Here is a 57,671-nt window from a genome sequence, read left to right on the forward strand (position 1 = left end):
AAGCCGCAGTCTTCCCCCTTGCGGATTTCACCTTTGAGTCCTTGGATTTCGGGAAGCTTTCTCCCATTCCAGTCACCTTGCGATAAAAGATATACCTTTTGAGTGCTGGAACAAGCGACCGATGCCGCTAGGAACGTTGATACGAATAAAAATGAAACTGTTTTCACGAAAGAAATGGCACGGACGAAAGCATCGAATCCGTTTCTCCTTTTGAATTCTTCTAAGGAAGATAAATGGAAAGCTTCCTCGATGGCAAACGGATTCCGGAGAAACGTAAAAATTTAAACAATAATATATCATTTTTTGAATATACTATAAATCGAATACAATCCGTTTTGAATCAAAAAATCCTTCTCAAAAACCGTCCCGATTATAATTCCGAGAACATGCAAAACAGCCTGTCGCGAATCCGCCTCAAAATGCTCTTTTCAATTTGTAAGATGACTTGCGGACATAATTTCAGAAAAAGAGAAGCCTCTCTTATTTCGAGGTTGGATTGAATTCTCCCCTTGCGATTCCCGAAAATAAATGTATGAGGACGGCGTTTGGAATTTCGATCTGGTTTATTCTTGCATTGCCGTTTTCCGTATTTGCCGATTATTCAAGCAACGGTGCGACGCACCTGGTTCGTGTCGAACGCGGACTCAAAACGAACGAATTTCTCATTAAGGCTCTCAACAGTTCGATTTCCAACATCGGTTCCGATGCTGACAAAGCTCTTTATAAACGAGTCATTCAACATCACGTAGAAACCAACCAGCTTTACTTTCAATTCGATCTTGAAAAATCCTACTCTGAACTCAAACGCACACAGGATCTGCTCGTGATTCTATATTCGAGTCTGATCGAATCGAGTAAAAAGACGATTCGAGGAGAATTGAATTCTCTCGGTTATCGCGCCATTCGAGGGACCGAAGCCAAACCGAAAAAACATCTCGAATTGGGTTATAGAGAATTGGCGGCGGCCGAACAGAAAAAATTGATCGCCGATAATTCAAGACCGTATCTGCAGCCGATCAAATTGGAACTGCTTTACGAATCTCTAAAATTGCTCAAACAATCCAGAAAGTATGTGATCCTTCTTTCCATGGAATATCTTTCCGATTTTCCTCCCGATCCGGAAACCGAGGATTTTTTGGGAATCCTGAACGAGATCAATCGAGCGATGTTTTCCCGCAAAGACGAGTTTGCGAGAATCCATTTTGACAATCACTTTCATACCTATTCGGGCGAGAATCTGTACGACACATATTGGCAAGATCCTGCCTTGGAAGAACTGGAAAAACCACTGGGCGAAGTCGATGCGGCTTACGTCCGTTTAAGACGACAAGCCAAACGTTGATTTTCTCCGCGTCACACGATCGATCCTGGAAATCCTCCGGACCAAATTCTTTTTTCCGATCGCACTTTCGAAATTCAGGTGACAAGGAATTCTTCCCTAGATACAACCGATCCTTGTGTTAGAATTGAGTTGTCCCAACTGCGGAGCGCCCGTCCCGTTTCAAAGCAAGGCTTCCATCTATGGAGTCTGTCCGAATTGCAAAACTCTGACCGTTCAAAAGAACCAGTCTCTGGAAAGTTTAGGCAAGGCCGGAGAATTGGTCCCCGATCTTTCCCCGATCCAAATCGGAACCTCCGGTAAAACCAAGGACGGGATTCAGTTTCAAGTTGTCGGAAGAATTCAACAGCAATACGCTCTCGGAACTTGGAACGAATGGCACGCGATTTCTCAGGATGGAAATTCGATTTGGCTCGCGGAAGCGCAGGGCCAATTCATGATTACGCAGCTTAAACCGACTTCTCAGAACGAAGTTTTTCCGGAACACGATCCGATTCGGGATTTGGATTCTCCTCCGGACGTATATTTTATCTCCTCCAAAACCTCCAAACAACTCTTGAGAGCCGGGGACACTCTCAAACTAGACAACGAACTCTGGATGATCCGCGAAATCGGCCTCGCGACCTGCGTGGGCGGAGAAGGAGAATTGCCGGTCGGGTTTCAGACAGGAACCACTTCCGTTCTTTTAGACCTCGCCACCGATCAAGGCTGGTTTGCTACATTAGATTATTCTCATACACCTCCCCTTTATTTCCGCGGGATGATGTACAGTTTCGATCAGATTCAGTTCATCAACCTGCGAGATCCGAAAGCGTTCCAAGGATTTCAGAAAATTCAGGAAGCGAAGGCGATTCAATGTATGGGCTGCGGAGCTTCTTTGAGTCAAAGAAGTCCGGATTTTTCCAAATCGGTCGCCTGCGAATATTGCGGAACCGTAATGGATACGAGTAAAGACGAACTGAAAATTCTTTCCAAGTTTCAGGAAGTGATCAAGGACAACGTTTATCTTCTTCCCGGAACAAAGCTCGCCCTCAAAGGAAAAGAATGCGAGGTGTTGGGCGTCGTCAAAAAATCCGTTCACGCAGACGGAGAAATTTTTCCTTGGACGGAATATCTTCTGCATTATACAGGCGGGTATTACTGGCTGAATGAAACGAACGGACATTGGACCGTATTCGAACCGGTTCCGTTTATTCCGAGAACGGTCGTCGGATCTTATCCTCCGAAAAAGAGTTTTCAAAAAGAAGAATATAAGTTGTTTAACTCCTCCACGGCGGGAACCGATTTCGCGTTCGGAGAATTCTATTATAAAATTCATGCGGGTGACACGGCTGAACTTGCGGACTTTATCGCTCCGCCGAAAATGCTTTCCTCCGAAAAAACGAAGAACGAACTTTTCTGGTCGATCGGCGAATACGTTCCTGTGGACGAATTAAAAAAAGCCGTCCACGGAGAAGTGAATCTTCCGGAACCGGAGGGAATCGGCGCCGCGCAACCGAATCCGTTTACAAAGATCAAAAAGCGAAACGTAAAGATCGCAAGTTGGTTATCGATTATCATGCTGCTTGTTCAGATCGGCTTCTGTTGGAATGCGCAGGAGAAGGAAGTTTTTAAGAAGGACTTTGCTTATGTGCGCGATCCCGCTCCCGGCGGAACGACCGATTCCTCTTTCGTCACTGAGACGTTTCAACTGAGCGGCGGCGACAGACAGAATGTGCAGATCAAGATGGACGTTCCCGAACTTTCCAATCATTACATCTATTATTCTTTGGCGTTGATCAATACCAAAACGGACATCGCTTACGATACGGGCTTGGAAATCAGTTATTACCAAGGTTACGAGGACGGAGAAAGCTGGTCCGAAGGGGATAAGTCCGCCGATATCATCATCGGAGAAGTTCCCGCCGGAGAATACTATCTTCGCCTTGAATCGGAATCGGATTTTCCTCGAGGAAGCGGTGCGAACGTGACCTTAACGGTCAAGCGCGACGTCGATCAATCCGTATATTATTTTCTGTTCCTGATCGCGATCTGGCTTCCGGTTCCGTATTCGTTATTCCGAAGTTTTTCTTTCGAGACCTCGCGAAACGAGAACAGCGATTTTGCTCCGTCGACTTCGAGTTACGATTCGGACGACGACGATTCTTCGTATAGCGACGATTAATGGAAAAATATAAAAGTTCGACAGAATTCTATTCGATTTTATTAAGAGGCGACCATGAGCTACATTAAACAATTATTATATCCCGCGTATGTTCTCTGGCTTACGGGCTATCTCACGTATAACAATTTTTACGGGGGTGGTTCGAGCAACGTGGACGAAGTGGAGAACGTTCCCAAAACCGTTCGAGAAAATCCCGGAGTTTACCGCTCTCACTACGCGAACTTCATGAGATATTCCGGAGGGAAGTAAAACCGTTTGCAGACCGCCCTTTATATTTCCGTTCTTATCATTTCTTCCTGCGGCCTCGTTTACGAACTTCTGGCCGGAACCATCGCCTCTTATCTTCTCGGAGAAACGGTCACACAATTTTCCCTTATCATAGGAACCTATCTCTTCTCGATGGGAGTCGGCTCCTGGTTGTCCAAGTATGTGGAAAAGGATCTCATCCCTAAGTTTTTGGAAATCGAACTCGCGATCGGTCTCGTGGGAGGTTTTAGTTCCGCCGTTTTGTATTTGAGCTTCGGACAAATCCGTTATTTTCAGATTCCTTTGTTTTTGCTCGTGATTCTGATCGGGATCCTGGTCGGTCTTGAAATTCCGGTTCTATTGAGAATTCTAAAGAAGGAACTTCAATTCAAGGAACTCGTGTCGCGGGTTTTGAGTTTGGATTACGTGGGTGCCTTGCTTGCCTCGATTTTATTTCCGATCTTTTTTGCGCCGAAACTCGGATTGATCCGCACCGGATTCTTATTCGGAATCTTGAATGCCGGAGTCGCGCTCTGGGGAACCTGGGCTTTACCGCTCAAACATTCGAGACTGATCCTTTTGCGCGCCCAATCCGTTGTCGTATTAACGCTTTTGATCTTGGGATTTTCCTTTTCCGATCTGATCACCTATTACAGCGAAGAATCCTTATACACGGACGAGATCATTCTTTCCAAACAATCCCAATTCCAAAGAATCATCGTTACACGCTGGAAAAACGAAATCCGTCTTTTTTTAAACGGACATCTTCAATTTTCGTCCCGGGACGAATATCGCTATCACGAAACCTTGGTACATCCTGCGTTACTCGCTCATCCTTCTCCCAAACAGGTTTTGGTTCTCGGCGGAGGGGACGGTCTTGCCGTGCGGGAAATTCTCAAACACAAAAGCGTGGAATCGGTTACGCTGGTCGATTTGGATCCGGCTGTCACGAATCTATTTACGGATCACGGAGTCCTCAAGGAACTCAACGACGAAAGTTTAAAAAACCCGAAAGTGAAAGTGATCAACACGGACGCGTTCGTTTGGCTCGAGGAATCGGACAAAACTTTCGACGTCGTCATCATCGACTTTCCGGATCCGAGCAACTTCTCCTTGGGAAAACTTTACACGACCGCCTTCTTTCACGTGTTAAAGCGAAGAATGAATTCGTCTTCCGTGTTGGAAATCCAATCGACTTCTCCGTTGTTTGCGCGTTCTTCGTACTGGTGTATAGAAAGAACGATCGCTTCCCTCGGTTATCAGACGCTTCCGTTACACGTATACGTTCCTTCTTTCGGAGAATGGGGATTCGTTCTCGCGGGTCAAAGACCGATCCGTTTCAAACCGGAATTTCCAGATCATCTCCGCTTTTTAAATGCGAAAGAACTCGAATCAATTCAGATTTTTCCGGAAGATATGTCCAGGATTCCGGTGGAGATCAATCGTTTGGACAATCAGGCTTTGGTTCGTTATTACGATCGGGAATGGAATCGAATCTTGGATTGAAATTTACGGAAACTCCGACAAATTTACCGTGAAAACAAAGGACGGCCCCGCCCTGGTTGGGTGGAGAGGCGGCGGGAAATTTTCGACAAAATTTCCTCTATCAGAAAATCACGGTTTCGTAAAGTCGAATCTTCTCTTGAAATTCGTGGGAACTCCCACAAAAAGCGGAACTTAAAAGCGAAAGACTTGTCTCACGAATTAAGAGTTTTAACATTTAAAGATCCACGGATACCGAACATTACTTGAGGATTTTCATGAAAAAAAATATTTCCCTTCTCACTTTATCTTCTTCTCTTGCGTTAGTCTCCTTGTTTACGTTTTCTTTAAGCGCAGGTCCTACCGCGCCCGAAAGAAAGATCGAAACGACGGTTCATGATTTTATGGAAGATTATGCAAAACCCGCCGTCAAAGCAGCGAAAAAAGGAAAACCGGAATACATCGAAAAGATCCTAAACGAACTTCCGAATTTCGCGTTGGAAGAACAAAAAGCGAAGTGGAACGAAATTTCTCAGGAAGCGTTAAAGTCGAAGGACTATGAGCAATCCTGCAAGTCTTGTCATAAGGAATTCAAAAAGGAATACAAGAAAACGTACCGCAAACGACCGATTCAAGTTTCCCCAGAATTGATCACTTATCTAAAAGAACTAAAGAAATAAATTTCCGTTGGATTCAAACGGAAAAAATCGAATCGAATTCGGTTCGGTTTAACTTCCCGTTTTGGAAATTTCTTGATAGGGAGGAGCGATCGCTTCTCCGGTATCCTTCTCGGCTTTTCCGTTCAGATCCAAAATCAAAAGCGTAATATCGTCTTCGAACTGATCCCCTCTCCCAGACCAAGACCGCACCGTGTCGAACACGATTTGATTCAAAACGCCGCCTTGGATTTCCGAATGCGATTTTAGAAGATCGTAAAATTTCTGATAACCGAACATCTGACCGAACTTGTTGCGTGCTTCCGTGACACCGTCCGTAAAAAGAACGATTCGATCGTTCTTCTTGATCGGAATGATGAGCTGGCCGTTTTTCAAATTTCCGTCGAGTCCCATGATCCAACCGGGTAAAAAGATCTCTCTGAATTCTCCCTTGGAATGGTTGAGAATCGCGATCGGCGGATGTCCCGCGTTGGAATACGTTATGATGCCTTTGTTCAGGTCCACGATCAAATAGGCGGCTGTGATGAAATGTTTTCCGTATTTTCCCATCAAAGCCCTGTTCACGTTCTTGAGCAGATCCGCGGGTTCGACCGCTTTACGCACTTCGATCGAGAACGCGAGTTTTACCATGGATGCGATGATCGCTGCGGGAATCCCGTGTCCTGAAACGTCGCTGATAAAAACGCCGAGTCTTCCATCGCCGTAATCGTGAAAGTCGTAGAAATCGCCGCCCACGGAACTTGCGCATTCCATCTTGACCGAGAGTTCGATTCCTTCGAGCTTCGGAAGTTTATCAGGGAGAATCGATTCCTGCAATTCTCTCGCGATTTTCAACTCTTGCTCGAGTTCCGAAAGTTTAATCTGATTCTCATACGCGTCGATGCTCGTCTGCAGACTTTCGGCCTGTAAGGATTTGAATCGATCCGCGAGCGCAAAAGACAACAACGTCATCTCCAACAAGGAACCGATCAAAGAACCCCAATTCGTAAACAAATTGCTCGGCAGGATTGAAAGATTCCTCAAAACGGTAACGAGAATAAAAACGACCAACACGGACCAAGCCATCAAAAAGAACCGCGCCGGTCTGTAGCCTTGGCGATACCGATCGATCCCCGCATAGATCACGATGACCGAGGCGAGAATCGGAAACAAGGTCAAAGCTTGCATATTCCAAAAATAGAATATAGGAAAGAAGGAAAGCACTACTCCCACGATTCCGGGGAACATAAAAAGGATCAGAATCCGATCCAAAACCTTCGTTTTCCGATCGGTGTGCAAAAACGATCTCGTAAATTGAAGGGAAAAAACGATCGCAAGATACGCGAACGGAACCAACACGTTGTTCCAAGTCTTTAAAGAATTCTGGAAAACATATTGATTCCCGACGCCGGTCACGGACAACTGCCACAACGCGAAGGACAAAAGATAGAGAACGTAAAAAAGATAACCGGCTTCTTTGACCGTGTATAAAACGAATCCGTTGTATACGAGCATCACCAGAATCGCACCGAAAAATAATCCGAAGAGAATATTCTGAATCTGAACGTTTACGATAAACTCGTAAACGCTCCAAGCCTTGAAATTTAAGATCAAAGATCTTCGTGTCGCGACACGAACGAGATACTCATCGGTTGCGGCGTTTTTGGAAACCAGACGATAGACTGGATGAAAATAGCGGACGCTTTGTTCTTTCTGAACTTCTTCGTAGCGAATCGGAAAACCGGAAATTTTTCTGTAAACGGTGAACTCTTCCGCGGCAGGATTGGCAAGCTCCAAAAACCATGGATGAGAACCGAACTCGTGATTTTTAAAACGCGTTTTAAAACGGACCCAAAACGTGGATTGCGTGAACCCTTTGGAAAGGCTGTTCTTTTCGAACTTCTTCCAATCCGGGTTGAAGTTAAGATTGGAAAAATCCTCGATGCGAAATTCGTTTTTAGGATCTTCTAAGATTTGAAGATTCTTTCCGAGGTATTCCCCTTTCATTTCACCGGAAAGAGGGAATACGAATTCTTCCGTTAACGAGTTTGTCTTTAGAGAGGTTTGAGTTTGAGAAAATACGTTAGCCGGAATCGCAAGCAGAGTTCCGAAACAAAACGAAATGAAGAAGAGAGATATGCGTGGCTTCAAAGTTTCACGCCCGCAAGTCCCAGAACAAACTGAAACTCCGCGGGAGAAACCGGTTGAATCGAAAGGCGAGATCCTTTCTGCAAAAGCACCATGTTTTTAAGCGCTTTCTGTGTTTTCATTTCTTCCATCGTGACAGGTTTCGGGAACTTTTTTTTGAACTTTATATCTACCATATACCAGGTCGGATTCTCAGCCTTACTCTTCGGATCGAAGTATTTGTGAGATGGATCAAAAGCGAAATGATCCGGATAACCGGGTTTTACTACTTCTGCAATTCCGACGATGGAAAGGGGGTTCGCCCTACTATGGTAAAAGAGAACTAAATCCCCTTTTTTAATACTGTCACGCAAGAAATTGCGGGCTTGATAATTTCTTACCCCTTCCCAAGGAGCGATATGGGAAGGAGCGTTGTAGAGGTCGTCGATGGAGAAGACGTCCGGTTCTGTCTTAAACAGCCAGTGCTTCATTCCATTCCGGCGTTGTAAGCTGGATTCGTTTTAATACCGTTTTGTTTTTTGGACTTAACGGTTTTTTCCGGCTTTTTTTTAGCACCTTCCTCGTTGGCCGGATGAACGATCGTCATCAGCTCATCGTGAGAAATGGTTTCTTTAGCCAGAAGAGCCTTTGCAAGTCCTTCAAATTTGGAAGCGTTCTTGCGAACGAGATCGCGTCCTTTGTTCAAACATGTCTGAATGATTTCACGAACTTCTTTATCGATCATCGCCGCGAATTCTTCGGAGTAGTATTTGCTGCTATGACCCATATCTCTTCCGATGAACACGTTAGCCTGATCGCCGCTGTAATTCACGGTTCCTAGTTTTTCGGACATACCCCATTCGCAGACCATTTTGCGTGCTATGTTCGACGCTTGTTGAATGTCGTTGCTGGAACCCGTGGATGTGACGCCGAACTTGAATTCTTCCGCGATAAATCCTCCCATAGCCACCACGATCTGGTCGAGCCAATAGGTTTTAGGAAGAATGTGTTTGTCTTCTTTTGGAAGAGATTGCGTCAATCCGAGTGCACGTCCTCTTGGAATGATCGTAACCTTGTGAACCGGTTCGGTATAAGGAAGAAGGGTTCCTAAGATCGCATGACCCGCTTCGTGATACGCGATGACTTCTTTTTCTTTTTCAGAAATGAAGAAGGATTTACGTTCCGGTCCCATCATCACTTTGTCGCGCGCTTCTTCGAGTTCTTCCTGAGTGACTCGTTTCTTATTCTTACGAGCCGCAAGCAACGCGCCTTCGTTGATGAGGTTCGCCAGATCCGCTCCGGTAAAACCGGGGGTTCCTCTTGCGATAGAATGAAGGGAAATATCGCTCGTCATCGGAACTTTGCGGGAATGTACTTTTAGGATTTCTTCTCTTCCTTTGATGTCCGGAAGATCGACCATTACTTGACGGTCAAAACGGCCCGGTCTGAGCAAAGCCGGGTCCAAAACGTCCGCACGGTTCGTAGCGGCCATCACGATCACGCCTTCGTTCTTTTCAAAACCGTCCATCTCAACGAGCATCTGGTTCAAAGTTTGTTCTCTTTCGTCGTGACCGCCGCCGAGTCCCGCGCCTCTTAAGCGACCGACCGCATCGATCTCATCGATAAAGATGATACAAGGAGAATTCTTCTTTCCTTGGTCGAACAAGTCTCTCACTCTCGAAGCTCCCACCCCGACGAACATTTCCACGAAGTCCGATCCGGAAATGGAGAAGAAAGGAACTCCCGCTTCTCCCGCAACCGCTCTTGCGAGCAATGTTTTACCGGTTCCCGGAGGACCGACTAACAGAACACCGGTGGGGATTCTCGCGCCGATCGCGTGAAACTTTTTAGGATCTTTTAAGAACTCGATGATTTCGACTAATTCTTCCTTTGCCTCTTCGCAGCCCGCTACGTCTTCAAAGGTGACTTTTACTTTCGGGTCCACGGTCATCTTCGCCTTCGACTTACCGAAGGAGAACGCTTTGTTTCCGGTGGATTGAATTTGCCTCATCATGATGAACCAGAAGAGACCGATCAAAATTACGATAAGAAGAATATTGCTTCCGATGACGCTCCAGAATTTTCCCTCTTCCGCGGAACGAGCGTCGAAGGACACGTTAGCTCTTCTTAAGGACGCGATGAGATCCTTATCCAAAGGAGCGACGGTGGTTCTGAATTTTACGGGCTTAGCCGTTTTGGATTCCGCGTATTCGGATGGAATGTAGAATCCTTCGATGACGTCTTTCTCGATTTGGATCTTATTGTATTTGTCTACGCTTCCTTTATACAATTTACCGAGAGGTTTTTTACCTTCCACCGGCTCCAGCATATTCAAAAAATCGGAATAGGAGATATCCTTAGTGGCGCCCGCGTTATTTTCGTAGTTGTAAGCGATGATCAAAACGACCATCATAATAATTAGGACAAAGAATACGTTTTTCAAGTTCTTGTTCATGGAGTTCTCCTGTAACTTAGACGCCTGTAAGAAACAATCAACAGGCAAGAGGTTCCTTCTGATAGGATTTCACGTTTCTTCAAAAAGGCAAGGAAGAATTGACCGATAACGCTAAAAGGAAATCGGCGGGAAACGGAAATCGCGCGGATTTTTTTACAACGCCTCAAAAATTTTGATTTTCTCGATCAGAAAAATTAAGCTGCAAGGTTCTGTCCCTATCGAGCGACCAGAAAGCGAGATAGCCGCAGCGAAGCAACGGCCTTTGCAAAGTAAATACGAGACAGGTTCTTACGTCAAAGGTGATATTTTTCGATCACGTCGTCGATATCTCCGAGAGAAATCGAACGAATTGCGGCTTCCGCGTCGTTGATGATTTGAATCAGACTCAGGTTTTCCATCGGCTCGAAATCTTCCTTTAAAAAAGAATCGCGGGACTTGAGATCGAATCCGTCGTTCCAAATTCCGATTCGAATGCGGATGAAATTCGGAGAGCGAAGAGATTGAATGATGGACTTCACACCGGGATGATCCGTTTCTTGAGTTCCTTTATCGACTACGATTCTTCCGAGAGGAAGAGTCCAGTCTTCTTGAATGACCAGAATTTCTCCCACTTGGATTTTTAAGAACGAAGCGATGTAAAGAACGGATTCGCCGGACAGATCGCTGAACGTCTGCGGTTTTAAGAGTACAACTTCTTCCCCCTCAAAATCACCGCGACCGATCAGAGATTTCTTCTTCTTGGTCTTGATTTCAACATTGATGTTATTCGCGATAACATCCAAAATTTTGAAACCGATGTTTGAGCGGTTGTTGTTGTATCTGTCCCCTGGATTCCCGAGTCCGACGATCAGCTTCATGAATACCTATCTGTTTTTATCAGATTAGACCTGATTGAAGTTCCGTTTTTATTTTTTTCCTTTCTTAGCTTTGTCGTCGCCAGCGGCGCCTTTAGCTTCCGCTCTTTCAGCGGCAAGGAGTGCTTTCGTTTTATTTACGGAAGTAACGATCGGATCTCCGTTGATCAAAATTTCCCAGCTTGCAGGAACTTTCAATTGGCTGATCTTGATCGCATCGCCTACATCGAGATCGGTAACGTCGATGGTAAGGTTTTCGACCAGATCTTCAGGGATCGTTTTAACGCGGATCTCGTGAATGATATGTTCGAATTGACCTCCGGTTTTGGAACCTTTCGCAACACCGGTAGTCTCGATACCGATTTTGGTGATGATCTTTTGACCGGGAACGACTTTGTAGAAATCAACGTGACGGATTCTGTCGAGTTCAGGAAATCTTTGGATTTCTTTTACGAATACTTTTTGTGCGCCTTGGCCTTCGACGTCGAGTTCGATCAGAGTGGACTGACGGATTCCGGAATGAACCATCTTTTCCAGTTCTTTCTCGTTCACCGCTCCGGAAGTTGCAACTCCGGCGCCGATGATATTTACGGGAACCAAGCCCGAAGAACGAAGACGATTGTTTTCGTTTTTACCGGTTTCTGTTCTTTTTTTAACCGCGATTTTGTGAATTGTGCTCTGGCTCATTCTTATTACCTAACCTTAATCGAATAAAGTGCTGACTGATTGATTTGTATGAATCCTCTTGATCGCGTTCGCGAAAAGAGGAGCTACGGACAATGATTTCAATTTGTGAATCTTTTTGGATTCGGGAATCGCGATCGTATTCGCAAGAACGACTTCCGTGAAGTTCGTCGCGTTGATGCGATCCACAGCCTCGCCGGATAGAACTCCGTGAGTGGCCGCGCAATAAACCGACTTCGCTCCGTGTTTCAAAAGAGCGTCCGCGGCCTTACAGATGGTCCCTGCGGTGTCGATCATATCGTCGAGAAGAATACAATTCTTCCCTTCGATCTCGCCGATCACGTTCATCACCTCGGAGACGTTCGCTTTCGGTCTGCGTTTATCAATGATCGCTAATGAACCGTTCACTTTTTTACCGAAGGCTCTCGCTCTTTCCGCACCGCCCGAATCGGGAGAAACGATCACGAGGTCTTCGATCTTTTTCGTATTGATGTAGTCCGCAAGAACCGGAGCAAAGTGAAGATTGTCGACCGGAACACGGAAGAATCCTTGGATTTGATCCGCGTGCAGGTCCATGGTAAGAATACGATTGAGACCAACGACTTCGAGAAGATCCGCAACGACTCTTGCGGAAATCGGAACGCGCGGCTCCACTTTTCTGTCCTGACGACCGTAACCGTAATACGGGATCACGACGCTGATGCTGGAAACGGAAGCCCTGCGAAGAGCGTCCATGATCAGAATCAATTCCATCAAATGATCGTTCGCCGGAGCGGAAGTCGATTGAACGATGAAGACTTCTCTTCCTCGAACGTTGTCTTCCACCTTCACCGAAATTTCTCCGTCCGAGAATTTCTTCAGGTTAATCTTGCCGGGTTGAATGTTAAGATGAGTACAAATTTCTTCGGCGATTTGTTTGTTGGAACTTCCCGCGAATACCGCGATATCTCCGTTCATGGATGGACGGCCTCCCCTTTGATCATGGCGGAAAGCATCTGTAAATCTTCGGGAGAATTCACTCCGTGACTTTCAAGGTGATTCTTTAATTTCATGGCACCGAGTTTCTTTCCGGAACTTCTATATAATTTCACTAAATCGGGAAGATAATATTCTCCCTGTGCGTTGGAGTTTCCGATTTTCCGAAGAGAATCGAAAAGACCTTCTCCATCAAAGACGTATGTTCCCGTATTGATTTCGTTGATAAGTTTTTCTTCCGCGTTCGAATCTTTCTCTTCCACGATAGCCGTAACATCGCCCGAAGAATTGCGGATGATTCTTCCGTAACCGGTCGGCTTTTCAACAATTGCGGAAAGAATCGTTGCGGAGAATTCGTTTTGTTTGTGTTCTTTTACGATATTGCCGAAGGTTTCAGCGGTAATCATAGGAACGTCGCCGCAGGCGACGATCACCGAACCTTGAAAGTCTTTGAGTTCCGATTCGGCGCAAAGAAGAGCGTGTGCGGTTCCGAGTTGTTCGGTTTGTTCCGCGAAAGTGACTCCGGAAATTCCGGAACAGAGAGCTTGCACTAATTCTTTTTTGTAACCTACTACGACTACGATCCGTTCTACGCCGGACGCTTTCAGGTGATCGAGTACATGAAGAAGTAGCGGTTTGCCATTCAGCTCTACCGCAACCTTAGGCTGATCCGTTTTCATACGGGTGCCCTTCCCTGCGGCTAATACCACAGCGACCTTATCCTGAGTAGGTTTCATCGTTAATAAATGTCAGTAATTCACTGGCTGGGCTGCTAGGATTCGAACCTAGGAAATGGCGATACCAAAAACCGCTGCCTTACCACTTGGCGACAGCCCAGTTTCTAAAAGTTGAATCGTACGAAAGTGAGATTTGGGAATTCCTGCCTCAGCCTGTGCAGCAGTTCTTCTTGGATCTCAAGGCCCTGGACCAGCCCGTACACACTCGAACCTGAACCGGTCAAAGAACAATAACTGGATCCAAACTCCAGGAATCTGTCCTTGAGAACTCCCAATTCCGGATGAAGTTGGAAGGCAACCGGCTCAAAATCATTCAAGAGCCTACCCTGCAGAGCGCTCCAATCCCCGTTTTTTAAGACAGAAATCAGATTTTCTGACAGCGTATTCCCATTTTTCTGGGAGCCCCCCTCTTGTAAAGGTTTTTTCAATAAGGAGTACATTTCCGCCGTATTCATCACCTGCGGAGTTAAGGCGAGAATTCCCTGTCCCGGATGAACTTCGATTTCTTCCGAAATTTCACCTCGACCGGTGACGAACGCATGACCTTCTCCTAAAAAGAAGGGAACGTCGGAGCCGATTTCAGCCGCAAGATCGCGCATCTCGTCTGAAGTAAAAAAAGAACGCCAGGAAAAAAGAAAGTTTAGAAGAGAAGCGGCATTCGTACTTCCTCCTCCAAGCCCACCCGCGGGAGAAATCCGTTTTGTAAGATGAATTTTGACTCCCGGAAGTTCGGGAAAACGAGATCGCGCCTTTTCATAGGTCTTATAAAGAATATTCTTTTTAAGATCGCCCTTTTCGGAAACCTGATCGTATAGTTTCCGTTTTTCTAATATGATTTCGTTTTCGGAAACGAGTTCGAAAACTCCGTTATCCGCCGGTTCGATTTCGATATCGTCTCCCCAAGAGGTTCGGAGAAACACGCTTCGGATTTCGTGAAATCCATCCGGCCGTTTGAACGGGATTTCCAATCCGAGGTTGATCTTAGCGGGGGAAAGCAAACGATTCTTCCTTTGTTGTTGCAAACGACTTCATTGTAGCCTAACGCAGAATGGATTCGATTTCGCCTACGATTCTTTTTACGAGATGAGAAGGGCTTTTCAGAATTACGTTTTTTCCAAACGGGAAAATCGTCTCTAAAAACCAGGCTTCTTCGCGAATCTTCGCTTTTGATAAATGATAAACGACATTGTCGAAGGTTTTCGTTTCGGAAGTCCGTTCGAGACCGAGTTTTCGATTTAAGTTGTAGAACACTTCTTTCGTGTGCCAGATTTCCGCTACACCGGAAGAATTCTCCTGTGATTTTCTGAATTCTTCAAATTCTCGAATGTATGTCGATTTCTTGTGACCCGCGGGTTGCGTAATCGGATCGTTACCGATTTTTAAGGAGAGAATATGATCGAGTCGAAAGTTTCGAGGGGCTTTTCGTTCATGACAAAAACCTAATAAATAATCTTCTAAAGAATGAAACAAAAACCACGGATCAACTTTTCTCTGAGAGGATTTTTCTCCGCTTCTAGATTGGTATTCGAGAATGAGGCTTTTTCCTTGGCGAATCGCTTCTTGTATGTTCGTTTTATAAGCGGACAAGGCTTCTTGTCCGGCAACCGGTACGATCGAAACGATTTTTTGAAGAATCTTACGCGTAGTTGCGTTGGTGTTCGGATCTTGATTTGTTTCTGCGGCTTCTTCTAAAATTTTGCGAAGGGTAAGCCATTCCCGAATGCTGAGGCGCAAACCGGAATCAAAACGAAACGGAAGAATCAATCCGAATGTATCCGTTTCCGAATCGTAATCGACCTGAATCAAATCCGCAACATGAGGAGTCGCGCCGAGAAAAAAAAGTTCTCCGAGCTGTTCCTTTAAATCTTTTTGATTGGTTACACCCGTCACACTGGAAAGTTCTTCCAGTGTCATTCGTTTCCCGTCCCTAAGATGACGAATCAGATTTAGTTTGAAGTTCAGTCGAACCGTGCTTGGATTCATGAAAACCTACGCCTCAAGAGTAAAAACGGCGCACATTCTGTAAACCGGAAATGCGGGATTCTTGCGAATCGATTTGTAATTGAAAAAAGGAAAATTTTAAGGATTTGGAATCCGTTTGCAAAAGAAGTTTCTTATTCTGCGTTCATGCAGCCAGAGTCAGAAAAGAAAATTCTTAGAAACATTCAATATCCGCGGAAATTTTATTTGGAATTGATGGATTCCGCCGGAGTTTTTATCGGCACACCCTTATTTTTAAAGGGGAATCGAATCCTAATTTCGGTGAATCAAAAACTGAGCGCGACGGAAGGTGATTTGATTCAAGGTGCGATTTACGGCGTTAGAAGTCGGGAATCTTGCGTTTTTGTCGGGAGAATTCTTTCTCGTTGGGAAGAAAGTTCCTCAGAGAGTTTCAGTTTTTACGATCATTCTTGCGTTTTGGAAATTGAAACGGAGGAACCTCTTCCACCGGGGATTCGGTTGGAAGAAGAATCAAATTCGTTTCGATAGGGATCGATTTGTGTTGGCTAAGATGTGGATTGGTTGGTTAAAAATTTTTGGTACCACGGGAAACTCGTGTCATATATAGTCCGAATCGGGTTTGGCGAGAATTTTAGCTGTCTGCTGATTCGATTGTGAGCCAGGTCTAGGTGCCAGATATAACTGTAATATTCATGAAATGTTGGAACTCCTGCGTTCACAGTTTCCACAATAGAATCCCCAACCCCTACCTCATCTAAGGCCAACAGAAAATTAAAAAGGTAGCAACGCGAAACTCCATGCGCGTTCGCGAAGGCCCCTAAAATAGACCAATATCCGCTGCTCACTCTAAAGTTGATCCGCTTCATCCTTCCTCGATCTTGATATAAAGTCGTTCCGGCTTTAGAATTGATGCGCCGCGTAGCCGAAATAAATTTTCCATATCTCCTCAATAGATAAGGAAGCTTCTTCGACAAACTCAATTGATTCTCCGGCGACAGCCGATCGTAGTAATTTTCCGGAACGAGCAACGTGACAACCTTACTCGTTTCTTCAACCAAAGGAGACTCGATTTTATGATGCGAATCGGAAAGTATCCATTCCATACCTTTCACGGTTCTCCCCAAACGATCTCGAGGAGCCCTATCTCATAAAAAAATCCGAAAACTCAAATAAAATCCTCCTCCTTATCCTTAATTGATTTGATCACCACTACCGACGCGACATCTCAATAAGAAAAACGGAAAACACAACGTGATTGACAATCCGATTCACGAAAAGATTCTTCCGAAGATGCGAAAACTTGTCCTAATTCTCATTCTTTGCTTACCCGCTCTTTATTACTCTGGAACCGTACTCAGTTGGGAGAAAAAGAAGAAACTCCCGATTACGGGAGACGAGCCTCATTACTTAATGATCTCGGAAAGCCTTGCCGTTGACGGCGACCTCGATTTAAAAAATAACTACGAGCAAGACGCTAAAACGAACAGAATTATCGGACCGGTCGATGCGGAAAACCACACTGTTATTGTTCCTTCAAACGCGATAAACTACGGGCACAAAAAATTCTACAGCATTCACTCCATTGGAACGTCTTTACTTTCATTGATCGGATACAAGACTTTCGGAATTTTAGGATCAAAAATTGCGCTAACTCTAATCGCAGGCATTCTCCCTTTTCTTTTTTATTCCATGGGAAGAAGTCTCCATCTCTCGCCGTTTCAATCCGCCGCCATATCGATTCTTTACTCCGTCAGTCTTCCGTTTCCGATGGCGGCGGGACAAATCTTCCCCGATCTTCCGAGCGGCATTCTATTGACAACCGCAATCGCGATTCTCCTTTCATCTGAAACGAATACAACATTCAAAAATAGGAATATTCTTTTTTTTATATGCTCCGCCGTTATCGGTCTGTCAATATGGCTTCATCTCAAGAATCTGCCGGTTGCAATTCTTATTCTCTCTTTGCCTTTCCTATCGAAAAAAGAATGGACGTCAAAAACCAAAGCGATCCTTTTAGGACCTGCGCTTGCTTCGCTAATCGGCCTCGTGATTTACAATCTTCTCTTATTCGGATCCTATGTCGGCCCCTATGCGCGCGCAGGCCGCAACTTCCACAAAACCTTCGATCCCGATCTTTCCCATTGGATCACGGTGTTTTCCGGACTTTGGATGGACCGCAACCAGGGACTTTTCTTTCAAAATCCGTTGATTTGGATTCCTGGGTTGTTCGGTTGGATCGCTCTAATTTCGGATCAAAAACTCCGTAAGGTAGGGATTCTCCTGGGGATTGTCGTGATTCTTCAATTAGGAATCAATGCAGGACACCCCTGTTCTTACGGGTGCCTTTCCTTGCCGGGAAGATTTCAGTGGAGTTCCGCTCCTTTGTTCTTTCTACCGTTCCTTGCCGGATGGAAAATTTTCAATGCCGCCTATCGAAAGATTTCCTGGGGAACTCTATTCGTCTTTGTCGCTTATCAAATTTGGATCGGTAAAACCTGGTTCGATCATACGGCTTCTCTCTATCATACGATGGAACCGGACCCGGCCCAAAGGACCGGTTTTTTACCGGACTCGATTCTTCCGTATTTACCTTCTTGGACCGATATCAATGAATCCTGGAAATCTCCGATCAATTGGGTTTGGATTCTCATTTTTCTCTCCCCGATTCCGATCTATTTTCTGTGGATTCGGAACAATCCGAAGATGCAAAACGGTCTGAATCCTTTGATTGACAGAGAAGCTAAATAAGAGTCAGTATTCTAAGAAAGGTATCTAAAGAATCGCCATGAAACGAAACCCGAACACAATCCCCAAACTCATTCTCTCTTTTGCGCTCGCGATCCTACTTTCTTCCAAAATAGAAGCACAGGACGCGACCCAGAACGTTAAGGAGAAGATGGTTTGTCAAAAGATCGAACTCATTGTGAACGGACAGACCTACGACGACGGACATAAATGCGTTTCTCCGGATGCGATCTGTTATCTTGTGGAAGGCCTTTCTTTGAGCTGTTTCCCAAACCCCAACCGTGAACCCGCGTTAAACAAGCCTAAGACGAACTAAGATCAAAAAACTCCACAAACCGGGCGAACGCGACAACAGCGAAATCTTGTAAGGACAAATCGCGACTCTTGTTCCAAGGGAGACGATCGCTTTCTTTTGAAGTCCGCAATCAAACCTCACAAACACCATCCCAACATTCGTACAATAAAAAAGGCGCCTCAATGGACGCCCTTTTTATATTCAACCTAAGAAAAGCAGGTCGAACGAAGAAAGATTAAAGACTTCCGAGAACGGATTGATATCTTTGAGCTTCTTTTTCCAATGCTTGAGCTTGTTTCAGATATTTTTGAGATTGAACGTTGCTTGCAAGGAATTTGCCGCCGGTGGATCTTCTTGCGAGTTCGCGAAGTTCCTCAGCTCTGGTGGCTTTTTGTTGTGCAACGGCTTTCAGATAATTTCCAACCGCAGTTTTTTGTTCTTTTGTTACTGCGCTTTCAACGATCGCTTTTTCCAAAAGTTGATCTTCAACTTCTTCGGATACGGCAAACACGGAGCTTGTAGCCAAAAGGCCAAGAAGGGAAATTACAGAAATCAGTTTGTTTGTTTTCATGATTGAAACCTCAGATGAGTTTTTGTTTTTTGAAGACCGAATCTTCAATACCAATCTGACCAAGCATCCCGAAGAAATAAATCAAAAAAAATTCAAGAGCCCTTTTTTCTTAAAAAAATTCCCAAAACGGGTATGAAACTTAACGCATTTTGAATATTCAATATTTATTAAACATTCATGTTCGCCAACCGATTCAAAACAATACAAACTCACGATAACGAGCTTAGTATTTGCAGTTTTCCTTATAGACCTGGTCGCAACAAACACAAGATCCAAGAAGATGCTTATAGAAAACGCTGTTGTTCTGTTTGAGCGCAGAATTCTTCAATAAATGAGCAAATATCCAAATGAGGCTGCATTCGTATTTGGGAAAATCTATTCACCTTACCGTTTACCGGTCGTATTTTGGAGAAAATTCATACAAATGTAGACCCATCGAACTTTGCCTATTTTATAGGCACCCAGGTTTTAAAAAATTTGATAATAGAATCAGCAATATCTTTTAAAAATTAGAAAACCCTCTCAAATTACGATCAAATTCTCCAAGAATGCTGCAAAACCAAATCGTTAAAGGAACAGACTACGACCTGCTAAAACATCATAACCCAAAGGAAAACCGAAGGAGTTCAACCATTTCCAGGAAAGAAAGCCGGTAAAACGACATAATTCCCCTTACAACGAATTGTGAATTGTGCAATCTTCAAATCCTGAGAAACGTGGATTTGGAAAAAAACATGAAATACCTACATACAATGATACGCGTTTTAGATCTGGAAAAGGCTCTCGATTTCTTCTGCATGACGCTGGAACTGGTCGTCGTGCGGAAAAAAGAACATCCCGAAGGGAAATACACGCTCGTCTTTTTATCAACAGGCGAAGCCGACGCACCCGAAATCGAATTAACCTACAACTGGGGACAAAAAGATCCTTATACAGTAGGAAGAAATTTCGGACATTTGGCCTTTGAAGTGGACAATATCTACGAAACCTGTGCGCGAATCGTATCCCGCGGAATTACGATCAACCGCCCTCCTCGCGATGGAAGAATGGCGTTCATCCGTTCTCCGGATCAAATTTCGGTCGAACTTCTTCAAAAAGGACACGCGTTACCGCCCGAAGAACCTTGGGTTTCCATGCCCAATACGGGAGAATGGTAGAAAAAATTTACGGATCGCGCGCCGGAATTCTTTTCTAAATTTTACGCGCATACGAAAACAAAACGCAAATTCAACGTCTGCTTTCGATTTCCTGCTTCGTGTTTTATCTTAACGCGGAATCGCAGTCAAAAAAACTCTTGACTTTATATAGTGCATATACACTATATAAAAAGAACCGCCAAGGGAGAATCCAATGGAAGAAGAATTTCGCTTTGAATCCAAAATCCCGGTCCGTTTTAGCGATACCGACGTAAACGGACACGTAAACAACCAGAATTATAATTCGTATTGCGACGAAGCCAAGATGAAAGCCTTTGTCAGTTCGGGAGTCGATCTCGAAAAAATGAAACGGGAAGGAATCGGACCGATCGTTTACAAAGCCGAATACGAATATCTCGGCGATCTCAAATATCCCGATACGGTAATCGTGAGAACCAGAGTGGAATTTATTAAAAAGACAAGAGCCGTTTTTCATCAGGAACTGGAACGCGAATCCGACGGAAAACTCGTGAGCCGAGTTCGTTCTTACGGAATGTGGATCAATTTTGAAACGAAAAAACCCGCGTTCTTGCCGGCGGAAGTAATAGAGAGAATGGGAGAATTCAAAAATCATTCTTCGAAGAAAGAAGCGGCGCTCGTTTAAACGACGACCGAAACCGCGAAGTCTTCCAGGAAACCTTACAATCGGAGTAATTCATGCTTCACTTGCCAACCGGATCCTCGCGAACTAGGATCCGGTTGTTTTTTTCTTACGGTATTTAAGATTGGTTATTAGAGGAAACGATCGTGAAACTTTCCAACAAAGATCTGAGAACGATAGGGCTTTCCTGTTTGAATGTAAGCTTACGAAGAACCACCCGCAAAATCACGTCCTATTACGACTTCATTCTAAAACCCGCGGGACTGCGCATCACTCAATTCACTATCTTAGTCAGCATCGCATACGAACAGAAATGCAGCATCACGGACTTATCCAAAATCACGGACATTGATCGAACCACTCTTCAAAGAAGTTTGGAAATTTTAAAAAGGGACGAACTGATCCGAATCGAAAAAAAAGAATCCGGAAACGTCCGCTCCGTATTTCTTACGAAAAAGGGAGAATCCAAAGTGGAAGAAGCAATCGAACTTTGGAAACAGGCGCAGGACTCGCTTACCGAATCTTTGGGAAAAGCCAAATTCAAGGAAACGCTTGCGATCCTCTCGGAAGTCAGAAAACTTCCGATTCTTCAATCCGATTTCGAAGAATGATCCCGAATGAGAAATGAAAAGCGTCTAAAAGATGATTAGATAGTGTATATACACTAAATAAAAGGAGAATCTCATGGTTTATATCGTCGACGGAGCCAGAACCCCGTTCGGAAAATTCGGCGGAGGACTGAAAGATTTCAGCTCTTCCGAACTCGGAGCCATCACCGCAAAAGAAACGATTCGTAAAACGGGAGTCGATCCCAATCAAATCGAAGAGGCTATTTACGGAAACGTAATTCAAGACGACAAGGATTCCGCATATCTTGCAAGACATATCGCGCTTCGATCCGGCTTATCCGAACAATCCAGCGCACTCACGATCAATCGTCTTTGCGGCTCCGGCATGGAAAGTATTCTGATCGGAGCCCGGAAAATTCTTTCTAAAGAGAACGAACTGATTCTCGCGGGAGGAACCGAATCGATGAGCAACGCGCCCTTCGTTTTAAAAAACGCGAGATGGGGAAACAAATACGGAGACACGATCGCGGAAGACAGACTCGCACAAAGCCTCACCGATTGTTTCGTCGATCTTACGATGGGAATGACGGCGGAGAATATCGCGACACGATACGGAATCTCCAGACAAGAACAAGACGAATGGGCCGGAATTTCTCAAGTACGGGCCGAAAAAGCGACGCTCGCGCAAACCCTCGCGGAAGAAATGATTCCCGTTGCGACCAAAGGAAAGAAGTCTTTTCTATTGAACAAAGACGAACAAATCCGGGGAGAAGAATGCGTTCCTCAGTTGAAGCAGCTTCCCAGCGCGTTTCTGAAAGAAGGAACCGTAACCGCCGGCAACGCATCCGGAATCAACGACGGAGCCGCTTCGGTTTTGTTGGCTTCCGATTCCTGGGTTCAAAGTTCCGGCGTTCAACCGCTCGCAAAAATTCTCGGTTACGCGAACGTAGGATGCGATCCGAAGTTCATGGGTTTAGGCCCCGTATTTGCGGTCCCCAAAGCTCTGGAGAATGCGGGCGTTGGAATCAACGACGTCGATCTTTTCGAAATCAACGAAGCGTATGCGTCCCAAGTTTTGGCCGTGATGAGAGAATTAAAACTCGATCCGAATAAAACGAACGTGAACGGAGGAGCGATCGCGATCGGCCATCCGCTCGGCGCAAGCGGAACCAGAGTCGCTCTTACGCTTGCCTACGAACTCAAACGGAGAAACTTGAAACTCGGCGTCGCTTCGCTCTGTATCGGAGGCGGACAAGGAATCGCAATCGTATTAGAAAATCCTAATTTTAAAAAATGAGAATGTCGTAAAAAAGGCCGCGAACTTCGACGACTCGTGGCTTTGGATCGAATCGTTCAAACCCTGTAATGGGAAAGGATTTGTTCTACATTCTTCCGAAACGAGTTTGCGACGCTTTCCGGGAGAATGTTCCGGATCGCGTCGCGGGCTTCGATCAAAAAAGGAAACAATCCTTCTTGGTTCGTAACCTTGAATCGGAACGAATCGTGCGCAAATTCTTCATAAGGAATTTCGGATAAGGAATTTCGGACCTTGTATGAGGATTCCGGATCGCAGACCAATTCGACCTCGATCGGTTCGTGAGCTTGAAACAGCGCGGGATGCAACACCCAATCGCCCGCTACTTCTTTCTTTTGTCCTTGAGGCTGATACAAAGAATTCTCCGCAATCGTTTCCACTCTGGAAATTTTCGGAATGATAAACCTTCTTCTTTCCTTTTTCTTTCGATCATACGCGAGAAGATAATAGTCTTCCGAATTCTTCCGTATCAAACGGATCGGATCGACTTCGACTCGATACGTTTCTTCGGGGAAGGTTTTATAATACAAAAACTGAACGGGGGATTTCGTTTTTAAGGATTCCAATAACTTCTTTAAAAGTTCTTCCGAAACGCTCGCTTCGGTTTGACTCAGATTCTTTTGAGTCTTAAGATCCATTTCCAGCTCGGGATATACGTCGAGTTTTCCTTCGAATATTTTTTGCGATAAGGAATACAATTCCAAAGAAGGCGATTCTTGATACGAACGAAGAATCGTTTCCGCGAGCGTCTGCAATTCTTCCTTTTCCAATTTCAATTCCCGATTGGAAACGTTTCGATCGAGAACGTATCCTTCCTGCGTGGATCGAACCAGAAATCCGAGTTCTCCCAATTCTTCCACGTCTCGGGAAAGTTTTTTCCGATCGGAATCGGGGTTCTCCAGATTCTGATAATGATCCGGCAACAAAGATCGGATCTTGGTAAAACTCAAGGGAGAATGATGACTGAGTAAATTAAAGAGCAATGCGGAGAGTCTGGATTCCGTTTTTCCGGCTTCTTTGACGGGAAGCGGAAAATCTTCGTCTTCTTCGTTCCAGGTTTCACTTTCGGACATAGCAGAAACTTTCCGAGTCGCGAGATTCTCAGCAACTCGAAAACCACTTGAATCCAATCGCTTTCCCGGCAAAATCTTCCCATTCTTCATTTTTACGAAAAGGATTTCTTATGAATACGATCTTGAATTACGTGATTCCTCACACCGTCGGTCTCATTCTCATCGCGGTCGGCTGGTATGTCAGCATTTTGAACGTGGGTTTGACCCGTTTTACGGAAAACGTTCTGATTACGAAGTGGACCTTCGGCGGCTTGGTTCTGATCATCGTCGGCGCTTATCTTCCGGAGATTTGGATCGGAACGAGAAAACTGTTCCACAAGGATTGATCGCAATTCCTGCGAATCTGCAGGAGTTCAACCATTTCAAGGAACGAAAAACCATCGGCCGCAACCGTGTTTTTGTATGAGTTCCCACAAAAATCCGATCTACGATCGGATTTTTCTTGTACTTTTTCGCATCGTCTCACAATCTGCGTCTGCAAGGCCCGAAAAGATCTTTACGAGATCCAAATTTGGTCCAAAATGCGACATAATAAAATTATAAGAGCTTGAGTTGGATATGAGCAGCACCGAAACCGAAATTCTGGAAAAGAATCCTAAGAAAAAGACGGAGATTGAATTCCACAAACCCACTCTTTCCAGAGAGGATTTGAAAACGGTTCTGGAATGCCTCGTGGAAGATCACCTTACCACCGGAAATGTTACGACTCGTTTTGAAAAAGCCTTCGCTTCCACATTCCGTTATAAACAAGTTATTTCCGCCAATCATCTGACCGCGGCGTATCACCTCGCCCTTCTTTCCTTGGACATTCAAGCCGGGGATAAGGTAGCACTTTCCACGTTCGCGCCCGTCTCCGCGCTCGACGCGATCTTTCTTTTAAAGGCGGTTCCGGTCGTAATCGACTTGGATAAAAATTCTTTCCACATGAGCCCGGAAGGACTTTCCAAAGCGCTCGAAGATTCTTCCGTGAAAGCGATTCTTTTGGATCATTCTTTCGGTTCCATTGCGGATGCAAAGCGTTACGACTTCAAAGGGATTCCGGTCATCGAAGATATTTCCGAAGTTTTAGGCGCGCAGAGCGAAACGTTCACACCGGGTAAACAAGGAAACATTTCGGTTTGCGGTCTTTCCGTGGATCAAATGATCACGACCGGAAACGGCGCGATGATCATCACCGATCAAGAACCTCTCGCCAAAAAAATCCGCGCGATGAAAGCGGGAAAAGAACCGTATCAAAGAAAAGAAGGCCAGCCGAAATTAGATTACAATCTGATCGACTATCAAGCCGCTCTTGGAATCGAACAACTTTCCAAAATCGGAATCATCTTGGAAAGAAAGAGAAAAATCGCGCAGGTTTATCTCCAATCCATCTCTGGAACTTCCGTCAACACTTGGTACGGAGATCCGAACTTAGATACGTTCAACCGTTTTATCATTCTTGCTCCGGGAAGTTACGAACAAGTGGAACGCTACTTTCGTTCCCTTCAAATCGGAACGCAAAAAGTCGCCGAGGAACCGATTCATCATATCCTCGAACTTTCCAATACGGATTTTCCAAACGGGGAAAGACTTTTTCAAAGAGGACATTGTATTCCGATTTATCCGAACCTGACAAAGGATAATATTCAAAGAATTTCGCAGGCGATCCGCAGAATCTATTGAGCGCCCCGAAAAACGGAATTCCGACCAATAAAAAATTTCTCAGGCTCCGCAAACAATACGATTTTAGAAAGAATCAACACCTTCCGTTTGTTTCCAAATAGATTGAGGTTCAAACTAAATAAAAGAATTCAGTAAATTCTAATACAGAATTTCAAAATTTCTTCACGGAAATTTGTTATTTATTTCTTTTTTACGAAGCTCGGCGCTCACTGGTAGTTACACTGAGGTAATCCATGAATATCGCCCAGCTTTCGATCAAACGACCTATTTTTATTTGCAGTATCGTTCTTCTGATGCTTCTCACCGGTTGGGTGGCGTTAGGGAGAATGGGAGTGGATCTTTTCCCCGACGTAAACATTCCCGTCGTTTCCGTAACGACGATTTATCCCGGAGCCGGTCCGGAAGAGATCGAGGAACTCGTTTCCAAACCTTTGGAGGAAGAACTCTCTTCCATCTCCGGTTTGAAAAAAATATCTTCCAGAAACCAGGAAGGCGTCTCCGTCGTTTTCGGTGAGTTCACTCTCGACACGGATATCAAATACGCGGAACAACAATTTCGCGACAAGGTCGGTCTTGTAAAACCGAAACTTCCTACCGGAATCAAGGAACCGAAAGTGGTTCGTTTCGATCCGGCGGATCAGCCGATCGTTCGTCTCGCACTCTTCGCGGAATTGGACCAGGCAAAACTCTACGACCTCGCGAAAGAAACCGTCAAAGCAAGACTCGAACAAGTACAAGGCGTGGGTTCGGTTAAGATCGTCGGAGGAACGAGAAGAGAAATCCAAATCGAATTGGATCGAAACAAACTCAGTTCTTATCAAATGCCGACGGTCGTCATCGCGAATCGTTTAAAAACCGCAGGTCTCAACGTTCCCGTCGGTAAATTCGAAGCGGGTTCGAAAGAAACTTCTTACCGAACCTTGGGCCGTTACGAAACTCTTTCTCAAATCGAAAACACGATCGTTTCCTTCAGCGGAGAAGTCGGTAACGCGGTTCTCATCAAACAACTCGGAACCGTTCGAGACGGAACGGAAGACGAAGAAACCATCGGTTATCTCTGGGCTTCCAAAGACGAAGGCATCGAAGAGAAAGTTTCCGTTTTTACCAAGATCGGAAATTTTTTCAAAGGCAAAAAAGAACAAGCTACGGCCGCGACAAAAGAAACCAAACCCGCTTTATTCATCGACGTTTACAAACAATCCGGCGCGAACACGGTCGCGGTTGCCGACGAGGTTCTCAAGCGAATCGGCAAACTCAACGACGGAATCGCCAACTTAGACGGAAAACCGAAAATCCGTCTGATCCGCGACGGATCCAAATGGATTCGTTACAACGTCGAGGACGTGACCGAAGCGATCGTCATCGGTATGTTGCTCGCGGTCATCACGGTTTATTTCTTTTTAGGAAACTTCCGCTCGACCGTGATCACCGGTCTCGCTCTTCCGAACTCGATGCTCGGTGCGTTCGTTCTGATGTGGGCGATGGGTTTTACCATCAACGTCATGACTCTTCTCGCTCTTTCTTTGGCGGTGGGACTTCTCGTAGACGACGCGATCGTGGTGAGGGAAAACATCTTCCGAAAACTGGAAGAAGGAAAAGGAGTCATCGAAGCGGCCGAAACGGGAACCACAGAAGTAACGTTAGCCGTAATCGGAACCTCTTTGACGGTGATCGCGGTATTCTTACCCGTGGGATTTCTTTCCGGGATCGTGGGTCAGTTCTTCAAACAGTTCGGTTTGACCGTGGTATTCGCGATGCTCATTTCCCTCTTCGACGGTCTCGCAGTCGCTCCGATGTTATCCGCGTATTTTGCAGGTAAGATCGACCACAACGCGAAACCGAACAAGGCCGTGGAACTGTTCGACAAATTCCAAACCTGGCTCGAAAGACAATACGGCAAGGTGATGAAGGTCGCGTTGAAAAGACCGGGAATGGTTCTCCTTGCTTCTCTTGGAATTTTTATTCTCTCCATTCTTTCCTTGAAATTGGTGAAGAGTACGTTCTTACCCGCAAACGACCAGGGAGAATTCTTGGTCACCTTGGATCTTCCACCGGGAACGAGCTTACAAGGAACGAGACAAGTCGCGGATCAGGTTCTCGACGTGTTGAAAAAAATTCCCGAGATGGACATGATCGCGGTCACGATCGGTAAACCGGACGGCGGGGAACCGAACGCGGGAACACTCGCGGTTGCATTAGTAAATTCTAAAAAACGAAAACGTACGACTACGCAGGTCAAAGACGAAATCCGCGAACTTTTGAAACCGTTCGCATATGCAAGACCTGCGGTTTCCGATTATAGCGCCGTCGGCGGCGGGATTCAATATCCGTTCCAGCTCGTAATCAAAGGGGAAGATCTCGCGGAGATGGACGTGTATTCCAAAAAGGTCGTCGCACGATTGAAATCCCTTTCCGACCTCGCGGACATCGATACGGATTACAGGGCCGGAAAGCCGGAATATCAAATCCACTTGGATAACCTGAAGATGCAGCTTGTGGGAGTTCTTCCCGGAGTTGCTGGCTCCGAACTCCGGTATCAAATCGCGGGAGACGAGGTCAGCAAGTTCTACGATAAGGGAATCGAATACGAAGTTAAAATGAGACTTCGCCCGGATCAAAGAAACCTAAGACAGGCATACGGACAAACCAAAGTTCCGAACATCGCGAACAAACTCATTCCTTTGTCAGCGATCAGCGTGGGAAAAGAAACGGCCGGACCTTCGCGGATCAACCGAATCGACCGCGCAAGAACGATCGTGATCAATGCGAACTTAGCGCCGGGCGGTGCGGTTCAAGACGCGACTCGGATCACGGATGAAATTCTCAAAAAGGAACTTCCTCCGCCACCGGGAATTCGTTACAACTTCCAAGGACAATCCGAGGACTTCAAAGAGCTTCTGGCGAACATCGTACTCGCGTTCGGCCTCGCTCTCGTGTTCATCTATCTCGTACTCGCTTCCTTGTATGAATCGTTCATCACTCCGATTACGATCCTATTCGCGATCCCGCCTGCGATTTCGGGAGCCTTCTTCGCACTTGCGCTGACCAACGAGATGCTCAATCTCTTCTCGATGATCGGTTTGATTCTTCTCATGGGTCTCGTCGCCAAGAACTCGATCCTTTTGGTCGACTACGCGATGCAGGCGATGCGAGAAGAAGGAAAATCCAGAAACGACGCGATCTACGAAGCGGGACTTGTTCGGCTTCGACCGATCTTGATGACTTCTCTCGCGATGATTATGGGAACGGTTCCGATCGCTCTCGGACTCGGAGAAGCCGCAAAATCAAGAACCGCGATGGGGATCGCGATCATCGGAGGATTGATTCTTTCGACGGTGGTCACTCTCGTGGTCGTACCTTCGATCTTCGGATATATCGATCGATTCAGAGAATGGATCGAAGCCAAATTCCGTCCGGATTACGACATGAACGCATCGTTGGTTCATGCGCCGGCCCATCCATCGAACGGACAAGTAAACTACGAAAAAGAATGGGCCTTCGCCCAAGAAGAAGCGGAAGCGGAATTACCGAAAAAGCCGGCTTCTAAAAGACCGAAAAAATAAAATTAAGATTTCTGCATGGAGAATCCGCGGCTACGCGATTGCGTTAAAAACGGATTCTCCATCGAACTTCCCACCGATTCATACCGTTCCCGGGCAAATTCGATTGAGGCAACATAGGAACCGTTCTATCCGGCGATTCGGGTAAAACGGGCGCAGAAGGATTTTGGGGAGAATCCGGGGTTGCATTGATTTCGATCGATTCTTTCTTTTCTTCAGGAGGTTTGGCAAAGAAGTTCCAAGGTCTTCCGAACAACCAAGCGTCGATCAAGTTGAAGGTATAAATCGTAAAGAAAAGAATCAAAGCGGAAGAAGCCTGAATTCCGACTTGGTATCTTTGATTTCTGATTTCGTTCGCGTGAAAGAAAGCTCCGGCGATCAAAGCGGGATCTCCGCTCGCTGCGGCGGCCAGGGAGAATTGATTGGCTTCGTTCAAATTCTTTCCCTGCTCTTGATACTTTTGATCCGACTGATACCAGAACAAAAGAGAAAGACCTGCAGCGACGGAAAAGAAATAACCTCGATCCTTTTCTTCCCGATAAAATTGTCCCCAACCGGGAAACACGGCGCTTCTCCAAAGCGCGCCCTTGGCAAGATCGTGATTTTTAACGGATTCTTCCTTTCTCTGCGATTCGAGGGCTTCCTTTTCGACCAGAGACTTTTTTAGGAAATCGATCTCGGCGACCATTCGATCCCGTTCTCTGAGTTGATTGCGGACGTAGATTTCTTCGTCTTCATTGAAGGAGATTCGGGAAATCCTGCGCTTTTCGATATCCCAAGTTTCGCGTTCGTTCGAAACCGTGACCTTATCCATGTCTTGATTGAGAACTTTTACGAAGATTACACGGCCGTCTTTGAGATAGAGGATATCTGCAAAAACCGTTTCATTCCAAAAAAAGAATATAATTGAAATAAGAAAAAATTTATTTCGCATTCCGCATAATGAATTCAAAAAAACGAAAGAGTCAAATTGATTTTTTTCGAAATGTCTTGATTTTCACGAGTTCTAGGCGTATAAAATTCCGGTTCGATTTCCGTTTTAGGCGCAGAATTCAGAATGGCGCCGAAATTTATGATGTCGCTTAATAATCAATTCTCCTCGGGAGAATAGGGAGAAATGTATAAACTCAAAAGGAGCGATGTCATCTGTGACAAAGAATTCGGAAGGTATGTTATTTTCCGTGTGGCCGTTTTTTATGCTAAAATCGAATCGGTGAATATCATTCCGCTCTTCTTCGTCCAATGGAAAAGGACATCAGAAGGAAATCACATTTGAATCCGAAAACCCCAACGATCACGGGAAACGTCTTTTCACCCGAATCATCCGAAATACTCGATCACCTTCCTTTGCTTATCTGTAAGTTTCTGCCGGATACGACTCTCACTTATATCAATCAAACGTGCTGCGACGTCTTTGGGAAAAATAAACAACAACTCTACGCGGTTCAATGGATTCATTTCCTGCCCGAAAACTTCAGAAACCCGATCTTTGAAATTCTAAAAAACGTAAGGAACACTCTCCATCCGGAAACGCATTCCTACGATATTCGCAACTCGAGCGGAGAGAGACTTCACCTCGAATGGAAGATTTATCCCGTTTTGGATAAACAAAATCAATTCCAGGGATTTCTCGGAGTTGGAGCGGATAAAACGAAAGAAGCGCAGGTCGAAAACGAAATCAAACAGAAGAACGAGCTGATCCGAAACGTCTTAGGGACGATCGACGATCTCATCTGGTCTTCGGATGCGAAAGCGTATAAACTTTTGTATATCAGCGAGGGCGCCAAAAAACTCTACGGAATCGAACCGGAAGAATTCTTTAAGGACGACCAACTCTGGATCAACCTGATCCATCCGGACGACAGATATCTCGCAGAATTGAAATTGAAAGAACTACGTTCCGGAAAACCCTTTTACGAAGTGGAGTATAGAATCAAACGCCCCGACGGACAGATCCGTTATATCAGCGATCGTTCCTGGATCGTGCGAGATGCCAACGGTCAACCGGAACGCATCGAAGGCATCGCGCGGGACGTGACCGATCGAATCGCAATTTCGGCAAAGCTGGAAAAATCGGAAGAGAATCTAAGAGCGCTGATCGAAAACACGCAAGACTCGATATGGTCCGTGGATCGCAATTACCGAATCATAACGATGAACCGGATCTTTCACGAAGCCATATTCAGCATCTATAAAATAAATCTGAAAATAGGAAGCAATATCCTGGAGGAATTCGATTCGAACATGTCGAAAATCTGGAAGGATATATACGATCAAACTTTCGAAGGCAACTCAATCAAACGGGAATGGGAGATTTCGAACGAGGATGGAACATGCAATTATTATGAAATTATAACTTGTCCGATCCATGGTCTTTCCGAAAACAAACGGACGATTTCGGGGGCCACGATTTATATCCGAGACATTACGGAAAGAAAGAACTACGAAAACAAAACGACGAAAATCATCAAAGGCAAGGACCGGTTGCTTGCGGCGGTCGCACACGATCTTAAAAATCCTATCAGCGGAATCATCAGCTTAACCGAACTTTTAAAGGAACAAACAAACAATCCGAACAACGCGGAACTTCTCGGAATGATGAGTCAAGCCGCCAATAAAACCCTGAACATCATCCAAGATCTGCTGCAGATCGCGGAAATGGAAAACGAGAACTATAAACTCAAAACGGAAAAGGCGAACTTAAATCATCTCATTCAAACTCTCGTAAAACAGAATCTTCCGGACGCGGAAAACAAAAAGATCAAGCTGCACGCGAAGATGGGAACCGATCCGATTCCGGTTCAAATCGAACTTCTTAAGTTTCAGCGCGTATTGGAAAATCTCATATCCAACTCGCTCAAATTCACGAAAGAAGGCGGAGAAATTCTGATACATTCTTATTCTCAGGATAAAAAGGCGATGATCATCGTGGAAGATACCGGAATCGGAATTCCTTTAGGACTTCAATCCGCGATCTTCGATCAATTCACTCGCGCCAAACGACAAGGACTCAAAGGCGAACAAACGACCGGACTCGGAATGTCGATTGTCAAAGTGATCGTGGAACTCCACAAAGGTAAGATCAGTTTGGAAAGTGAAGAAGGAATCGGAACCAAATTCATCATCGAAATTCCGTTGGACAATTAAACAAATAGTTTAAAATCCAAACCAATAAATTCCTCCCGTCGTTGGATTTAAGTTTGATCCAAAACTATCAAACCTCGACGTTGGAAATAAATAGAAGATCGAAGATTTAAAACGCAGAGAACACAAAGAGGAATCGTATGAAACTCGCAAAAGAAATCATTACCGCAAAAGATTCGAAAATCGGAGTCATGAAATTCTTACCGGAAGGCCCCATGACGTTAACCCTCCCCATCATGCACGAGATGGGCGCCATTCTAAAAGAATTCACGATGGATCAGGAGATTCGCGCGGGTATCATCAACGGACCGGACGGAGATTTTTGCGTCGGCTTGGACCCGGACGCGATTCTCAGTTCCTCCACGGACGAAATTTCCAAGATCATGGGGGGAATTTTTCAGATGTTCACATCCTTGATGAGCTTTCCAAAACCTTTGATCGCGGAAGTCGGCGGCAACGCCGTGGGCGGCGGAGCAATCATCGCTTATACATGCGATTATCGTTATATGGTGGACGGTAAGGGAAGAATCGGATTCGCGGAACCGTTAGTCGGTCTTCCGATCACGAGATCTCTGATTCTGAGAATGAGACAAGTGATGTTGCCTTCGGCCGTATCCGAAGCGGCGCTTGAAGGCGCGCTTTACAAACCGGCGGAAGCGGTACAAAACGGATTGTTAACCGAAGTGGGAGCTTCCTTGGAAGAATTGAGAAAGAAGTCTCTCAGCAAAATCAACGTCCTCAATCGGATTCCGGCTTCCGCAACCGTTGAAACCAAAAGAGCCTTGAACCGCGACGCGATCGAAGCCGCATTGGCCGCGCCGAAGGAACTCGGAGAACTGTTTCATTCGCAACCGAAGATGATCCCGAACCTCCTCGAAGCGATGACGGCAAACAAAGAAAGACGAAGACCTTCCCTCACGCACGAAGCAAATTACGCTTAATCCTTAGGGCGACTCCCGCGACTGCAAGTCGCGGGACCGGGCTTGTTCCAGGTTCGTCGCAAAGCGACTCATCTCTCGCAAATTTTATCAAAATAAAAGGTCCTGCCGTTATACGCTCGAGACGCGAACGCGCCTTCCACATCCCTGTCGCGGCGCCCCTTAGGAAGCCGCGACGCTGAGTTCAGCGAACGAAGTGAGCGGTCGCGAGTCGCGCGATCGAACAGTTGCGCGAATCGTGCAATCGCTTGCGATCACCGGCACGTTACTACGACATTCAGCGACGTTGCTTGACATCCTTATCAATTCTTTCTTCTATAAAATTTCAAACCGGACCAAATCTCCGAAACCGCGCAGACTTTGACGTCCACGATTCCGAGCTTCAATCCGATTTCACGAACGATATTTTCGTTCAAATCGGTGGGAACCTTCGAAGAACCTTTCGGCCAAGAAATCCAGATCATTCCCTTATCACCCAAGGATTCAACGAGTTTCGGAAATTGTTTTTGAAGTTCTTTGACTTCTTTGGTAAATAGATGCAGATAATCGAATGTGCCTTTTAAGGTTTTTCCGATTTCGACCTCGCTTAAATGAGCTTTCAAATCTTTTTGAACGTCTTCCGGCAAATCCTTAAAGAAAACTTTCATGCCGGATTTTAAACCGAGTTTATCTCCCAATGCTTTACCGGAATAACCCGCCATACTATTTCCCCGTTCTCTTTTGAATTTCCGTACTCATAAAATCCAAATACGAATCGATCGTCGCGGTGTGACCGAAAACGAATTTGGAAAAGAATCGAAATACCGGAGAAAAAACTTTTCCGTTTTCCGTGATCTTCAATTTGGTTCCGCCCTCGGCCGCGCTCAATTCGAACGTCCAAGAACCGCCGAAAGGTTTGTCTTCATCCATGATTTTGGATTCGATCAAACGGTCTTTTTGATCTTGGATAAAGGAAAACGTCATCACTTCTTTATGAGAATCCGTTTCCTTCCAGGAGTTCGAAGAAATCTCCTCCACGTTTTTGATGTTAGGTCTCCAAGCCGAATATTGCTTAAAATCTCGAATCATTCCGTAAATCGTCGCAGGTTGCGTCGGAAACACCCGTTCTAAAGAAGAAGTATGTTCCACCGGAAGCGAAGCTCCGATTCCGTAAATCCCCGCAACCAATAGAATTAAGAATCCGACCGCATAAATAAGAATCGTGTATATCATACGTAAAACCTCTTTCATACTTTAATAAATAAGAATATTCTAGTCTTATAATTTTTAAGCCTTCATTTCCCCCGCGACCAAGACCTCGAAAGACTTTTGTTTTTCATTTCCAGTTCGGCGGCAAAAGCGAGCAACCCGAGTCCTTTAACGGCGGCTTCCTGTTCTTCCTTACTCAATCGTTTCAGAAGTTTCTTAACGAGATTCGGATCCAAAACCGACTTTTTACTTTTGATTTTCTCTCCGGCCTTTGTTAAACGAATGAGAGTCCCTCTTCCGTCTTTCGGATTCTTTTCTTTTAGCAGATAACCGAGCGTTTCCAAACGGGAAACGGTGATCGACATCGTCGAGGGAGTCACTCCCATGTGCAGAGCCAAGTCGTACAGACTTACGGGTTCGTCTCCGTCCAGATGATCCAAAACGCTTGCCTGATTTGCCGTCAGAACCTGCTTCGTTTTCGGATCTTCGACATGTCTCGTATGACAGGCGAAGAAAATTCTCGGATAAAATTCCAGGATCTGACTGACTAAATCGGCGCTCACGCGATCATTCTATAGCAAAATACTTTGATTAGTCAAACCAAATTATCAAAATCTTTTGAAATCCGAATCGGTTTAAAAAACGGAACTTACTGATGGATATAACCCCAACTTTCCAGGATTTTACGAACTTCCTTGCCCATAGCCGCCTCTTCTTCCGTTTCTTTACCGCCGGAAAAGCCGGTGTGATAGTATAAAAACGGAATTTCGGAGGACGCAAATCGGTAAGGTTCCCTTCCCAGAGAAACGTAATCCGGTTCGACCGATAAAATTTCCGCCGCCTTGTTCGAACGAATCCCCCATTTACCGACTCGATAGTCTTCCGGTTTTCCGTTTTTAAAAATCTGAAGTCTGAAATCGGGAAACGGATCCACCGTTCGAACGGTCAAAACGCGATCGGAAGCGCCCGAACCATTCAATATTTTGAATGTAATATTTTTCGAATCCTCTTGTAAGACCCGAAACTCTCCGTCGAAATCGTAACGATATATCCCGCCCTTGGAAAAGAGGCGAACTTCCCGTTCGCAATCTGCTTCACATCGAGGCAATCGTAAAACGAATTCGTTCTTATGAAGCTGATTTCGTTTCAAAACGTTTCGGGCTTCGTTTAACAATTCGAAATTCGTCAGGGCGACGTTCTGAAGTTCTTTCGGATCTTTTTGAAGATCATATAACTCTTCGGACATCTTATGCGGAGCCCCTTCTCTCGTTCTTCGAACCGAATCGTAACCGGGATAACGTCGTATGTATTTGAAATGTTTCGTAAGAACGGATTCGGAATATCTCCCTTCCGTATAAATGACCGGCTCGGATGACGGGCCGTCTTGTCCGAAAACCGCTTTGGAATAGTCGTTGCCTTTTAATTTTTCCGGCGGATAGGAAATCCCGCTCAAACCGAGCAAAGTGGGCATCAAAGACAAAAGAGAAACCGGATCGGTAAACTCGCGTTTTTGAATCCGACTTTGCAGGCTTTTCGGCGGATGAATGATCCAAGGAACTCGGATTTCTTTTTCGTAATGCGTTTCCCCGTGTGCATAAACGGTTTCCGTGATGAAATGGTGATGATAATAATGCGACTTTTCCAGAAGCTCTCCGTGATCGCTCGTAACGACGATCCAAGAATCCTCGTATAATCCTTGTTTTTTGAGTTCCACGAAAATTCTCCCTAAAAGCGCGTCCGTATAGCGAACTTCTCCAAGATACTTCTGCTGATACTCGTCCAATTCCTTCCACAACAAAGGATCGGATTGATTCTTCAGCTCTTGAAAATATTTTGCGGGAGGTCGATAACCCCAGTGGGGCGTGTTCAGATTGAGATGCAAAAAGAACAAATCGTCCTTGTGTTCTCCGAAAAACGTTTCGGCCCGAGCGACCAGCTCTTCCGTATCGAGCGTATCCTTTCCGACTTGCTGAATTTTATGAAATCCTAAATCGACTCCGACCGAAGTATAATCCATTAGAAAAACGTTATTCATGATGCTTTCGGTGAAATATCCTTCTTCTCGAAATGCGTTCGGCATCGTAAGCGGCTTTTTCGAATAAAAAATTTTTCGCTGCTGTCCCGAAGTATAAAACCATGCGTTTCCGAGTCCGAGGTTGGACGCGATCTCCGAAGTGAAAAAAGAAAGCATGGAAGGTTTGGTCCAATTTCCGTTCGCGATCGTATTTTGAAACACGATCGATTCCTTTGAAAAAGAATCCAAAATCGGAGTCGTCGGAAACGGAGAACCGCCGGAAGACAGGGAATCCTGACGCAACGCGTCGATCACGATCAAGATCACATTCTTTTTTTGTGTATTCCGTTTTTCGAATAGAACGGGCGAACCTAAAAACAATCCGGAACCCGTCCGCGATTCCCATCGAATCTTCAACGTAGCTTTGGAAACGTTCGAAGCTGCATCCGCGGATCGTAAAGGAACCGAAAAGCGATTCCATTCTTCCTTTTTCTTTTCAAGACCCCGCTCGAAAATTTTCGTTTCGTCTAAATAGATTTTTAAATTTCCGTCGCCGCCGAACGAATTGCCGTTGGAAAGATGCGTCGCATAGAATTGAAATACGATCCGATCGCGATCGGTGAAAAACTGCTCCGCTTTCAATACGCATTCTTGTCCCGATGGAATGAATAAAGAATCCTGGGATTCGTTGATGAACAAAGATTCGTCCGTGTACAAAGTCATCTGAACGTTCTTCCAGCGATCGGCGGGATTGAGGTTGGAATATCTTCCCGGATTTTTTTTCCAATGAAATCGAAACTTTTCGATCTCACGATTCGCTTCTCCGGTGCATTCGAAATCTCCGCTCTTAAGCAAACGGGTCAAATCGCCTTTTACCGTATTCTTTTCGGAATGCGGAATCGGATTGCATCCGATCCAAATCGAAAACGATACGATGAGAATCGCAAACATCCCGTACTGGAAAGACGATCGGGTTGAGAACATGAATCCAGGAAATTCGTTCGGCCTCGAGAGACAACAGAAAAGAACCTCGGTTTACGGTGAATTTTTCCCAAATGAAATTTTTTTCTCTTTTCAAAGGACGGTTTGCGTTTATAACACGTTCCGCTATGTCATGGAGTAATTCTTACAATCTACAAGACGATACGTTCGTCGGAAGCGGCGGAGCCAAGATCTTCTACCGCACTTATCAACCCAAAGAAGGAAGAAAAGGAAACCGGGTTCTCGTGGTGCAACACGGAATCGGAGAACACAGCGGACGTTACGAATTCTTAGTCGAAGCGCTGGCCGGAACGGGAACGGCGTTCTACCTGATCGATTCGAGAGGTCACGGTCGTTCCGAAGGAAAACGAGGCGCGGTGGATTCTTTCTCGGATTTTCTTTCCGATTTGGATAAGCTCATCGCGATCGCAAAAGAGAAAGAAAAAGTTTCCAAAGTCACCCTTCTCGGTCACTCGATGGGCGCGGCTATTGTGACCTTTTATGCGGAAGAAGGAACGAATCAAGGAAACTTGAGCGGACTTATCGTTTCCGCCCTTCCGATCAAAGTGAAGCTGGATCTCGTGATGAAAGTCAAAAAAGGAATCGCTCCTTTTATGGCCGATATTCTTCCGAACCTGACCCTGCCCACCGGCTTGAACGTAAATCATTTGAGCCATGATAAGGCCGTAGTGGATGCGTATGTGAAAGATCCTCTCGTTCACGGAATGGCTTCCGCGTATTTGGGGAATATGCTCCTAAACAGCGAAGAACCGATTCTTGCAAACGCGGGAAAGATCAAACTTCCGATCTATGTTTTTCACGGGAAAGAGGATTATATCGCGGATTCCACCGGAAGCGAAGCCTTCTTTGAAGTGGTGGGTTCTCAGGATAAATCCCTCAAGATTTACGAAGGCTTGTATCACGAAACGATGAACGAACGAATCGAAGACCGAACCAAGGTTTTAAACGACCTCAAAAAATGGTTTGATTCTCATACTAATTGACAGACAGAACGTTTGTTCTGTTTTTCTCTAAAAAAATCATCGACCGGATTCTTCTTCTCTGGTAAGATTGAATTCGGTCGAAAGCCCTTTTTTCAAAACAAACCTCAGGAACTTTATATGTCAGCAAAAGGAATATCCAAAGACCTGATCGGAACAAAACTGGATCGCTACGAATTCGACGTAGAAAGAGGAAAGATCCGCGAGTTCTGTCAGGCGATCGGGGAAACCAACCCGATTCACTTCGATTTGGAAGCCGCTAAAAAGGCGGGCTACGAAGACACTCCCGCTCCTCCTACTTATCCTACCGTAATTCAATTTTGGGGTTACCCAAAGATTTGGCAGGATATGGAAAACATGGGAGTCGATACTTCCAGAATTCTCCACTTAAAGGAAAAATACACCTATCTCAAACCGATCTATCCGGGAAGAGTTTCTTCCCAAGGCGAATGCGTAAACGTTACGGTCGGAAAAATGGATACGATGACTTTCAAAACTACGGTTTCGAACTCCAAAGGGGAAGCGATCGTAGAAGCGGAAATGTCCATCTTTATCAGAAAACCGGAGGCATGATATGAGTAAGATTGATTTTGATAAAATTGAAGTCGGACACGAACTTCCTCCTTTAAAGACGGACGTCATCACGCACGCGAACTTAGTAAGATACGCGGGAGCTTCCGGAGATTTTAATCCGATCCACAACGATCCCGACTTCGCGCGTAAAACCGGTCTCGATGGAACGATCGCTCACGGTATGTATGTGATGGCTCAACTCGGAAGACTTTGCACTTCTTGGGCGGATCAAAAACAAATCCGCGAGTTCGGAGTTACGTTTAAGAACATGACCAAACCGGGACAAAAACTTACCTGCACCGGCAAAGTGAAACGTAAGAAAGAAGAGAACGGTGAGAAGCTCATTACCGTTTCCGTGGAAGCTGCGGACGATTCCGGAGAAGTGAAATGCTCCGGTGAAATGGTCGTAGTCGCCTAAACTTTTTTCGACGAATAAGATTCCACGGCTATGACGGTTACGTCGTCGTAGCGTGGATTCTCCCCTCTTGTCAATTCCTCGATCTTGATGATCTCCTGAATCAAAGCGGTTAAGCTGCTTTCTCGCCCTTCGTGAAGGGTTTTCGTAATCAGTTCCATGTTGTATTGTTTCGTATTTAAGGAATCCTTCATACGATTTTCGATGAGACCATCCGAGAACAATAACAGTCTCGATCCCGTCGGAAAGGAAACCGTCTTGGAAGCGATTTCAAGAGTTTCAAACAATCCGAGAATCGGCCCTGTCTTTTGAATGAGAGAAGGGAATTCTCCGGGAAGTTGAATGATTTGATCCGGATGTCCCGCGGATGCGTACGTGAATTCTTCCTTTTCCGTATCGATGTCCCCGATCAAACAAGGGAAGATACTTTCCAAGGAATCGAATTTTTTCAGGAATCGAAAGTTCAATTCTTTGAGGATCTGAGCGGGATTCTCGAGATTTTTCAATTCTTCGTATTCCGTTTTTAATGCCATGGTCATCAAAGAAGCCTGAACACCGTGACCGACAGCGTCCGCTATCACAACACGCACCTTTCCCGGAAGAATTTCGGATACGTCCAAAAAGTCCCCGCCCACTTTTTCCAGAGGCATGTATTCGTAATGAAAACGGATTCCGGATATGTTGCGATCCAGCGGAGTCAAAATCTTACGTTGAACGTTCTGAGCGATTTCCAATTCACGATTGATCTGAATGATGTTGTCGTTGAGTACGCGGGTTCTATCCTCGATCTTTTGAACGAGTTGTTCCTTCATCTCGAATAACTCGAGGTTGGAAGTTCTCAGATTCAAAGCCAATTCCCTCGTTTCGGCGAATTTCCTAGAACGTTCCGATGCAAGAAGAAGCGATTGTAAAAAGACGAAGAATACGAGTGCGTAATGAGAAGTCTGAATGCTTCCGGTTTTCAAAACTCTCGCGTAAAACAAATCCACGAGAACCGCGATGAATAGAATTCCCGATCCGTAGAGAATATACGTGTAATTTCTTTCCTTATCGAAATCGATCTTCAAAATCGTATAGAACAGATAAAAGATCACCGCAAGAATGAAGTAGTGATAGATCGATATGTTCTGATTGTTGAACTGCATATCTCCGAACAAAGTCACGATCGTAAACAAAATCGAAAAGATCACTCCCGCGTTGATGAATTTTCGATTCACATAAGGAGCGAAGACGGAACTGAAAAACAGAAGAAAGAACGGAACCCCGACGGACAAGGTAAGATGATTGATCTTGTTGATCCACGACCAAGGAATCTGCGGAAAAAACAGCATGATGATTTTTGAATTGATCAAAGAGGTTCGAAGACAAATCACAAGACTGTACATCCCGAAATACAGAGGAGATACGCTGCTTCTCAAATACAAATACTGGAAGATGTGATAAATCCCCATGATGAGAAGACTGCTGAAGGAGAATATATCGAAGAACAACGTGATCGCGCGCGAAACTCCCGCCGAATTCGCGGGTCCGACCGAAACGGGAAGCAGAACGCCGGGCATCGTGGAAGAAAAATTGGAAACGAAGATTTCGATCTCCACTTCTTCCTCGTCCGCAAAGAATAAAAAATCTCTCGGCTCGATTCTCGGCATTGAAGTATCGGCGCTCACTCCGGGAGTTCCGCATTCTCCGATGATTTGACCGTTGATTTTGACGCGATAAGAGGAGGCTACGGCTCCTAATGATACGGAAAGAATTTTCTTCTTCCAGACATCCGGTAGAAAAACCTTCAATCGGTAAGTCGCATAACCGAACTTAGGATAAGCTTGTTGATTTTTGGATTCGTTCGTCCAGGAACCGGGAACTCCGATGAATCCTTTGGAATGGTTTTCGACTCCGTCGTCCGGTTCTTGAAGCCAGTTGAATTCCCATTCTCCGTTGAGTTTAGTCATTCCGAAGTCGGGATCTTGAATTCCTCTAAGATCGATTTTACCTTGGTAGGCCCTGAGTCCGTCTCCCGCCTGCCATGGAGAAGAAATCATGACTAGGATGATAAGCGCGAACGGACCAATTAAGAAAAAGAATATTTTTGAAAATTGCATCTCGAATTTAGATCCGTTCCGAATTAAAATGGAAATTCAATTGAGGGTCGTCAATTGCATATAACAACTGACGTAGGATTCGGCGCAAAAAATTTCCATACGACGGATCTTTTTTATTTTTTCGAAGAATCTCATAAAAAAAAGAGGCCAACACGTTGAAAAAGGATAAAAATTCTTTCCAAAGCGATCCCCAGCCCGCAAAGCCGAGCCTTTCTCCCCTGAACGAGGCGGTATCCAAGCCGGGTCGTAGACGCAAAAAAGTCGGATTGGCTCTCGGCAGCGGCTCCGCAAGAGGCTGGTCGCATATCGGCGTTATACGCGTTTTAGAGTCCTACGGCTGGAAACCCGATATCATTTGCGGAACTTCGATCGGTTCCCTCGTGGGAGCGTTTTATGCCGCTGACAAACTCGATCGTCTGGAAGAATGGGTTCAAACCTTGGAATGGAAGGACATACTTGGTTTCATGGACATATCGTTCGGAGGCGGAATTCTAGGGGGAAAGAAATTATTCGACTTCTTTGAAAAAGAATTCAAGGACCTAAACTTCGATCACCTAACAAAAAAATACGGAGCGGTCGCAACGGACATAGACAACGGCTCGGAGATTTGGCTCCGGGAAGGATCGGTTCCCGAAGCGGTTCGAGCTTCGATTTCTCTTCCGGGGATTTTTTCACCGGTAAAACGGGAGGATCGTTGGCTTGTGGACGGAGGTTTGGTGAATCCGGTTCCCGTTTCTTTGTGTAAGGCGATGGGCGCGGAATTCGTGATCGCAGTCGACTTGAATCAAGATCTTTTGGATCGAAAGGAAGAAGCGGAAGAATCGAACGCCAAAGAATCCAACCGCAAATCCTTCCTATCCCATTTTTGGGGAAAGGATTTGGAGGAGAATCTCCGCGAGGAAAAGGACGAAAAACCGGGAATGATCGAGGTCATGTCGAAAAGCATCAACGTTATGCAGATCCGAATCACGCGCAGCAGAATGGCGGGAGATCCTCCGGACGTAACGATCGCGCCTCGTCTCCGAAACATCGGTTTGATGGAATTTCACAGAGCGCAGGAATGTATCGAAGAAGGAAAACGAGCCGCGGAACTGCTTGCGGGTTTTCTGAAGAATCCTCCTTGATCCTTTTTTCGGATTGCGTTTATCAAAACGATCTTAGAATCTTTCTGTGCGAGGAAAAATGAAAACCGACGGATCTTTACAAAACTTCGAACGATGTCCGAAAGGAAAGCGGAATTTAATGCGAAACGGAAATCGATTCGACCGCCTATTCAACCTTTTGCTGCGAACGACCTTCATTACGATTTCATTCTATTTTCTCGCCGTAAACTGCAATAAAAAGGAATCCATTTCGGTTTTGGAAATCCGGGATCTTACGGAAAAAGAAAACCTCGTAGAAGCGCTTCACAAAGCGGAAGAGAATCTGAAACTCAAAGGAGACACGGCGGAACTTTTATACGTGCGCGGTTGGATTCGGTATCTTCAAAAAAATCAAACCGCGGCGATGAACGACTTCAAAAAATGTCTCGCGCTCGATTCCAAATCCCTGGATTGCAAACGCGGACTCGGACTCGTATATGAATCCAATAAGGATTACAAAGAAGCCGAATCCACGTATCAGGAAGCGCTGATTCTCGCAAAAGAAAAAAGCCCCGATTCGGAAGCGTTACTCCACGAAAACTTAGGAACCTTATATCTTCGGCAGAATCTAAGAAAGGAAAGTTTAAGCGAATTCCAAAACGCGATTTCCCTTTCGGATAAAGGGGACGCGTATTACGGCTTCAGTCTTTGTCTGATTATGGAAGGAAACAGCGAAGGCGCGATCGCTTCTTTGGAAAAGGGGATTTCCAAACCGTTCCGTGCGAAACCCTTCCAATCCGAATCGCACTTTTTGTTGTCGAAATTTTATTTTGAAAAAAGAAAAGACCCCGTCAAAGCGGAAGCCGAAATCAAAAAAGCGATTTCGATTTTTCCTCTTCACAAAGAATATCTGGACGCATTGCAGACTTATACAAAGGAAAGAATCAAATCCGGTCTTTGATTTTCAAACATGATAAAAGCCGTTTATAGACTCGTTCATCAACAGATCATCGTTCCGTTTCAACAATCGCACGCTCCCGTAAAGGAAGTTTGTTTGGGAACTTCGATCGGACTTTTTTGGTCCCTCACTCCTCTGATCGGAATCCAGATGTATCTCGGGTTGATCACTTGGGTCCTTCTCCGTTTAATCGGAATCCGATTTTATATGCCGATCGCGATCGCGATGATCTGGATCACCAATCCTGTCACCCTTCCTTTCTTCTATTATATCTTTTACGTCACGGGAATCGCCGCCTACAATCTGTTAGGCTGGGATATGCCCGCCATGAACTTCGCGAGAATTTTGGAAGTCATCGACCATTCCAGTTCTCTCGAACTCTACGAAGGTTTGAAATATTGGAGCGCGTTTTTGATAAACGACATGGGGGCGCCCATGTTTCTCGGCGGATTTCTGATCGGAATTCCTTCCGCGATCGCGGGTTATCCTCTTACGAAATCGCTGCTCAACGGGTTTCGGGAAAAACAGGCGGAAAAGGAAGGAATCACCTTGGAGCAATGGGAAGAGAAACACGTCCGCAAAGAATCGGATAAGAACCGCTCTTTTTGGAATATTCTTAAAAACTAATTTAGATCTATCTTTAACTTTCTGGCGAGATCTTCCGCGCTCTGATTCAGGATTTCGGGATTCGATTCTGCTTCCTTGATGAGTTTTACGATTCCCCGGTTCAACGGCGCGGGATGTCCCATCACATCGGCGAGTTTGATGACTTCTCCGTTGAGGGAATCGATTTCGGTCGGACGTTTTTGAACCAAGTCCTCCCACATCGACGAGCGCGCCTGCGGATCGATCTTCACCATTCCCGATGCGATTCTAAAAAATAAAAAATCCGGAAGATTCAAAATGATCGGCGCCAAACTCGGAATCATTTTCCCCGAACGAACCGGTCGGATCTCCGCGAGCCTCATGATTTCGAGAGATTCTTTCATCAGCTTGGAAAGAATCTTGCGATACCCCGGTTTTGAAATTTCCGTTTTTAAAGTCAGACCGGAAAGTGCGTTTAAGGAATTGTTCAGATTAAAAATCAATTTTCCCCAGAGAATTCCCGCGATATTTTTATGCGTGTTGGTCGGAAGTCCGGCCCGATTGAAAATCCGCGCGAGAGAACGCGATGTTTTTGAATCTTCGATCACGAGATTCCCGCTCGTTCCCCGGTGAAAATGTCCGTTCCCTTTGGAAACTACGTTGAAAGGAACCATTCCCGCCAAAACTTCGACAGGCAGATCGCGTAATCCTTCCCGCAAAACCTCCGCGTTGCGAACTCCATTTTGAAAGCTGATTACGACGGGCAACGAACCGGAAACGGAATGATTCTTCTGCCGTTTTTCTAAAATCCCGCGGAGTTCCAGGGCCAGATCCTTCGTATCTTTGGACTTTACCGTAACCAAAAATACGTCTGCGGTAAGAACATCGGAAAGAGAAGTGGTAAACGGAATAGAAGCGGGGCTTAGCAATACTTCGTGATTCGCAAAATCGGTGATTTTCGCTCCGAAGGTTTTGAGTTCATTTCGGATTCTTTCTCTACCGTACAAGATAACCTGATTGCCGGCGGCTAACAATCGACAACCAAGGTAGGTTCCGATGCTTCCAGAACCCAAAACTGCGAAGGAAAGTTCCATAAGGATAGGCATCAAATCCGAATTTGCTATTTAATTCTACAACTATACGCAGTTAGTTGGGAAAAAAAGAACCCGTCCGCAAGGGGCCAAGCTGACGCACGAAAGCGCGGCGCCGAGCTCCTGCTCGTTTTTTTAAATCGGATCAATTCGAAATTTTAAAAATGCAGTAAAAAAAAAGGACTCCGCGCCCAAACGCGGAATCCTATCTTGCACGGTTACTGGAATTTAGGAAACGATACTTTTTATTGATTTGCCTTCGCGTTGGAAGCCATAGAGAGGAAATATCCTTCTACGTCATACCAAGTTTGTCCGGAAAGCAGGGTGTTGGAAGCCTGAAGGTGATCCACACCGGTCGTAAAAATACCGTAAGAAGGACCGCCTTTCCAAGTTCCCCATCTCTGAGAAGTTGCAGGAACGAGTCCATCATTGTCTCCGCCTTGTCCGTTGAAAACTCCGCCCGCCCAGCAAGCAGGATAAAGAATTCCCATCAAAGGATGTTGAATCAGATCCGGAATGGTGATCGTAGAACCATAAGAGAAATATTTCACCGCAGAACTGTTCGGAGTGTAGCTGTTGAAGGAAGCCATTCCGCTGGTAGTCAAGGATTTCAGGGCCTTAACCGCGTCTTGTTGTCCTCCGCCGTAAACCAGTTGAACCACTACCCCTAAAACGGAAGAAACGAAAGGCTGAGCCCAGCTTGGGATTACAGCGTTTACGATATCCGCGATCGGAGATCCTCTATGAGGAGAGTTCAAAGAAGTCAGGGTCGAAACTTTTCCGGACATTCCTAAGTTGGAAACCATATAACGGCTATCCAATCCGCCTTGCGAGTGCCCGATGATATGAACTTTAGTAAAACCGTTAGCCGCCATGTAGACGTTTATTTTATCTCTAAGTTCCGCGCCTCTCGTCTCGTTGGACTGAGCCGCCGTTTTTGTGGGAGCGTAAACGTTTGCACCTTGATTTCTCAAGTAGGTGTCCATACCACCCCAGTAGTTTACGATGCTGATTACTCCGCTGGAATCGGTTCCCCATCCGAATAAACCATGGGAAAGTACGATCGGGTAAGAACCGGATAAAGGTTTCGAAGAAGACCCTCCGCCCGAAGCCATTAAAGAACCAGTCAATAGGAAACTCATTACTATCAATAAGCTTAATTTGCGCATTTCAAATACCTCAACTCTCTTCACTATTCTTCTATTTTATTTTTTTTCGAAATTCGCTTTGGTCTTCTTCGCTTGTAGTGTTTGATACACCGAGGTAAGAATTTAAACAAAGAGAATTCTCTGTCAAGAGGATTCGTAGAAAAAGTTCATCTTTTTAATAACACATGTTATTTCATTATTTTAGGAATATTCCGGTCGTTTTATAAAATTCAATCAATTCCCGCCCCTTTGAAAACAACTGCAAAACGGAGAATCTGAGCACTCTATCCATAACAAACGATATGCAACGAAGAATTGCGCCTGAACTATAGAATGACACATAACGGAAGCATTTGACGCATCTTCAAAAATTGCTCATTTTTCTCCGTAAGTCCTATGCCGAGAGTGATATATATCAACTTGCACCCGGCTAATTTATGATTTCATTTTTTGCCGAATCGAATGCGATTTTCAGAATGAACTCTTCCATTCAAATTCATTTCTTGGGAGCCGCAGGAACCGTGACCGGTTCCAAATATTTGATCGATACGGGAAAAACAAAGATACTGATCGATTGCGGTTTGTTTCAAGGGCTTAAGGAGCTTCGCTTATTGAATTGGGCGCAGCTTCCCGTTCGCGCATCCGAAATCGATTTCGTATTCTTAACGCACGGTCACTTGGATCATGTCGGTTATATTCCGAGACTCGTCAAACAAGGATTCCGCGGTAAAATTTTCGGAAGCGCACCTACTTTGGAAATTACGGAAATCATTCTCAAAGACTCCGGCAAAATACAGGAAGAAGAAGCCGATCGTGCGAATCGAGGCGGATATTCCAAACACAAACCCGCTCTTCCTTTATACGATCTTAAGGAAGCGATCGATTCTCTTTCGTATCTACATCCGATCGAATTGGATCATTGGAAGGATCTCGCGGCCGGAATTCGTGTGCGCTTGAAATACAACGGTCATATACTCGGTGCGACCTTTATCGAACTGGATATCTCCGGCAAGTTGTTCGTTTTTTCCGGAGATATCGGCAGGCCCAAGGACGTTCTCTTGTATCCGCCCGATCGTCCCGAACAAGCGGATTATATTTTTACCGAAAGCACGTACGGGGATAGAATCCATCCTCCCGATCCGGAAACGAAACTTTTGGAAATATTAAACGAAACGCTGAAGAACGATGGAACCGTGATTCTTCCCAGCTTTGCGGTCGAAAGAACGCAGAGTCTCATGTATCTTCTCTGGAAATTAAAATCCATGGGAAGAATTCCGAACGTTCCTATGATTCTCGATAGTCCTATGGGAAGAAACGTCTTTGAAGTCTTTCAAACTCATACGAAATGGCATAAACTTTCTTCGATGGAATGTTCCCGGATTTGGGAAAATTTTCAAAAAACAGAATCGATCAAAGAAACGTATAAACTCGCGGAAGACCGAGCTCCTAAGATCGTGATCGCTGGCAGCGGTATGGCAACCGGCGGTAGAGTTCTCACGTATCTTCAATATTATTTGGGAGATCCGAATTCGACGATTCTTCTATGCGGTTTTCAAGCGTTGGGAACCAGAGGAAGACAACTGCAGGACGGAAATCCGGAAATCAAAATCTATGGAAAATTCTACGATGTGAAAGCGAAAGTCCGCTCCGTGGAAGGTTTATCTTCTCACGCTGATCAAAGAGAGATTCTGGAATGGCTTGGAAATTTAAAGCGAAAACCCGAAAAGGTTTTTATCGTTCACGGTGAAAAGGGAGCTTCCGATACGCTTCGCGTCAAACTCAAAGACAGCCTTCAATTCGAATGCGAGGTTCCAAATTTGTTCGATATAGTCGAAATCAAACTCTGAGAGATCATGTCCGATAAGAAAGAAAAACTCACTCTTAAAAACTTAGGAATCGATACCAATCAGGAATACGTCGTTTTCCTTCGAAGGGATTGTCCCGCGTGTAAATCGGAAGGGTTTATCGCTCTCAATCGGGTTCAGGTAACCGTAGGCGATCGTAAGATCATCGCTTCGCTGAACATCATCGATAACAAGATTCTCCCGATCGGGCAAGTCGGTCTTTCGGAAAGCGCGTGGAAAGCGGTTCACGCGAAAGAGGGAGATACGGTTCTTCTTTCGCATCTGAAACCCGTTTTGTCCTTACACGACGTCCGATCCAAAATCTACGAAAATCGTCTGAACGAAGATTCCTTTGAAAGAATCATCCAGGACATCAAAGACGAAAAATATTCCAATATCGAAATAGCATCCTTTATTACGGCGTGTTCAGGCGATCATCTCAATTTGGACGAGATCAAGGCGCTCACCAAGGCGATGATTCGAACCGGTTCCGTTTTGAAATGGGAAAAATATCCCGTTGTCGACAAACACTGCGTAGGCGGACTTCCGGGAAACAGGACTACTCCGATCGTCGTTTCGATTGTGGCCGCAGCCGGTTTAACGGTTCCGAAAACTTCTTCACGCGCGATTACTTCTCCGGCGGGAACTGCGGATACGATGGAAGCGGTTACGAACGTGAATCTGAATCTTAACCAAATGAAATCCGTCGTCGAAAAAGAAGGCGGCTGTATCGTTTGGGGAGGTTCGATCGGTTTAAGCCCCGTCGACGATATTCTCATCCGAGTCGAACGCGCTTTGGAAGTGGATAGCGTCGGACAAATGATCGCTTCGGTGTTATCGAAAAAAGCTGCAGCCGGTTCCTCGCATGTAGTGATCGATATTCCCATCGGTAAGACCGCAAAGGTTCGCACGGAAGAAGATGCAGAAAAGCTAAATTACTATTTTACGGTCGTAGGGAGGTTCGTCGGTCTGAAAGTCAAGGTATTGATATCGGACGGTTCGCAGCCGATCGGAAGAGGAATCGGTCCGTCTCTCGAAATTAAGGATTGTATCAGCGTTTTAAAGAACGAGGCGGATTCTCCCTTGGATCTGAAACAAAGGGCGTTGACGATTGCCGGCGCGATGCTCGAATTCTCGGCGCCGCACCGATACAAAAACGGAGTTCAAGCCGCTCTTGAAATTTTAGAATCGGGAAAAGCGTGGGAGAAATTCGAAAATATATGCAAAGCTCAAGGCGATTTTAAGAAACCTTCTTCCTCCAAGTTTCAATTGGACGTAATCGCCCAATCGTCGGGGATCGTTTCCGAAATCGACAATCGAAAGATCGCAAAGGTAGCTCGGCTTGCCGGAGCGCCTAACAGCTCTTCTGCGGGCGTCTACTTCCTTTCTCCATTGGGAAGAAAGATCGAAAAAGGCGACGTGCTTTATACGGTTCATTCCGATTCCGAAGGAGAATTGGAATACGCTTTCGATTACCTGAATACTCAAAATGGAATCATTACGATTCTATAATGGATCTCATGAAACGTCTCTTATTTTCATTTCCCGAAAACGAAACTCTGACAAAGAAACTTTCCGATCGATCCGGCCTGAAGATCGGCAAAGCCGAGTTCGGAAGGTTTCCGGACGGAGAATCCAAATTTCGAATCGACGAAGAATTAACTGAGACGGAAATCTACGTCGTCTGCTCCTTGGATCGCCCCGATACGAAGATCGTCCCGCTTCTCTTTTTCTGTGAAACCGCAAGGTCGCTCGGTGCGGAAAAGATTCATCTCATCGCGCCTTATCTATGTTATATGAGACAAGACAAAGTCTTTCATCCCGGAGAAGGAATCAGCTCCAGATATTTTGCGTCCTTGATTTCCCGTTACGTGGATTCGGTTTTGACGATCGATCCTCATTTACATCGAATTCACGACTTAGAAGACATCTTCAGCGTTAAAGCGACGACCTTACATGCGACACGACTCTTTGCGGATTACATCCGCAAGAACGTCAAAAATCCGATCTTGATCGGACCGGACAATGAGAGTAGTCAGTGGGTCGGCGAAGTCGCGAAAGAATCCGATTCTCCGTTTACGATCTTGGAAAAAAACCGCAAAGGAGATCGCGACGTGGAAGTCAGCGTTCCGCAGATTGAAACGTATCGAAATCATACCCCGGTTTTGATAGACGACATCGTTTCCACGGGAAAAACCCTGCTCAAAACGATCGCACATCTGAAAAATGCCGGAATGCAAGCGCCCATTTGTCTTTGCGTTCACGGAATTTTTGCGGACAATTCTTATCAAGAATTGATCGAAAGCGGAGCGAACCCAATCATTACTACGAATACGATCGATCACGTAAGCAATCGAATCGATATCAGCGTGCTGATTGCGGAGAATTTGTTTTAACCGTTTCGATGATCGGGAATCGGATGTTCGAGCTGAATGCGGATTTTTTTTGCGTGAGAATTAATCGGATCGAGTTGATCCACTTTTTCCAAAAGTTTTACCGCGATCTCCTTTTTATGGATGAACAGATACGATTCGGCGAGATGAGCCACGTTGTTTAGGAATTCCGGTTCGCGAAGCAATACGCGCTCCCCTAACTCCACCGCTTGACGAAAACGTTTCATCCTTTTGTAGATCAAAGACGCGGTAAACATCGCTTCCACATCCTCCGGAAAATCGGAGATCAATTCCTCGAATAAATTCAGCGCCTCTTCGTATTTTCCGATTTTATAATATACTTTCGCGAGTTCCTTTTTAAACACGGGAGACATCGTCTCTTCTTCCAATTTGTTTTTCAGGTTTTCGAGATGATACAGAGCGTGTTCCCAATTCTCCGCTTGCAGATACTTTAGATACGTTTCGTCCGGAAAAACGAAGGATTGAATTTTAGGCGCGGTTTCCAATCGAAGCGGCTCTTTGAGATAGGTCAGTTTTACGATGCTCAGGTCGTCCGTAAGTTCTCCGTAATTCCGAAGCCCTTGTACGAGTAAACCGAGATCTCCTCTGGCCTCATCCACTCTTTTTAAGAATTGCGATTCGTCCTCGTTGATCAATCGCGTTCCGTCGGGATCGACGCCCAAAAGAAGGTCGTCTCTCCCGTCCGAACCGATAAAAATCGTATCTCCCTTTTCCAAAAAGAAAGTTTTCACTTTCATCTTGCTTTCCAAGCCGGTGATTCCTATCTTTCGAAGTTCCAATTTGTCCTCGATAAAGGAGGAGACCCCGTCCCGATATAAAACCGTCCAAGGGTGTTCCGCATTCAAAAAATAGAATATTCCGGATTCTAAATCCACGAGGCCCAGGACTACGGAAATCAACATCGATCCGTCGAACGATTCGAAGATGTTCTGAAGTTCCAAAAAACATTCCTTCAACCAGAGTTCGGGCGGTTTGGATCGGTACGAAGAAGCGTTCTTTGTCCTGGAAACGAACGATCGGAAAACCACGCCTAACACGAGCGCGCCTCCCGCGCCTTGAATCGACTTGCCCATCGCGTCCCCGTTTACGAAAACCAGATATTTCCGATCCTTCAAAACGATCTCGTCGGCGATGATAATGTCCCCTCCGATTTCCTTTTTCCACTGCTTGAACTCGAAATGTTTTTTCTGACGGCTGAACCCTTCCACGGAAATCGATTCGTTCTGAATCTTATAACGGTTCAAAGGATCCAATAATAAAGAGGTCAAAAAGTAATCCCCGTCCTGCTGAATCTTCAACTCCTGAATTTGGTTCAGAGTATCTTCCAATTGTCCCGTTCTTTCCCGGACTTTCCGATCCAAGTCCAGATTCAATTCTTCCACTTCGTTATGAACTCTGAGAAACCGGTTCGCAAGAATGAACACGATCCCTAATTCGAAGGTGAAAAATCCGTATTTTAGAAGTCCATAATTTTCTAAATAAGGAAGGAGCTGCATGGACCCCACAAGATCGGTGATCGCGGATACCAGAAGAATGATGAATCCGGCGAACAACCGAACGCTGTCCTGGTTCCTTCGGATCAAAGAGCGGATCATAACGTAAAGCGCGTACGACGCAAAAAGAAAGATCGAATACTGCCAAGTCTGAAGCAAAAGAACGGAAATCGCGCGATTGCAAAACGGAATCAAGGACGTAAGCGCAAAGGCAAAGAATTGATAGAATCTCGATACGGAACTGATCTTCGATTCGAAGAACGTATCCAAAAACAAAAGAAAAAAAGTCGGAATATTGAATACGACCATATACTCCAATTTCATTTGGAGAACCGGATCAAGATTGAGTTCGTAAACCGCGTTGCTTCTTAGATAAATGTAGATCGCGAGCAACATCGAAAAAAGCCCGAAGAAGAGATTGTATTTCTCTTGGGGCCGCTTGAAATAAAATAGGAAATGATAGAATCCCACGAACAGATATAAAAACGCGAGCATCAAAGTCGATCGTTCGGACAAGATCGACGCGTTGCGAGACTGTAAATCGATCACCGGAGGAACGGAATCGAAACTCGCATAAGCGTCCAGTTCTTCGCCAGGATCGGAAGATAAGATCAACCGGATTTCGTTGGTTCCGATACGAACCTTGTTTTCAGGAATCGGAAAAATCACGTGTCTTTTAAATCCGTTTTTGACGATTCTTCCCCCAAGAACCAATCCCCCTTCTCCCATCTTTTCTCCGTTGAAATAAATTTCATACGCGTTCGTGAGAACCGGAAAATGAACGGAAAGTCCGTCGATGGAAAGCGCGTTCAGATCCTGCGCGGAAATATCGAACCTCTTGAGTAAGGTTACTGTACGCGTAAAATCCTCGGGAAACGAAAACGAGCGGATGATATCTTTCGGAATCGGAAGAGACTTCAATTCTTTCCAGGAAGGATTCTCGATCGGGGCGGTGAGATTTTTTCCTTCCGTAATTTTCCAATCCTTCGTCAATTGGATCGGAAACGAAAAGATAGGCGCGCTTATCAGAAAAAAAACGCATAAGAGAATGCGATTATAAAAACGTTTGGTTCTGTTTTGAAAATCGAAATCCACCGTTATTTGCCGCCAAGCCCCTTTGATAGAAGAAGTCCTTCGTTTGGCAACCAATATTAAACGTAAATAAAAATAATTTATTGATTCTCATTCAGCCGGAAGGAAGGCCTCGCAAGAATATATCACCTTTTTTATGTTAGGCGAAAGTTCCTTATATCAGAATTAAACCGAATTCTAAAAAATCTTGTTCGATCGAACGTCCGAGTTTTACAATTACTCCATCACGATCGTGATATCGACTCGACGATTTTTCTGTCTGCCTTGAATCGTGGAATTATCCGCGATCGGTTTCGACTTTCCGTATCCCTCATAGGACATTCTTTTTTCCTCAAGCCCCTGTTTGTCCCTGAGTTCTTTCAAAACGGAAAGCGCTCGTTCTCTGGAAAGTTTCCGGTTGTATTCTTCCCCGCCCGAATTGTCCGTATGGCCGCTGATCCGTATTTCACGGTCACCGTATTTTTTGAGGACGGAAGCGATTCTTTCGAGTTCCTTCTTCGCTTCCTCCTTCAACTCGGAACTGTTGTAATCGAATAGAACGGAATTCAACGAGATGGCAATGCCCTCTTCCGTTCTGCGGATCTCAACCGGCGGTCCGGAAGGTTTTTCGTTTTCCGGTCTCGCACGATTCTCCTCTTCCTCGGGCCATTGCAGCGTATCGCGCGGAGGTTTTTTACCGTTTTTTTGGCGATCGCCGTCCGATTCGATTCCGGTTGGAAGTTCGTTTTTCAGAATCTTACGGATCTCTTCGGCGAACTTGTCCTTATCGTTATCCGTTAATTTTACGTTTTTATTATATACTCCGTGAATATCGAAGGACATTTCCTGAGCCATTCCGTTCGCATAAACGAACGTATAAGCGAGCTGAACCCGTTTGTATTGGGGAAGTCCTTGTTCGCGGTCGAAATAAACCATTCCCCTCGCAAACCCGTAAATTTTAAACGGAACTCCCTCTTGATTCGCTTGAGAATCGTAGAATAACGTATAATTGTATTCGATCCGATCGCCTTTGCCGGAAAGTTTTTGAAACTCCCACTGGTCGATTCCGTGATACTTATATTTTGCAAGAACGGTGATCATCACTCTGCCGCCCGGAAATTGAAAACTTTCGGTTGCTGGCTGTGTCCATTCTTCTCCGATCGAAACTGGTTTTTCGGAAAAGCTCGGAAGCGAACGAAGATTGGGCATGCTGTATTCTTGAGGTACGCGGTATTGACCGAGTTCGGTGATTTGAAATCTGCTCTTGAAGGTTTTGTCTTTTCGAAACGCAGGATCGACTTCCGGAAAACGAGTGTATGTATCGAAAAATCCTTCGAGCATACAAGCCTTGTTCTCGCACGAAAGAGTTTGTAAAAGAATTCGATTCTTATCCTCTCGTTTGATTTTTCTTCCCTGACTTACCAATTGAACGCGATGATATTCGTTCAACTCGACGTTCTCGCCGGGAACCAACTTCCATCGAAAGAGAATCTTTTCCGGTTCTTCGGCGACAAGAGACAAGGAATCAAAAAACAATATTAGAACGGCGATACGAAGCGTAGTCGAAAGGAAACCTCCGGAGAAGTTTTTGGATTTCGAATGTCTGTGCGGAAGTTTCCCCATAGTTTTAATTTCGTAAGATTTTAGGAAAACATAAGGAAAGTGTAAAAAACTTTCCGAAAAATCCTTGATCCGGACGAAAATTAAAATCGGAGTCCCGATTCGTTTCGGGAGAATTCTATGGAAGCGAGACTCGTTTACGTAACCGCAAAGAACGAAAAAGAAGCCCTTAAAATCGGAAAAACCTTGGTCGAAGAACGATTGGCCGCTTGTGCGAACATTCTTCCCAAGATGAAATCGGTTTATCACTGGGAAAAGAAACTCGTCGTCGATAACGAGGCGGTTCTAATTCTAAAAACCAAAAGCGAATTGATGACCGAACTCACTCTTCGAATCAAATCATTACACAGTTATTCAGTTCCGTGCGTAGTGAGCCTTCCGCTTTTGGAAGGAAACCGCGATTACTTTACTTGGTTGTTCGGCGAAGTGATTTCGGAATAATAGATTCAAAAAAGGTTATATCGTGCAAATCCACGTTAAACAAAAATATACGGCCCTTACTTTTAACTCCGCTTTTTTCGGCTTTTACGCACACGCCGGTTTCGCCAAAGGACTTTCCGAAATCGGATTTCATCCCGTTAAAATCACGGGCTGCAGTTCAGGCGCCCTCATCGGTTCCCTCGTTGCGGCCGGAGTTCCCGTCGAAACCATGACCGATCTGATTCTAAACTTAAAGAAAAAGGATTTCTGGGAAGGCAATCTGATCACGAATATCGTAAAGCCGATCCGCAAAGGACTCAAAAATTATTCTGGAATTCTTTCCGGCAAGAAAATCAAAGAATTACTAAAACCGCATTTAGGTCATAAGAAGATCGAAGATCTACCCGTTCCGATGGGAGTTTCCGTTTCTAACCTCACCAAACAAATCCGCGAACTCAAAACGAAAGGAGATCTGATCGATCAGATTCTCGCTTCGATGACGTTTCCGTTCCTATTCGAAATTCAAAAATTGGGAGAAGAGGAATTCATCGATGGAGGTGTCGCCGATCAGGAACCGATCAAGGAATTGATTTTGGATAAGTCGATTAAGAAGATCGTCGTTCACAGCGTTCGAACAAAAAAAGGCCATTCCGAACGGGCGATGCTGCGCGCGTTTCATTCTTCCGTTCAGATCATCGAAAACGAAACGAGAGAGCTGAAGGAGCTTCTCGCAAAACATTATAAAAAACAAATATTGCGCGTGGAAACCGTTACGCCTTATATCGATGCCGACCGCCTCAAACACGGAAGAGAAGCGCTGGAAGAAGGCAGAAAAAGCGCGCATCATTGGAAAAAGAAGATCCTCGCATCCGCATAAACGCGCAATCCGTAAAAGATCCGATCGCCTAACAAGATGAATCCGAAAGTCGTCGAAATCACCGAAAACTACGTCCATCTTCACCGCGCTCTTTCGGATTTGATGGGCGCACCGATCTTGAACTACAAAAGTTTCGATTTCTATTCGAACCCGGATTCACACTGGTTTACGAGAATCATCCTCAAGGGAAAGTTTTCCGATTCCGAATTGACCGAGGAGATCGGCGAGCTTAGAAGCAAAGGTTACGATCCGGATATTTTAGATTTTTTGAATACACGAAATCACGAATCCGCGATCAAAAAACTGGGTTATGGTTCCTGCAACGAACAAGTGGGAATGTTTCTTAAGGGAAATCCGATTTCGCCGAATCAAAATCAAACGTCGCGGACCGCAAACGTTCTGAAAAACGAAGTCTTGGATGTGCGATCGATTTCCAACGCGGACGAACTCAAAACTTGGCTGAGGATCGTAAATTCATCCTTCGAATCCGACGATCGGGAAAATCTTTATTTAAAACTGCTCGGGCGAGAAGGCTTTCGACTCTACGGAGGTTTCGTAAACGAAACGATGGCTACGACCGGAATGAGCTATTTCGACGGAGAATCCTTCGGTTTGTATTCGATTACAACGGACAAAGCGCATCGCGGTTTCGGTTTTGCGTCCGTTCTTGTGGATCAAATCTTACGCGAAATCCGAAAGGAATTTTCCGGATTTATCATTCTTCACGCGACCAAAATCGGACAAGGAATTTACGAACGATTCGGGTTTCAAGGTTCGACGATCCTGCGTCATTGGGGCAGAACTTAAACCCATTAGAAAACCGTAAAGTATTAAGACGCGTTTATTTGATCCGATTGCCTAAAAAGAAAACCGCTTCGATCGAACCCGGAAACGTAAAATTCTCAAAAGGCGACCAACCCGATTTACTTTTGATTTCCTCTTTCAAAAACGTCTTCGGTTGTTTCAAATTCAACACGGTGAAGTTCGCCGAATAACCGGGCTCGATTCTCCCGAAACCTTTTCCGTATTTGGGAGGAAGATATTCATTCACAAAGTCTCCGGGATTTTTAGAACAGATCTTCGCGATCGTCTTTCGATCCACACCCGCGTCCAAGATCAACCATGTTACAAAAAGTGAATATGTATCGAGTTGAGAAATTCCGCTCGTTCCTTTTTGTTTTTCTTCGATGCTGTGCGGAGCGTGATCGGTCGCGAGATAATCGATCCAGCCTTCTTTGACGCCTTGCAGCATTCTTTCACGGTCTTCCTTTTCGCGAAGAGGAGGATTCATCTGAAACCAAAGCCGATTTTCGGGAGTCAACATGGACTTGTCGAAGAACAAATGCGTGGGAGTGACTTCGCAGGTGATCTTCACTCCTCTTTGTTTTGCGGCTTTGATTTTGTTCAAGCCGTCGCCCGTGGAATAATGACAGAGTTTTCCGCGAAG

The 57,671-nt window shown here is 45.2% G+C and carries 52 protein-coding genes, 1 tRNA gene and 3 pseudogenes (2 of these 56 cut by a window edge); 30 read left to right on the forward strand and 26 right to left on the reverse strand.

Going from position 1 to position 57,671, the window contains the following annotated elements:
• A protein-coding gene (locus tag DLM76_RS03530) for a hypothetical protein (RefSeq protein WP_118954929.1) crosses the window boundary here: on the reverse strand, positions 1 to 167 show its 5' portion. 172 nt of this gene lie to the left of the window's left edge; only the first 167 of its 339 coding nucleotides appear in the window; it begins with the start codon at positions 165 to 167; its stop codon lies off the left edge, out of view.
• A gap of 365 nt (positions 168 to 532) precedes the next feature.
• On the opposite strand from DLM76_RS03530, the gene DLM76_RS03535 reads away from it, so the two are divergent.
• The 5 genes from DLM76_RS03535 to DLM76_RS03555 all read left to right on the forward strand — a co-directional run bounded on the left by DLM76_RS03535 (position 533) and on the right by DLM76_RS03555 (position 5,911).
• The gene (locus DLM76_RS03535) at positions 533 to 1,342 is read left to right on the forward strand and encodes an adhesin OmpL37 family surface protein (RefSeq protein ID WP_118954928.1); all 810 of its coding nucleotides are present in this window, start codon (positions 533 to 535) and stop codon (positions 1,340 to 1,342) included.
• A gap of 115 nt (positions 1,343 to 1,457) precedes the next feature.
• Positions 1,458 to 3,503, forward strand: a complete 2,046-nt coding sequence (locus tag DLM76_RS03540) for a DUF4178 domain-containing protein (RefSeq protein WP_118964366.1) — start codon at positions 1,458 to 1,460, stop codon at positions 3,501 to 3,503.
• Positions 3,504 to 3,557: 54 nt separating this feature from the next.
• Positions 3,558 to 3,752 carry a hypothetical protein gene (locus tag DLM76_RS03545; protein WP_118954926.1) on the forward strand — a complete coding sequence of 65 codons (195 nt, stop codon included), beginning with the start codon at positions 3,558 to 3,560 and terminating at the stop codon, positions 3,750 to 3,752.
• A 6-nt stretch (positions 3,753 to 3,758) separates the two neighbouring features.
• Positions 3,759 to 5,255, forward strand: a complete 1,497-nt coding sequence (locus tag DLM76_RS03550) for a polyamine aminopropyltransferase (RefSeq protein WP_118954925.1) — start codon at positions 3,759 to 3,761, stop codon at positions 5,253 to 5,255.
• A gap of 254 nt (positions 5,256 to 5,509) precedes the next feature.
• On the forward strand, positions 5,510 to 5,911 hold the full coding sequence (locus DLM76_RS03555) for a hypothetical protein (RefSeq protein WP_118954923.1): 402 nt from the start codon (positions 5,510 to 5,512) through the stop codon (positions 5,909 to 5,911).
• Between the two features lie 48 nt (positions 5,912 to 5,959).
• On the opposite strand, the gene DLM76_RS03560 is transcribed toward DLM76_RS03555, so the two are convergent.
• From DLM76_RS03560 to DLM76_RS03605, 10 genes are all read right to left on the reverse strand, one after another.
• Positions 5,960 to 8,038 (reverse strand): 7TM diverse intracellular signaling domain-containing protein, encoded by a 2,079-nt coding sequence (locus tag DLM76_RS03560; RefSeq protein WP_118954922.1) that lies wholly within the window; start codon positions 8,036 to 8,038, stop codon positions 5,960 to 5,962.
• Positions 8,035 to 8,505 (reverse strand): EVE domain-containing protein, encoded by a 471-nt coding sequence (locus tag DLM76_RS03565; RefSeq protein ID WP_118954921.1) that lies wholly within the window; start codon positions 8,503 to 8,505, stop codon positions 8,035 to 8,037. Before DLM76_RS03565 ends, DLM76_RS03560 begins: the two co-directional genes overlap by 4 nt.
• The gene (ftsH, locus tag DLM76_RS03570; RefSeq protein ID WP_118954920.1) at positions 8,502 to 10,469 is read right to left on the reverse strand and encodes an ATP-dependent zinc metalloprotease FtsH; all 1,968 of its coding nucleotides are present in this window, start codon (positions 10,467 to 10,469) and stop codon (positions 8,502 to 8,504) included. The genes DLM76_RS03565 and ftsH overlap by 4 nt, the downstream gene beginning before the upstream one ends.
• Positions 10,470 to 10,762: 293 nt before the next feature.
• On the reverse strand, positions 10,763 to 11,326 hold the full coding sequence (pth, locus tag DLM76_RS03575) for an aminoacyl-tRNA hydrolase (protein ID WP_118954919.1): 564 nt from the start codon (positions 11,324 to 11,326) through the stop codon (positions 10,763 to 10,765).
• A gap of 48 nt (positions 11,327 to 11,374) precedes the next feature.
• Positions 11,375 to 12,010: a 50S ribosomal protein L25/general stress protein Ctc gene (locus DLM76_RS03580; RefSeq protein WP_118954918.1), complete on the reverse strand. Its 636-nt coding sequence runs from the start codon at positions 12,008 to 12,010 to the stop codon at positions 11,375 to 11,377.
• 15 nt (positions 12,011 to 12,025) lie between these two features.
• Positions 12,026 to 12,964, reverse strand: a complete 939-nt coding sequence (locus DLM76_RS03585) for a ribose-phosphate diphosphokinase (RefSeq protein WP_118954917.1) — start codon at positions 12,962 to 12,964, stop codon at positions 12,026 to 12,028.
• Positions 12,961 to 13,719, reverse strand: a complete 759-nt coding sequence (locus DLM76_RS03590) for a sugar phosphate nucleotidyltransferase (RefSeq protein WP_118964367.1) — start codon at positions 13,717 to 13,719, stop codon at positions 12,961 to 12,963. The genes DLM76_RS03585 and DLM76_RS03590 overlap by 4 nt, the downstream gene beginning before the upstream one ends.
• A 24-nt stretch (positions 13,720 to 13,743) precedes the next feature.
• Positions 13,744 to 13,819 (reverse strand) — tRNA-Gln (locus DLM76_RS03595).
• Positions 13,820 to 13,823: 4 nt separating this feature from the next.
• A complete protein-coding gene (locus DLM76_RS03600; RefSeq protein WP_118954915.1) occupies positions 13,824 to 14,717 on the reverse strand; it encodes a 4-(cytidine 5'-diphospho)-2-C-methyl-D-erythritol kinase in 894 nt (297 codons plus the stop codon).
• A 40-nt stretch (positions 14,718 to 14,757) separates the two neighbouring features.
• Entirely contained in the window at positions 14,758 to 15,702 is a 945-nt protein-coding gene (locus DLM76_RS03605; protein WP_118964368.1) for a helix-turn-helix transcriptional regulator, read from the reverse strand.
• 204 nt (positions 15,703 to 15,906) lie between these two features.
• On the opposite strand from DLM76_RS03605, the gene DLM76_RS03610 reads away from it, so the two are divergent.
• Positions 15,907 to 16,209 carry a hypothetical protein gene (locus DLM76_RS03610; protein WP_135779266.1) on the forward strand — a complete coding sequence of 101 codons (303 nt, stop codon included), beginning with the start codon at positions 15,907 to 15,909 and terminating at the stop codon, positions 16,207 to 16,209.
• A 17-nt stretch (positions 16,210 to 16,226) separates the two neighbouring features.
• On the opposite strand, the gene DLM76_RS03615 is transcribed toward DLM76_RS03610, so the two are convergent.
• Positions 16,227 to 16,784, reverse strand: a complete 558-nt coding sequence (locus tag DLM76_RS03615; protein WP_118964553.1) for a DUF1564 domain-containing protein — start codon at positions 16,782 to 16,784, stop codon at positions 16,227 to 16,229.
• A gap of 187 nt (positions 16,785 to 16,971) precedes the next feature.
• On the opposite strand from DLM76_RS03615, the gene DLM76_RS03620 reads away from it, so the two are divergent.
• Positions 16,972 to 18,429: a hypothetical protein gene (locus DLM76_RS03620; protein WP_118964554.1), complete on the forward strand. Its 1,458-nt coding sequence runs from the start codon at positions 16,972 to 16,974 to the stop codon at positions 18,427 to 18,429.
• Between the two features lie 37 nt (positions 18,430 to 18,466).
• Positions 18,467 to 18,742, forward strand: a complete 276-nt coding sequence (locus tag DLM76_RS03625; RefSeq protein WP_118964369.1) for a hypothetical protein — start codon at positions 18,467 to 18,469, stop codon at positions 18,740 to 18,742.
• A gap of 214 nt (positions 18,743 to 18,956) precedes the next feature.
• Here DLM76_RS03625 and DLM76_RS03630 read toward each other — a convergent pair whose 3' ends face one another.
• Positions 18,957 to 19,292 carry an LIC10421/LIC12816 family protein gene (locus tag DLM76_RS03630; protein WP_020986424.1) on the reverse strand — a complete coding sequence of 112 codons (336 nt, stop codon included), beginning with the start codon at positions 19,290 to 19,292 and terminating at the stop codon, positions 18,957 to 18,959.
• 734 nt (positions 19,293 to 20,026) lie between these two features.
• Between DLM76_RS03630 and DLM76_RS03635 the strand changes: the two genes are divergently transcribed.
• The 4 genes from DLM76_RS03635 to DLM76_RS03650 all read left to right on the forward strand — a co-directional run bounded on the left by DLM76_RS03635 (position 20,027) and on the right by DLM76_RS03650 (position 22,955).
• Positions 20,027 to 20,449, forward strand: coding sequence for a VOC family protein (locus tag DLM76_RS03635; protein WP_118955181.1), 423 nt, complete (start codon positions 20,027 to 20,029; stop codon positions 20,447 to 20,449).
• A 193-nt stretch (positions 20,450 to 20,642) separates the two neighbouring features.
• Positions 20,643 to 21,092 (forward strand): acyl-CoA thioesterase, encoded by a 450-nt coding sequence (locus tag DLM76_RS03640; RefSeq protein ID WP_118954910.1) that lies wholly within the window; start codon positions 20,643 to 20,645, stop codon positions 21,090 to 21,092.
• Between the two features lie 143 nt (positions 21,093 to 21,235).
• Positions 21,236 to 21,700, forward strand: a complete 465-nt coding sequence (locus DLM76_RS03645; RefSeq protein ID WP_118954909.1) for a MarR family winged helix-turn-helix transcriptional regulator — start codon at positions 21,236 to 21,238, stop codon at positions 21,698 to 21,700.
• A gap of 73 nt (positions 21,701 to 21,773) precedes the next feature.
• Positions 21,774 to 22,955, forward strand: a complete 1,182-nt coding sequence (locus tag DLM76_RS03650) for a thiolase family protein (protein WP_118964370.1) — start codon at positions 21,774 to 21,776, stop codon at positions 22,953 to 22,955.
• 56 nt (positions 22,956 to 23,011) lie between these two features.
• Here DLM76_RS03650 and DLM76_RS03655 read toward each other — a convergent pair whose 3' ends face one another.
• A complete protein-coding gene (locus DLM76_RS03655) occupies positions 23,012 to 24,046 on the reverse strand; it encodes a helix-turn-helix transcriptional regulator (protein WP_118964371.1) in 1,035 nt (344 codons plus the stop codon).
• A gap of 110 nt (positions 24,047 to 24,156) precedes the next feature.
• Between DLM76_RS03655 and DLM76_RS03660 the strand changes: the two genes are divergently transcribed.
• From DLM76_RS03660 to DLM76_RS03670, 3 genes are all read left to right on the forward strand, one after another.
• Positions 24,157 to 24,372 carry a hypothetical protein gene (locus tag DLM76_RS03660; protein ID WP_118955180.1) on the forward strand — a complete coding sequence of 72 codons (216 nt, stop codon included), beginning with the start codon at positions 24,157 to 24,159 and terminating at the stop codon, positions 24,370 to 24,372.
• Between the two features lie 232 nt (positions 24,373 to 24,604).
• Complete coding sequence (locus DLM76_RS03665) at positions 24,605 to 25,708, forward strand: DegT/DnrJ/EryC1/StrS family aminotransferase (protein WP_167450712.1); 1,104 nt, start codon at positions 24,605 to 24,607, stop codon at positions 25,706 to 25,708.
• 233 nt (positions 25,709 to 25,941) lie between these two features.
• Positions 25,942 to 29,271 carry an efflux RND transporter permease subunit gene (locus DLM76_RS03670; protein ID WP_118964373.1) on the forward strand — a complete coding sequence of 1,110 codons (3,330 nt, stop codon included), beginning with the start codon at positions 25,942 to 25,944 and terminating at the stop codon, positions 29,269 to 29,271.
• A 43-nt stretch (positions 29,272 to 29,314) separates the two neighbouring features.
• On the opposite strand, the gene DLM76_RS03675 is transcribed toward DLM76_RS03670, so the two are convergent.
• Entirely contained in the window at positions 29,315 to 30,202 is an 888-nt protein-coding gene (locus DLM76_RS03675; protein WP_147455776.1) for an LA_0442/LA_0875 N-terminal domain-containing protein, read from the reverse strand.
• A gap of 308 nt (positions 30,203 to 30,510) precedes the next feature.
• Between DLM76_RS03675 and DLM76_RS21850 the strand changes: the two are divergent.
• The 3 genes and pseudogenes from DLM76_RS21850 to DLM76_RS03685 all read left to right on the forward strand — a co-directional run.
• Positions 30,511 to 31,317 (forward strand): annotated as a pseudogene (locus tag DLM76_RS21850) (PAS domain-containing protein); the annotation flags it as partial.
• Entirely contained in the window at positions 31,303 to 32,415 is a 1,113-nt protein-coding gene (locus tag DLM76_RS21855) for a PAS domain-containing sensor histidine kinase (RefSeq protein WP_277749313.1), read from the forward strand. The pseudogene DLM76_RS21850 and the gene DLM76_RS21855, both read left to right, overlap by 15 nt.
• Before the next feature lie 137 nt (positions 32,416 to 32,552).
• Positions 32,553 to 33,353, forward strand: coding sequence for an enoyl-CoA hydratase/isomerase family protein (locus DLM76_RS03685; protein ID WP_118954901.1), 801 nt, complete (start codon positions 32,553 to 32,555; stop codon positions 33,351 to 33,353).
• 299 nt (positions 33,354 to 33,652) lie between these two features.
• Here the strand turns inward: DLM76_RS03685 and DLM76_RS03690 are convergent, their stop codons facing one another.
• From DLM76_RS03690 to DLM76_RS22135, 5 genes and pseudogenes are all read right to left on the reverse strand, one after another.
• Entirely contained in the window at positions 33,653 to 34,051 is a 399-nt protein-coding gene (locus DLM76_RS03690; RefSeq protein WP_118954900.1) for a DUF3052 family protein, read from the reverse strand.
• Position 34,052: 1 nt separating this feature from the next.
• The gene (locus tag DLM76_RS03695) at positions 34,053 to 34,562 is read right to left on the reverse strand and encodes an LIC10604 family protein (protein WP_118964376.1); all 510 of its coding nucleotides are present in this window, start codon (positions 34,560 to 34,562) and stop codon (positions 34,053 to 34,055) included.
• Between the two features lie 62 nt (positions 34,563 to 34,624).
• Complete coding sequence (locus DLM76_RS03700; RefSeq protein WP_118964377.1) at positions 34,625 to 35,101, reverse strand: MarR family winged helix-turn-helix transcriptional regulator; 477 nt, start codon at positions 35,099 to 35,101, stop codon at positions 34,625 to 34,627.
• Between the two features lie 86 nt (positions 35,102 to 35,187).
• Positions 35,188 to 36,981 (reverse strand): annotated as a pseudogene (locus DLM76_RS03705) (sulfatase family protein); the annotation flags it as partial.
• A gap of 44 nt (positions 36,982 to 37,025) precedes the next feature.
• Positions 37,026 to 37,536 (reverse strand): annotated as a pseudogene (locus DLM76_RS22135) (sulfatase); the annotation flags it as partial.
• A gap of 71 nt (positions 37,537 to 37,607) precedes the next feature.
• Between DLM76_RS22135 and DLM76_RS03710 the strand changes: the two are divergent.
• From DLM76_RS03710 to DLM76_RS03720, 3 genes are all read left to right on the forward strand, one after another.
• Complete coding sequence (locus tag DLM76_RS03710) at positions 37,608 to 38,537, forward strand: alpha/beta hydrolase (RefSeq protein WP_167450713.1); 930 nt, start codon at positions 37,608 to 37,610, stop codon at positions 38,535 to 38,537.
• Positions 38,538 to 38,654: 117 nt separating this feature from the next.
• Positions 38,655 to 39,107 (forward strand): FAS1-like dehydratase domain-containing protein, encoded by a 453-nt coding sequence (locus DLM76_RS03715; protein ID WP_118954895.1) that lies wholly within the window; start codon positions 38,655 to 38,657, stop codon positions 39,105 to 39,107.
• Position 39,108: 1 nt separating this feature from the next.
• Entirely contained in the window at positions 39,109 to 39,525 is a 417-nt protein-coding gene (locus DLM76_RS03720) for a MaoC family dehydratase (protein WP_118954894.1), read from the forward strand.
• Here DLM76_RS03720 and DLM76_RS03725 read toward each other — a convergent pair.
• Positions 39,522 to 41,621 (reverse strand): SpoIIE family protein phosphatase, encoded by a 2,100-nt coding sequence (locus tag DLM76_RS03725; protein WP_118964380.1) that lies wholly within the window; start codon positions 41,619 to 41,621, stop codon positions 39,522 to 39,524. The genes DLM76_RS03720 and DLM76_RS03725 overlap by 4 nt on opposite strands.
• A 155-nt stretch (positions 41,622 to 41,776) precedes the next feature.
• Between DLM76_RS03725 and rssA the strand changes: the two genes are divergently transcribed.
• The 3 genes from rssA (at position 41,777) to DLM76_RS03740 (ending at position 44,288) form a co-directional block, all read left to right on the forward strand.
• The gene (gene rssA, locus DLM76_RS03730; protein ID WP_118964381.1) at positions 41,777 to 42,745 is read left to right on the forward strand and encodes a patatin-like phospholipase RssA; all 969 of its coding nucleotides are present in this window, start codon (positions 41,777 to 41,779) and stop codon (positions 42,743 to 42,745) included.
• Positions 42,746 to 42,863: 118 nt separating this feature from the next.
• Complete coding sequence (locus DLM76_RS03735) at positions 42,864 to 43,664, forward strand: tetratricopeptide repeat protein (RefSeq protein WP_118964555.1); 801 nt, start codon at positions 42,864 to 42,866, stop codon at positions 43,662 to 43,664.
• Positions 43,665 to 43,673: 9 nt separating this feature from the next.
• Positions 43,674 to 44,288: a DUF2062 domain-containing protein gene (locus DLM76_RS03740; RefSeq protein WP_118954891.1), complete on the forward strand. Its 615-nt coding sequence runs from the start codon at positions 43,674 to 43,676 to the stop codon at positions 44,286 to 44,288.
• Here DLM76_RS03740 and DLM76_RS03745 read toward each other — a convergent pair.
• Both DLM76_RS03745 and DLM76_RS03750 read right to left on the reverse strand, forming a co-directional pair.
• Positions 44,285 to 45,340, reverse strand: a complete 1,056-nt coding sequence (locus DLM76_RS03745) for a 2-dehydropantoate 2-reductase (protein ID WP_118964382.1) — start codon at positions 45,338 to 45,340, stop codon at positions 44,285 to 44,287. The genes DLM76_RS03740 and DLM76_RS03745 overlap by 4 nt on opposite strands.
• Positions 45,341 to 45,582: 242 nt before the next feature.
• The gene (locus DLM76_RS03750) at positions 45,583 to 46,506 is read right to left on the reverse strand and encodes a lipase family alpha/beta hydrolase (protein WP_118964383.1); all 924 of its coding nucleotides are present in this window, start codon (positions 46,504 to 46,506) and stop codon (positions 45,583 to 45,585) included.
• A gap of 455 nt (positions 46,507 to 46,961) precedes the next feature.
• On the opposite strand from DLM76_RS03750, the gene DLM76_RS03755 reads away from it, so the two are divergent.
• Genes DLM76_RS03755 through DLM76_RS03765 form a run of 3 tightly spaced genes read left to right on the forward strand, consistent with a single transcriptional unit; the run spans position 46,962 to position 50,725 of the window.
• Positions 46,962 to 48,332 (forward strand): MBL fold metallo-hydrolase RNA specificity domain-containing protein, encoded by a 1,371-nt coding sequence (locus DLM76_RS03755; protein WP_118964556.1) that lies wholly within the window; start codon positions 46,962 to 46,964, stop codon positions 48,330 to 48,332.
• 6 nt (positions 48,333 to 48,338) lie between these two features.
• Entirely contained in the window at positions 48,339 to 49,841 is a 1,503-nt protein-coding gene (locus tag DLM76_RS03760) for a thymidine phosphorylase family protein (RefSeq protein WP_118964384.1), read from the forward strand.
• Between the two features lie 8 nt (positions 49,842 to 49,849).
• The gene (locus DLM76_RS03765) at positions 49,850 to 50,725 is read left to right on the forward strand and encodes a ribose-phosphate pyrophosphokinase (RefSeq protein WP_118964557.1); all 876 of its coding nucleotides are present in this window, start codon (positions 49,850 to 49,852) and stop codon (positions 50,723 to 50,725) included.
• Here DLM76_RS03765 and DLM76_RS03770 read toward each other — a convergent pair.
• Together DLM76_RS03770 and DLM76_RS03775 are read right to left on the reverse strand one after the other, a co-directional pair.
• Complete coding sequence (locus tag DLM76_RS03770; protein WP_429946400.1) at positions 50,722 to 53,286, reverse strand: SpoIIE family protein phosphatase; 2,565 nt, start codon at positions 53,284 to 53,286, stop codon at positions 50,722 to 50,724. The genes DLM76_RS03765 and DLM76_RS03770 overlap by 4 nt on opposite strands.
• A 258-nt stretch (positions 53,287 to 53,544) precedes the next feature.
• Positions 53,545 to 54,930, reverse strand: coding sequence for an OmpA family protein (locus tag DLM76_RS03775; protein WP_118964386.1), 1,386 nt, complete (start codon positions 54,928 to 54,930; stop codon positions 53,545 to 53,547).
• 117 nt (positions 54,931 to 55,047) lie between these two features.
• Between DLM76_RS03775 and cutA the strand changes: the two genes are divergently transcribed.
• The 3 genes from cutA to DLM76_RS03790 are packed head-to-tail and all read left to right on the forward strand — an operon-like array spanning position 55,048 to position 57,031.
• On the forward strand, positions 55,048 to 55,368 hold the full coding sequence (gene cutA / locus DLM76_RS03780) for a divalent-cation tolerance protein CutA (RefSeq protein ID WP_118954885.1): 321 nt from the start codon (positions 55,048 to 55,050) through the stop codon (positions 55,366 to 55,368).
• A gap of 22 nt (positions 55,369 to 55,390) precedes the next feature.
• Positions 55,391 to 56,224, forward strand: a complete 834-nt coding sequence (locus tag DLM76_RS03785) for a patatin-like phospholipase family protein (protein WP_118954884.1) — start codon at positions 55,391 to 55,393, stop codon at positions 56,222 to 56,224.
• Positions 56,225 to 56,260: 36 nt separating this feature from the next.
• On the forward strand, positions 56,261 to 57,031 hold the full coding sequence (locus tag DLM76_RS03790) for a GNAT family N-acetyltransferase (RefSeq protein WP_118964387.1): 771 nt from the start codon (positions 56,261 to 56,263) through the stop codon (positions 57,029 to 57,031).
• A 34-nt stretch (positions 57,032 to 57,065) separates the two neighbouring features.
• Here DLM76_RS03790 and DLM76_RS03795 read toward each other — a convergent pair whose 3' ends face one another.
• Positions 57,066 to 57,671: the end of an amidohydrolase family protein gene (locus DLM76_RS03795; protein ID WP_118964388.1), read on the reverse strand. The gene runs 663 nt beyond the window's last position; 606 of the gene's 1,269 nt are visible here — the last part of the coding sequence; the start codon falls outside the window, past its right edge; the stop codon is at positions 57,066 to 57,068.

Source organism: Leptospira yasudae (genome assembly GCF_003545925.1).
In the GTDB taxonomy this organism is placed as follows: domain Bacteria; phylum Spirochaetota; class Leptospiria; order Leptospirales; family Leptospiraceae; genus Leptospira; species Leptospira yasudae.

Bases quoted from the DNA above. Each gene is read 5' to 3' on its own strand.
- DLM76_RS03635 (WP_118955181.1), top strand. From the start codon at position 20,027: ATGAAATACCTACATACAATGATACGCGTTTTAGATCTGGAAAAGGCT.
- DLM76_RS03725 (WP_118964380.1), bottom strand. From the start codon at position 41,621: ATGCAATTTTCAAAAATATTCTTTTTCTTAATTGGTCCGTTCGCGCTT.
- DLM76_RS03675 (WP_147455776.1), bottom strand. From the start codon at position 30,202: ATGCGAAATAAATTTTTTCTTATTTCAATTATATTCTTTTTTTGGAAT.
- DLM76_RS03605 (WP_118964368.1), bottom strand. From the start codon at position 15,702: ATGAATCCAAGCACGGTTCGACTGAACTTCAAACTAAATCTGATTCGT.
- DLM76_RS03620 (WP_118964554.1), top strand. From the start codon at position 16,972: ATGCGAAAACTTGTCCTAATTCTCATTCTTTGCTTACCCGCTCTTTAT.
- DLM76_RS03665 (WP_167450712.1), top strand. From the start codon at position 24,605: ATGAGCAGCACCGAAACCGAAATTCTGGAAAAGAATCCTAAGAAAAAG.
- DLM76_RS03615 (WP_118964553.1), bottom strand. From the start codon at position 16,784: ATGGAATGGATACTTTCCGATTCGCATCATAAAATCGAGTCTCCTTTG.
- DLM76_RS03670 (WP_118964373.1), top strand. From the start codon at position 25,942: ATGAATATCGCCCAGCTTTCGATCAAACGACCTATTTTTATTTGCAGT.
- DLM76_RS03790 (WP_118964387.1), top strand. From the start codon at position 56,261: ATGAATCCGAAAGTCGTCGAAATCACCGAAAACTACGTCCATCTTCAC.
- DLM76_RS03755 (WP_118964556.1), top strand. From the start codon at position 46,962: ATGAACTCTTCCATTCAAATTCATTTCTTGGGAGCCGCAGGAACCGTG.
- DLM76_RS03695 (WP_118964376.1), bottom strand. From the start codon at position 34,562: ATGATATACACGATTCTTATTTATGCGGTCGGATTCTTAATTCTATTG.
- DLM76_RS03715 (WP_118954895.1), top strand. From the start codon at position 38,655: ATGTCAGCAAAAGGAATATCCAAAGACCTGATCGGAACAAAACTGGAT.
- DLM76_RS03555 (WP_118954923.1), top strand. From the start codon at position 5,510: ATGAAAAAAAATATTTCCCTTCTCACTTTATCTTCTTCTCTTGCGTTA.
- DLM76_RS03735 (WP_118964555.1), top strand. From the start codon at position 42,864: ATGCGAAACGGAAATCGATTCGACCGCCTATTCAACCTTTTGCTGCGA.
- DLM76_RS03545 (WP_118954926.1), top strand. From the start codon at position 3,558: ATGAGCTACATTAAACAATTATTATATCCCGCGTATGTTCTCTGGCTT.
- DLM76_RS03655 (WP_118964371.1), bottom strand. From the start codon at position 24,046: ATGTCCGAAAGTGAAACCTGGAACGAAGAAGACGAAGATTTTCCGCTT.
- DLM76_RS03690 (WP_118954900.1), bottom strand. From the start codon at position 34,051: ATGGCGGGTTATTCCGGTAAAGCATTGGGAGATAAACTCGGTTTAAAA.
- DLM76_RS03625 (WP_118964369.1), top strand. From the start codon at position 18,467: ATGAAACGAAACCCGAACACAATCCCCAAACTCATTCTCTCTTTTGCG.
- pth (WP_118954919.1), bottom strand. From the start codon at position 11,326: ATGAAGCTGATCGTCGGACTCGGGAATCCAGGGGACAGATACAACAAC.
- DLM76_RS03640 (WP_118954910.1), top strand. From the start codon at position 20,643: ATGGAAGAAGAATTTCGCTTTGAATCCAAAATCCCGGTCCGTTTTAGC.
- DLM76_RS03685 (WP_118954901.1), top strand. From the start codon at position 32,553: ATGAAACTCGCAAAAGAAATCATTACCGCAAAAGATTCGAAAATCGGA.
- DLM76_RS03580 (WP_118954918.1), bottom strand. From the start codon at position 12,010: ATGAGCCAGAGCACAATTCACAAAATCGCGGTTAAAAAAAGAACAGAA.
- DLM76_RS03535 (WP_118954928.1), top strand. From the start codon at position 533: ATGAGGACGGCGTTTGGAATTTCGATCTGGTTTATTCTTGCATTGCCG.
- DLM76_RS03750 (WP_118964383.1), bottom strand. From the start codon at position 46,506: ATGCGCAAATTAAGCTTATTGATAGTAATGAGTTTCCTATTGACTGGT.
- DLM76_RS03765 (WP_118964557.1), top strand. From the start codon at position 49,850: ATGAAACGTCTCTTATTTTCATTTCCCGAAAACGAAACTCTGACAAAG.
- DLM76_RS03745 (WP_118964382.1), bottom strand. From the start codon at position 45,340: ATGGAACTTTCCTTCGCAGTTTTGGGTTCTGGAAGCATCGGAACCTAC.
- DLM76_RS03760 (WP_118964384.1), top strand. From the start codon at position 48,339: ATGTCCGATAAGAAAGAAAAACTCACTCTTAAAAACTTAGGAATCGAT.
- DLM76_RS03710 (WP_167450713.1), top strand. From the start codon at position 37,608: ATGAAATTTTTTTCTCTTTTCAAAGGACGGTTTGCGTTTATAACACGT.
- DLM76_RS03585 (WP_118954917.1), bottom strand. From the start codon at position 12,964: ATGAACGGAGATATCGCGGTATTCGCGGGAAGTTCCAACAAACAAATC.
- DLM76_RS03660 (WP_118955180.1), top strand. From the start codon at position 24,157: ATGAATACGATCTTGAATTACGTGATTCCTCACACCGTCGGTCTCATT.
- DLM76_RS03630 (WP_020986424.1), bottom strand. From the start codon at position 19,292: ATGAAAACAAACAAACTGATTTCTGTAATTTCCCTTCTTGGCCTTTTG.
- DLM76_RS03650 (WP_118964370.1), top strand. From the start codon at position 21,774: ATGGTTTATATCGTCGACGGAGCCAGAACCCCGTTCGGAAAATTCGGC.
- DLM76_RS03775 (WP_118964386.1), bottom strand. From the start codon at position 54,930: ATGGGGAAACTTCCGCACAGACATTCGAAATCCAAAAACTTCTCCGGA.
- DLM76_RS03740 (WP_118954891.1), top strand. From the start codon at position 43,674: ATGATAAAAGCCGTTTATAGACTCGTTCATCAACAGATCATCGTTCCG.
- DLM76_RS03565 (WP_118954921.1), bottom strand. From the start codon at position 8,505: ATGAAGCACTGGCTGTTTAAGACAGAACCGGACGTCTTCTCCATCGAC.
- ftsH (WP_118954920.1), bottom strand. From the start codon at position 10,469: ATGAACAAGAACTTGAAAAACGTATTCTTTGTCCTAATTATTATGATG.
- cutA (WP_118954885.1), top strand. From the start codon at position 55,048: ATGGAAGCGAGACTCGTTTACGTAACCGCAAAGAACGAAAAAGAAGCC.
- DLM76_RS03720 (WP_118954894.1), top strand. From the start codon at position 39,109: ATGAGTAAGATTGATTTTGATAAAATTGAAGTCGGACACGAACTTCCT.
- DLM76_RS03590 (WP_118964367.1), bottom strand. From the start codon at position 13,719: ATGAAACCTACTCAGGATAAGGTCGCTGTGGTATTAGCCGCAGGGAAG.